The 57671-nt window shown below is 42.7% G+C and carries 54 protein-coding genes and 9 tRNA genes (1 of these 63 running past the window's edge); 56 read left to right on the top strand and 7 right to left on the bottom strand.

The genetic code is table 11. The features are described from left to right. The 5 genes from phnC to BM003_RS12270 form a co-directional block, all read left to right on the top strand. On the top strand, positions 1-240 hold the final stretch of the coding sequence (gene phnC / locus BM003_RS12290) for a phosphonate ABC transporter ATP-binding protein (RefSeq protein WP_093673498.1). 564 nt of this gene lie to the left of the window's left edge; the window shows 240 of its 804 coding nt (coding positions 565-804); its start codon lies beyond the left edge, outside the window; the stop codon is at positions 238-240. Beyond that, positions 237-1022 (top strand): PhnE/PtxC family ABC transporter permease, encoded by a 786-nt coding sequence (locus tag BM003_RS12285; protein WP_093673496.1) that lies wholly within the window; start codon positions 237-239, stop codon positions 1020-1022. Before phnC ends, BM003_RS12285 begins: the two co-directional genes overlap by 4 nt. Before the next feature lie 5 nt (positions 1023-1027). Beyond that, complete coding sequence (locus BM003_RS12280; RefSeq protein WP_218143258.1) at positions 1028-1882, top strand: PhnE/PtxC family ABC transporter permease; 855 nt, start codon at positions 1028-1030, stop codon at positions 1880-1882. Between the two features lie 1302 nt (positions 1883-3184). Beyond that, positions 3185-4387 carry an aminotransferase-like domain-containing protein gene (locus BM003_RS12275; RefSeq protein ID WP_093673492.1) on the top strand — a complete coding sequence of 401 codons (1203 nt, stop codon included), beginning with the start codon at positions 3185-3187 and terminating at the stop codon, positions 4385-4387. A gap of 100 nt (positions 4388-4487) precedes the next feature. Beyond that, on the top strand, positions 4488-4739 hold the full coding sequence (locus tag BM003_RS12270) for a PepSY domain-containing protein (RefSeq protein ID WP_245734250.1): 252 nt from the start codon (positions 4488-4490) through the stop codon (positions 4737-4739). Between the two features lie 106 nt (positions 4740-4845). Here BM003_RS12270 and BM003_RS12265 read toward each other — a convergent pair whose 3' ends face one another. Beyond that, the gene (locus BM003_RS12265; RefSeq protein ID WP_093673490.1) at positions 4846-5838 is read right to left on the bottom strand and encodes a DMT family transporter; all 993 of its coding nucleotides are present in this window, start codon (positions 5836-5838) and stop codon (positions 4846-4848) included. Between the two features lie 406 nt (positions 5839-6244). Here BM003_RS12265 and BM003_RS12260 point away from each other — a divergent pair, with 406 nt between their 5' ends. Both BM003_RS12260 and BM003_RS12255 read left to right on the top strand, forming a co-directional pair. Next, entirely contained in the window at positions 6245-6670 is a 426-nt protein-coding gene (locus BM003_RS12260) for a universal stress protein (protein ID WP_093673488.1), read from the top strand. 125 nt (positions 6671-6795) lie between these two features. Next, on the top strand, positions 6796-7614 hold the full coding sequence (locus tag BM003_RS12255) for an AAC(3) family N-acetyltransferase (protein ID WP_093673486.1): 819 nt from the start codon (positions 6796-6798) through the stop codon (positions 7612-7614). Between the two features lie 164 nt (positions 7615-7778). Here BM003_RS12255 and BM003_RS12250 read toward each other — a convergent pair whose 3' ends face one another. After that, positions 7779-8039, bottom strand: a complete 261-nt coding sequence (locus BM003_RS12250) for a hypothetical protein (RefSeq protein ID WP_093673484.1) — start codon at positions 8037-8039, stop codon at positions 7779-7781. 67 nt (positions 8040-8106) lie between these two features. Here BM003_RS12250 and BM003_RS12245 point away from each other — a divergent pair, with 67 nt between their 5' ends. The 16 genes from BM003_RS12245 to BM003_RS12170 all read left to right on the top strand — a co-directional run bounded on the left by BM003_RS12245 (position 8107) and on the right by BM003_RS12170 (position 18540). Continuing rightward, positions 8107-8907 carry a M15 family metallopeptidase gene (locus tag BM003_RS12245; RefSeq protein ID WP_093673482.1) on the top strand — a complete coding sequence of 267 codons (801 nt, stop codon included), beginning with the start codon at positions 8107-8109 and terminating at the stop codon, positions 8905-8907. A gap of 93 nt (positions 8908-9000) precedes the next feature. Then, positions 9001-9156, top strand: coding sequence for a hypothetical protein (locus BM003_RS17690; protein WP_177184778.1), 156 nt, complete (start codon positions 9001-9003; stop codon positions 9154-9156). 234 nt (positions 9157-9390) lie between these two features. After that, positions 9391-9462, top strand: a tRNA-Glu gene (locus tag BM003_RS12235). A 4-nt stretch (positions 9463-9466) separates the two neighbouring features. Then, positions 9467-9539, top strand: a tRNA-Val gene (locus tag BM003_RS12230). Positions 9540-9543: 4 nt separating this feature from the next. Beyond that, positions 9544-9619, top strand: a tRNA-Thr gene (locus BM003_RS12225). Positions 9620-9640: 21 nt separating this feature from the next. Further along, positions 9641-9725, top strand: a tRNA-Tyr gene (locus tag BM003_RS12220). Between the two features lie 18 nt (positions 9726-9743). Then, a tRNA-Lys gene (locus BM003_RS12215) sits at positions 9744-9816 on the top strand. 25 nt (positions 9817-9841) lie between these two features. Next, positions 9842-9927 (top strand) — tRNA-Leu (locus BM003_RS12210). 113 nt (positions 9928-10040) lie between these two features. Then, complete coding sequence (locus BM003_RS12205) at positions 10041-10982, top strand: tyrosine-type recombinase/integrase (protein WP_093673478.1); 942 nt, start codon at positions 10041-10043, stop codon at positions 10980-10982. Positions 10983-11142: 160 nt separating this feature from the next. Further along, a complete protein-coding gene (locus tag BM003_RS12200) occupies positions 11143-11907 on the top strand; it encodes a replication initiator protein A (RefSeq protein ID WP_093673476.1) in 765 nt (254 codons plus the stop codon). A 415-nt stretch (positions 11908-12322) separates the two neighbouring features. Further along, complete coding sequence (locus BM003_RS12195; RefSeq protein WP_093673474.1) at positions 12323-12880, top strand: hypothetical protein; 558 nt, start codon at positions 12323-12325, stop codon at positions 12878-12880. 149 nt (positions 12881-13029) lie between these two features. After that, positions 13030-14511 (top strand): DEAD/DEAH box helicase family protein, encoded by a 1482-nt coding sequence (locus BM003_RS12190; RefSeq protein WP_093673472.1) that lies wholly within the window; start codon positions 13030-13032, stop codon positions 14509-14511. Positions 14512-15077: 566 nt separating this feature from the next. Beyond that, positions 15078-16295: a phage portal protein gene (locus tag BM003_RS12185; protein ID WP_093673470.1), complete on the top strand. Its 1218-nt coding sequence runs from the start codon at positions 15078-15080 to the stop codon at positions 16293-16295. Further along, a complete protein-coding gene (locus BM003_RS12180) occupies positions 16276-17763 on the top strand; it encodes a phage major capsid protein (RefSeq protein WP_093673468.1) in 1488 nt (495 codons plus the stop codon). The genes BM003_RS12185 and BM003_RS12180 overlap by 20 nt, the downstream gene beginning before the upstream one ends. Before the next feature lie 76 nt (positions 17764-17839). Continuing rightward, the gene (locus BM003_RS12175; RefSeq protein ID WP_093673466.1) at positions 17840-18247 is read left to right on the top strand and encodes a phage major tail protein, TP901-1 family; all 408 of its coding nucleotides are present in this window, start codon (positions 17840-17842) and stop codon (positions 18245-18247) included. Positions 18248-18306: 59 nt separating this feature from the next. Continuing rightward, positions 18307-18540, top strand: coding sequence for a hypothetical protein (locus tag BM003_RS12170; protein ID WP_093673464.1), 234 nt, complete (start codon positions 18307-18309; stop codon positions 18538-18540). 349 nt (positions 18541-18889) lie between these two features. Here the strand turns inward: BM003_RS12170 and BM003_RS12165 are convergent, their stop codons facing one another. Beyond that, positions 18890-19165 (bottom strand): hypothetical protein, encoded by a 276-nt coding sequence (locus BM003_RS12165; RefSeq protein WP_093673462.1) that lies wholly within the window; start codon positions 19163-19165, stop codon positions 18890-18892. Between the two features lie 192 nt (positions 19166-19357). Here BM003_RS12165 and BM003_RS12160 point away from each other — a divergent pair, with 192 nt between their 5' ends. Further along, complete coding sequence (locus BM003_RS12160) at positions 19358-19675, top strand: hypothetical protein (RefSeq protein ID WP_093673460.1); 318 nt, start codon at positions 19358-19360, stop codon at positions 19673-19675. Then, the gene (radC, locus tag BM003_RS12155; protein WP_093673458.1) at positions 19672-20316 is read left to right on the top strand and encodes a RadC family protein; all 645 of its coding nucleotides are present in this window, start codon (positions 19672-19674) and stop codon (positions 20314-20316) included. Before BM003_RS12160 ends, radC begins: the two co-directional genes overlap by 4 nt. Positions 20317-20324: 8 nt before the next feature. Here the strand turns inward: radC and BM003_RS12150 are convergent, their stop codons facing one another. Further along, positions 20325-22397, bottom strand: a complete 2073-nt coding sequence (locus tag BM003_RS12150) for a DUF262 domain-containing protein (protein WP_093673456.1) — start codon at positions 22395-22397, stop codon at positions 20325-20327. A 177-nt stretch (positions 22398-22574) separates the two neighbouring features. On the opposite strand from BM003_RS12150, the gene BM003_RS12145 reads away from it, so the two are divergent. From BM003_RS12145 to BM003_RS12025, 25 genes are all read left to right on the top strand, one after another. Then, a complete protein-coding gene (locus tag BM003_RS12145) occupies positions 22575-23312 on the top strand; it encodes a hypothetical protein (RefSeq protein ID WP_143128462.1) in 738 nt (245 codons plus the stop codon). Positions 23313-23386: 74 nt separating this feature from the next. Beyond that, the gene (locus BM003_RS12140) at positions 23387-23968 is read left to right on the top strand and encodes a GIY-YIG nuclease family protein (RefSeq protein ID WP_093673452.1); all 582 of its coding nucleotides are present in this window, start codon (positions 23387-23389) and stop codon (positions 23966-23968) included. A gap of 209 nt (positions 23969-24177) precedes the next feature. Beyond that, positions 24178-24252, top strand: a tRNA-Gly gene (locus BM003_RS12135). Between the two features lie 6 nt (positions 24253-24258). Then, positions 24259-24331: transfer RNA gene (locus BM003_RS12130), tRNA-Ala, on the top strand. Between the two features lie 164 nt (positions 24332-24495). Then, positions 24496-26016: a hypothetical protein gene (locus BM003_RS12125; protein WP_093673450.1), complete on the top strand. Its 1521-nt coding sequence runs from the start codon at positions 24496-24498 to the stop codon at positions 26014-26016. Positions 26017-26191: 175 nt separating this feature from the next. Then, positions 26192-27667, top strand: a complete 1476-nt coding sequence (gene hutH / locus BM003_RS12120) for a histidine ammonia-lyase (RefSeq protein ID WP_093673448.1) — start codon at positions 26192-26194, stop codon at positions 27665-27667. Positions 27668-27706: 39 nt separating this feature from the next. Next, positions 27707-28687, top strand: coding sequence for an ABC transporter substrate-binding protein (locus BM003_RS12115; RefSeq protein ID WP_177184777.1), 981 nt, complete (start codon positions 27707-27709; stop codon positions 28685-28687). 136 nt (positions 28688-28823) lie between these two features. After that, the gene (locus BM003_RS12110; RefSeq protein ID WP_093673444.1) at positions 28824-29585 is read left to right on the top strand and encodes an ABC transporter permease; all 762 of its coding nucleotides are present in this window, start codon (positions 28824-28826) and stop codon (positions 29583-29585) included. A gap of 52 nt (positions 29586-29637) precedes the next feature. Continuing rightward, entirely contained in the window at positions 29638-30426 is a 789-nt protein-coding gene (locus BM003_RS12105) for an ABC transporter ATP-binding protein (protein ID WP_093673442.1), read from the top strand. 19 nt (positions 30427-30445) lie between these two features. After that, positions 30446-31651 carry a M20 family metallopeptidase gene (locus tag BM003_RS12100; protein ID WP_093673440.1) on the top strand — a complete coding sequence of 402 codons (1206 nt, stop codon included), beginning with the start codon at positions 30446-30448 and terminating at the stop codon, positions 31649-31651. Positions 31652-31780: 129 nt separating this feature from the next. Next, positions 31781-32668 carry a MurR/RpiR family transcriptional regulator gene (locus tag BM003_RS12095; protein ID WP_093673438.1) on the top strand — a complete coding sequence of 296 codons (888 nt, stop codon included), beginning with the start codon at positions 31781-31783 and terminating at the stop codon, positions 32666-32668. 56 nt (positions 32669-32724) lie between these two features. After that, positions 32725-34005: a hydantoinase/carbamoylase family amidase gene (locus BM003_RS12090; RefSeq protein WP_093673436.1), complete on the top strand. Its 1281-nt coding sequence runs from the start codon at positions 32725-32727 to the stop codon at positions 34003-34005. A gap of 1 nt (position 34006) precedes the next feature. Then, positions 34007-35350: an amidohydrolase family protein gene (locus BM003_RS12085; protein WP_093673434.1), complete on the top strand. Its 1344-nt coding sequence runs from the start codon at positions 34007-34009 to the stop codon at positions 35348-35350. Between the two features lie 41 nt (positions 35351-35391). Continuing rightward, the gene (locus tag BM003_RS12080; RefSeq protein ID WP_093673432.1) at positions 35392-36597 is read left to right on the top strand and encodes an aconitase X catalytic domain-containing protein; all 1206 of its coding nucleotides are present in this window, start codon (positions 35392-35394) and stop codon (positions 36595-36597) included. After that, complete coding sequence (locus BM003_RS12075; protein WP_093673430.1) at positions 36594-37001, top strand: aconitase X swivel domain-containing protein; 408 nt, start codon at positions 36594-36596, stop codon at positions 36999-37001. Before BM003_RS12080 ends, BM003_RS12075 begins: the two co-directional genes overlap by 4 nt. 14 nt (positions 37002-37015) lie before the next feature. Further along, positions 37016-37783 carry an SDR family NAD(P)-dependent oxidoreductase gene (locus tag BM003_RS12070; protein WP_093673428.1) on the top strand — a complete coding sequence of 256 codons (768 nt, stop codon included), beginning with the start codon at positions 37016-37018 and terminating at the stop codon, positions 37781-37783. Positions 37784-37797: 14 nt separating this feature from the next. Then, a complete protein-coding gene (locus BM003_RS12065) occupies positions 37798-38784 on the top strand; it encodes a zinc-dependent alcohol dehydrogenase (RefSeq protein WP_093673426.1) in 987 nt (328 codons plus the stop codon). Positions 38785-38804: 20 nt separating this feature from the next. Further along, entirely contained in the window at positions 38805-40082 is a 1278-nt protein-coding gene (gene hisD, locus BM003_RS12060) for a histidinol dehydrogenase (RefSeq protein ID WP_093673537.1), read from the top strand. 37 nt (positions 40083-40119) lie between these two features. Then, the gene (locus BM003_RS12055) at positions 40120-41085 is read left to right on the top strand and encodes a C-terminal binding protein (RefSeq protein ID WP_177184776.1); all 966 of its coding nucleotides are present in this window, start codon (positions 40120-40122) and stop codon (positions 41083-41085) included. A gap of 40 nt (positions 41086-41125) precedes the next feature. Further along, positions 41126-42145 (top strand): ABC transporter substrate-binding protein, encoded by a 1020-nt coding sequence (locus BM003_RS12050; protein WP_093673422.1) that lies wholly within the window; start codon positions 41126-41128, stop codon positions 42143-42145. An 82-nt stretch (positions 42146-42227) separates the two neighbouring features. Next, the gene (locus BM003_RS12045) at positions 42228-44264 is read left to right on the top strand and encodes a urocanate hydratase (RefSeq protein WP_093673420.1); all 2037 of its coding nucleotides are present in this window, start codon (positions 42228-42230) and stop codon (positions 44262-44264) included. Continuing rightward, a complete protein-coding gene (hutI, locus tag BM003_RS12040; RefSeq protein ID WP_093673418.1) occupies positions 44257-45498 on the top strand; it encodes an imidazolonepropionase in 1242 nt (413 codons plus the stop codon). The genes BM003_RS12045 and hutI overlap by 8 nt, the downstream gene beginning before the upstream one ends. A gap of 31 nt (positions 45499-45529) precedes the next feature. Next, positions 45530-46360: an ABC transporter permease gene (locus BM003_RS12035; RefSeq protein WP_177184775.1), complete on the top strand. Its 831-nt coding sequence runs from the start codon at positions 45530-45532 to the stop codon at positions 46358-46360. Positions 46361-46373: 13 nt separating this feature from the next. Then, positions 46374-47165: an ABC transporter ATP-binding protein gene (locus tag BM003_RS12030; protein ID WP_093673416.1), complete on the top strand. Its 792-nt coding sequence runs from the start codon at positions 46374-46376 to the stop codon at positions 47163-47165. Between the two features lie 35 nt (positions 47166-47200). Then, positions 47201-47286 (top strand) — tRNA-Ala (locus BM003_RS12025). Between the two features lie 644 nt (positions 47287-47930). On the opposite strand, the gene BM003_RS12020 is transcribed toward BM003_RS12025, so the two are convergent. The 3 genes from BM003_RS12020 to BM003_RS12010 all read right to left on the bottom strand — a co-directional run bounded on the left by BM003_RS12020 (position 47931) and on the right by BM003_RS12010 (position 50096). Continuing rightward, positions 47931-49127, bottom strand: coding sequence for an Acg family FMN-binding oxidoreductase (locus BM003_RS12020; protein WP_093673414.1), 1197 nt, complete (start codon positions 49125-49127; stop codon positions 47931-47933). Next, a complete protein-coding gene (locus tag BM003_RS12015) occupies positions 49128-49781 on the bottom strand; it encodes a TetR/AcrR family transcriptional regulator (protein WP_245734248.1) in 654 nt (217 codons plus the stop codon). A 162-nt stretch (positions 49782-49943) separates the two neighbouring features. Continuing rightward, entirely contained in the window at positions 49944-50096 is a 153-nt protein-coding gene (locus BM003_RS12010) for an aspartyl-phosphate phosphatase Spo0E family protein (RefSeq protein ID WP_093673412.1), read from the bottom strand. Between the two features lie 265 nt (positions 50097-50361). On the opposite strand from BM003_RS12010, the gene sigW reads away from it, so the two are divergent. The 6 genes from sigW (at position 50362) to glmS (ending at position 57554) form a co-directional block, all read left to right on the top strand. Further along, entirely contained in the window at positions 50362-50940 is a 579-nt protein-coding gene (gene sigW / locus BM003_RS12005; RefSeq protein ID WP_093673410.1) for an RNA polymerase sigma factor SigW, read from the top strand. Then, positions 50937-51320, top strand: coding sequence for a zf-HC2 domain-containing protein (locus tag BM003_RS12000; RefSeq protein ID WP_093673408.1), 384 nt, complete (start codon positions 50937-50939; stop codon positions 51318-51320). Before sigW ends, BM003_RS12000 begins: the two co-directional genes overlap by 4 nt. Positions 51321-51481: 161 nt before the next feature. Continuing rightward, the gene (gene cdaA, locus BM003_RS11995; protein WP_093673406.1) at positions 51482-52300 is read left to right on the top strand and encodes a diadenylate cyclase CdaA; all 819 of its coding nucleotides are present in this window, start codon (positions 51482-51484) and stop codon (positions 52298-52300) included. Beyond that, entirely contained in the window at positions 52293-53597 is a 1305-nt protein-coding gene (locus BM003_RS11990) for a CdaR family protein (protein ID WP_093673404.1), read from the top strand. The genes cdaA and BM003_RS11990 overlap by 8 nt, the downstream gene beginning before the upstream one ends. Before the next feature lie 121 nt (positions 53598-53718). After that, entirely contained in the window at positions 53719-55074 is a 1356-nt protein-coding gene (gene glmM, locus BM003_RS11985) for a phosphoglucosamine mutase (RefSeq protein WP_093673402.1), read from the top strand. A 674-nt stretch (positions 55075-55748) separates the two neighbouring features. Beyond that, positions 55749-57554, top strand: a complete 1806-nt coding sequence (gene glmS / locus BM003_RS11980; protein WP_093673400.1) for a glutamine--fructose-6-phosphate transaminase (isomerizing) — start codon at positions 55749-55751, stop codon at positions 57552-57554. Positions 57555-57671 lie beyond the last annotated feature (117 nt).

Below are 57671 nucleotides of genomic sequence, written 5' to 3'. Positions count from 1 at the left end.
ATGGATCATTTGAAAAATATATGCACGACTCTTGGAATTACAGTTTTGGTGAATTTGCATCAGTTGGATGTTGCCTTGAACTATTCGGATCGAATCATCGGTATCAGTGGCGGTCGCGTTGTCTATGACGGTCTGCCTGCCAATCTGACCGATGAGGATATCCGGAGAATTTACGGTTCGGATCCCGAAGCATTGAACCTCATCATTCAAAAGCCGAAAGAAGTGGCGCAAAAAATATGAGATCCAACTTTCTGATGAAAAAACGCCTCTACTCTGGTGGTATTTTGCTGGTCCTCGTGTTGCTTGCTTTTGGTGCCGCGTCAATGACAGAATTCAGCTTAGCCAAATGCTTCAGCTCGATTCCTAAAGCCATTGTGTGGTCACTCGGCAACTTTTATCCTGTAGCCGACTCATTTGCAAAGCTTCCGGATATTCTCGCAAAATTGCAGGAGACGCTGTTGATCTCCATTGCTTCTGCTTCTGTCGCGGCCATTTTTGCACTTGTTTTCGCGTTGATTGGGTCACGAGTGACCAAAATCAACAATTTTCTTGCAACATTGAGCCGGTTGATTGCGAATATTTTTCGAAATATTGACGTCAGTATATGGGCGCTTGTGCTGCTCTTTTCATTTGGTCAAAGCTCACTGACCGGCTATTTCGCTCTGTTTGTTGCTTCATTTGGTTTTCTGACTCGCGCATTCATGGAAACAATTGATGAAGTTGGCGCGGATACCGTTGAAGCGTTGCGAGCGACCGGTGCAAACTTTTTCTCAATCGTTTTTCAAGCGGTGATTCCGATGAGTGTTTCTCAGCTGATCAGTTGGGTGCTTTTCATGATTGAAACGAATATACGAGCTGCCACTTTGGTAGGGATTCTTACCGGATCAGGAATTGGTTTTGTTTTTGATCTGTACTATAAGAAAATGGACTATCATTCGGCAAGTCTGGTGGTTCTCTCAATTGTTCTATCCATTCTTTTGATTGAACAAATTTCGAATTATGTCAGGAGGGTGATGCTGTAATGGCAATGACTAAAACAGCCGGACCTGTACTGACTAACGGAGGGGTGCCTCCTTTTCAAGAAGGACGGATTAAGATACGGGTCCTGTCAAAAGCCAACATCGCGATCCGCCTGACCATGCTCATCCTTGCCGTCCTTACCATCGTTGGGTTTGCAACCTTTAACTACCAGGGCGTCCATTTATTAAAGGGATTAATGAGTACATTGGCTAATTTTAAAACCATTTTTTTTCAACCGCAGTTTGCGCATTTCACATTGCTTGAAGCCATCTATCAGTTGTTCATCACGCTGTCATTAGGCGTTCTGACCACCTTGATCGGGGCAATTATCGCGTTATTCCTTGGTATGCTGGCTGCAGAAAATCTGTCAAATAAAACAGTGTCCAATAGCATTAAAGGATTTGTCGCCGTGATTCGTGCGGTGCCAACTGTGCTCTGGGTGCTGATTTTCGCAGTATCCGCAGGACTCGGCAGTGTAGCTGCAGTGATCGGTATGTCTTTTCACTCGATCAGCTACCTGACTAAAGCCTATTCAGAGTCGTTTGAAGAGTTGAATCAGGGAACGATCGAAGCTCTGGAAGGATGCGGCGCGAGCTGGTGGCAAATTGTTTGCCAAGCGGTACTGCCTTCATCGCTTACTTCTCTGATTTCCTGGACGTTTATTCGCTTCGAAATAAACTTTGGTGTCTCAGTGGCCATGGGCGCTGCCGCCGGCGCGGGCGGTATCGGTTACGACATGTTCATGGACAGCGCGTTCTATTATAATCTTCATGAAATGGGCGTTATTACGTACCTAATCCTGATCGTCGCCATGCTCCTCGAATTCATGTCTATAAAAATTAAAAATAAAGTCCGTGCGTGACTGTCTGTAGATTCATCTGTTCAGATTATGTATAGATCCATACATTAAAGTAAACTGTGGGTAAGGCAAATGCATTTACCCCCGAGATTGGGCCTTATAGGCTCATTTTTTTTATCTCATTTCCAGCCATAGATCAGAAGGAATCTGTTCAGATTATGAACAGATAGAACGATTAGACTAATTTTGGGTAGTTATATGATCTCTATCCCAGAATTTGGGCCCTGTGAAGGGCTCTTTTTTCACAAGTTAAAAAAGCATAAAAAAATTAAAGATTCAAGGAAACGAGTGCAACTAAGTCTTTGCCGTCGCCGGAGACTTGGCAAAGCCAAGCTTTCTAATAAGTAAAAAAAGTATGTGATTTTGAGCATGCTGCCCCCAGATAATAAATCCAGACACGTAAGCGCGAGGGCGCCTGCGGGAGTGCAGGCCAGGGGAGACCCCGCAGATAATCGTCTGTTCGAGGAGGCTTCCGGACTGCCCGCGGCAAGCGAGCAGCTGAAGTGTCGCTCAAGCTCAAGGTTGATGGATCAACGCCGTTTTCAGAGTGACAGCCAAGGATCGGGCGCTTAATGCCCTGTTTTTCTTATAAGTAAAAAAAATATAGCGTTTTGCCTTGCCGGTACGACGATAAGGTCATAAGATTCGGTTGGGCGGATCAGATAAGCACCCAATCTGAGAAATAAACGGAAAGATCCCGCTTATTTTGAAAATGAACGAAAAAATCGCTTAAATAGACGGAAAAATTCCGCTTATTTTATTCGCTCTCGGAACCTTCGCTATAAAGAGGAGCTTTCGCTAATTGTAAGGGATCTTTCGTATGTAAGGATCTTTCGCTAAGTACGCATACGTCCTGTATGCAACGCGAAAGTCATCACATCCTGTGAAAGTACGTCCTATATGCAACGCGAAAGTCATCACATCCTGTGAAAGTACGTCCTGTATGCAACGCGAAAGTCACCGCATCCTGTGAAAGTACGTCCTGTATGCAACGCGAAAGTCACCGCATCATGCGGAAGTAAGGACCGGGCTGTGCCTGGTTTTTCTAATGCTTGTTTTTCCGGACTGCTCTCTGAATAGAGGCCAAAGCCCTGCAACCGGAAGATCCAAACAATGTATAACGAAAAATTATTATCATGAAAATATATTTGATTTTCGTATAGCCATAACTGATTATTTTTTATTATAATAAATGTGAGTATTATCAGAAGAGTCATAACTAAGAAAGCTGAAGCGCTAGGTTGCACATGTAGGACGAGCCATCAGCTTGGCATCAGAAGATTTTTGAATGGGGAGGATCCATCAATGGAAAAATTGGAACAGTATCAATTTTCAAAACGTTTTGACGGTGTGCCGCTGATCGGATCAGCTTTCGCCGGTGAACATCCGGGGCTGATTCCGTTAGCATTTGGCTTTCCGTACCCAAATTCTTTTTCAATTGACGGGCTGGCCGAAGCCGCTGTAAAAGCGCTGAAATCCGAGGGAACAGAAGCACTCCAATATTCAGGAGGACCAGGTCAGAAAAAGATTCTCGAATGGATCCGCGAGCGTTCGAAGCTTCGGTCTATCCAAGTGGATACGGATCAAATTATGGTGACGTCCGGTTCCAACCAAGGCATTGATTTGGTGGCTCGGACGTTGACTGATCCCGGGGATTCGGTATGGGTCGAAGCACCGGTGTACTTCGGTGCGTTACGCGCGTTCTATTTGGCGCAAAATGAGCTGACCGCATTTCCCGTTGATGAGGCGGGACTTCGTGTCGACCTCATTGAAGAGGCGTTAATTGAGGCTTCCGAGGGCAAACGTCCGATGCCGAAATTTATCTATGTGCTACCGAACTACCACAATCCGGCAGGAATTAGTCTTTCAGTTGAACGACGCAAGAAGTTGGCGGAGCTTGCCTACACGTATAATTTCTACATCATCGAAGACGACGCTTATGTGGAATTGAACTTTGACGGCGAGTTCTTGCCGTCTATCTATTCGTTCGGTCCGGAGCGGGTGATTTATATGAGTACGTTCTCGAAAATTGTCGCACCCGGTATCCGAATGGCTTGGATAATCAGCGATCCGGAAGTGCTCAACCGGATTAAAATCGTGAAGACAGAAGGACTGACCAGTGTTCTGATGCAGGAAGTAGTCAGCTGTTTCCTTGAAAAGGTGGATTTCGCAGAACATTTGAAACCGCTTGTCGCAGGCTATCGAATGCGTCGCGATGCGATGGTACAAGCGATCAACGACTTTTTTGGCGACGAGGTATCCTTTGAAAAGCCGGAAGGCGGGTTCTTTCTGTGGCTGACATTCCCAGAGAAAATTGATACTACCCGACTGCTGCATGACGCAGTTGAAGCCGGTGTCAGCTTTGTCGACGGCAAATCCTTTTACTTGGATGGAAAACCGACAAATAATTTGCGACTTGCTTTCAGTTTCTGTGATGAAGCGCAGATTCGTGAGGCGATTCAAACGTTGGCCAAGGTTTACCAAAAGCAGAAGCGTAGCGTTTGTTAATTCAAAGGACTGCACGCATCCTATAGGCGGTTGTCACGAGAAACGTCACTCATCATATCTTAAAAGAGATGGAAGCTATTGATGAGGGGGCGGGTTCTTTATGTATGGTCATGATCCTGCGGACAGAAACATGAATCAGTATCCGAATGGGTATCGGCAGAGGATTACGGCACAGCAGGCGGCGGAAATTGCTGTTGCCAGAGTTCCAGGCCAGATTATCCATGTCGATCTTGAACTCGATAATCATTTATTAAAGTATGAAGTGTATGTGCTGACTGACCAAGGTATTGTTTATGAAGTGGAGATTGCGTCAAGGGACGGGCGGATACTAAGCGTTGAAGTGGAAGACTAAAAAGGCAATTAGGAAACTTGGCTTTGCAAGCCTTGAAAAGGACGAAGCCAGCATAAAAAAGATGCCGACCCGGTAAAGGGTCGACATCTTTTTTCATTGCCCAAGTTCACCTGATGTGCGCCTGGTTTGCAGTGCCGACGGTTTGCTTAAGTGAACGCATCTTCTCAAGTTTTGCCTGACGATTATCTGAGAATAGTTCCACGCAGGAACCGGCGAGAATGAGCAGAATTCCTGACAGAACATTTAGCGTGATTGCTTCTCTCAGAATGAATAAGGCGAGAATCGGTGCCAATGCCGGCTTAATGAAGAAGACCAGCGAAGCAGTCGACGCAGATGTTGCCTCCATTGCGAGAAAGTAAAAGCTGAAGCCGAGTCCGGTGACAAATACACCGAGATAGATCAAGGCCGGTACTGTGTTCCATGAAATACCCTGCAATACCGGAATATTGCCGAATTGACCAAGACCAACGCTTTGCAGCCAATGTGCGACAAAACCAATCTTGGTAATCAACATCAATACTAACAACTCGGCACTGCCGGTCAGAAAGCTGAAACTGCTCTGAACGACACCATCAAAACCATAGGTCAAGCTTCCTTTTCTGCCGATAATTCCGTACAGAGCAAAAGTAATAGCGGCAAGAAGTGAAAGCGTGATGCCGGTAACATTCGTCAGATTTTCAGGGTTGACAATGCAAATCATGCCGATCAGGCTTATCACAAGTGACAAGAGCGACAGTTTCGTCAACTTCTCTTTCAGAAAGAAATGCGCGAACGGAATGACAAATACTGCGTTGCAGCTAAACAAAATAGCGACCGTTGACGCTTTTGAATAAACAATCGCCATTTGAAAAAATGTCATACTGACCACGACGCACATAAACCCTGAGAAGAGAAAGTAGAGCATCTTGCTTTTATCAAGCGTAAATCCGCTTCCTTTCAAGTGCCGAAGAGCAAGCGGTGAAAGAATAATCGATCCGATTAAAAATCTCAGAAAGTTCAATTGCATTGGGTTAAAGTCCGTTGCCACCAGCTTGATGGCAATTTCCATCGTACTAAAGAAGAGTGCGGAAAAAGCAATAAAAATAAGACCTTTTTTCATGATAAAACCTCGATTTCTCACCGTATTTTTAAGGTGATCTGATCGCTTTACTAAGAGCCGCGAAAGACCGGCGTGAGCCACATACAATGAAAACGTTACCAACTAATACTTGCCACATCTATTTCGTCATCTACTAATATAACGCAGATATTAGAAAATGGTAAGTAGTTATCGTAAAATTGGACACTTGGAAAGCAATGGATTTCCTTAAAGAAAATTAGAGCCGTGCTGCATTATTTTGCACTCTTCTTAGCGGAACCTGTGGTAAAATAAGGGTAGCAGGGAATGTTCAAAGGATGTCATCATGAAGGTATAAATCATGGAACATCATTGAAAAACAGAGCTCGTGGTGATACGCTCTTTCGGAACAGACCTGTGCCTAAATGTGAGAAGGCGGTGATTTGATATGTTGTTCTCAAAAATTCTGGTATCCTACGATGATTCGGACTTATCAAAGAAAGCGCTTCAAAAAGCGGTTGATTTGGCGCGGATCGACGAAAATACGGAGCTTGACGTACTGAATGTGGTGACGGTGCCAACAAATCAGTTCATTGTCGGTGATGTCTATCGCGAAGTCCGCGAATCGACACTTAAGTACGGGCATGAAGTGGTTAAACGAACTGATAAAGTTCTTGATGAACTTCCGAACGCCACGCATACATTTGTTAAAGAAGGTCAACCAGTACGGACAATTCTTGACTTTGCGAGCCAAAATGGCTACGACCTCATCATCATTGGCAGTCGAGGATTGAGCGGAGTCAAAGAATTTCTTGGCAGTGTCAGTCATGGCGTTGTTCAGCGTTCAAAGATTCCTGTATTGATCATCAAGTAACAGGGTACAATGGTTTTAAAAACGAACGAAGCATCTTATAGAGAAGGCGCTCTCTTCTAAGAACAATGAGGGGGTGCCTTTTCCTGTCGCACAAATAATCAAATTTTAAAGGATGGTTGTCGGTCATGTCTGAGGCGGAAGTGATTAAACGAAGCAAGAACGCGGTAACGCATTCCCTACTGACAAGGGATTTGCGAAAAATCGGTTTAGAAGAGGGCATGACTGTTATTGTGCATGCTTCATTAAGCCAGATCGGTTGGGTTTGCGGCGGGCCATCTACGCTTATCATGGCACTTCAGGATGTGCTGACTCAGGCAGGAACGTTAGTGATGCCGGCGCATAGTGCGGACGTGTCAGATCCGGCAGACTGGGAAAATCCACCGGTGCCGCAAACATGGCTGCGTGATATCTATCATGAAATGCCGGCATTTGATCCACGCCGGACACCGACATGCGGGATGGGGCGAACGGCTGAGATTTTTCGCTCGTTTCCGGATGTACGGCGCAGTAATCATCCGATTTACTCTTTTTGTGCATGGGGAAATGGACGGGACGCGCTGCTGGCCCATCATTCGCTCGACAACGGATTGGGAAAAAAATCGCCTCTTGGAAAAATTTACGAACAGCACGGCTATGTTCTGCTTCTTGGCATCGGTTATGGAAACAACACGTCGATGCATCTAGGCGAATACCTGTCCGGCAAGCTCGAGATCGTCAAAAGATCAAGTCCGGTCCGAGTAAAGGGAAGAAGACAGTGGGTTACCTATCAAGATGGGGATTACCATGAGGAGAACTTTGAAACGATTGGTAAAGCGTTCGAAGCAAGCCGTCCTGGGGCGGCTGAACTGCGTGCCAGACATGTCGGTCAGGCACCTGCCATCCTGCTCTCGCAACGCGCGATTGTCGACTTCACGGCAGATTATTTAAAGAAAAACTATAGATAAAGCGGATATCCGTTTTACTTTTTACACTAACTTAAAAAAAGCGTTATGCTGGCTCAATAGAGACGCCTTATTCTTAAGGTATCAAAAGAGTAACCACTGAGGGGATGAAAATCATGGATGTTAATCAATCAAATGATTTTTCACAAAACGAAGTGTCTGTTAAGTTAAATCGAAAATTGCTGCTGACTAATATTATCTTGACTATATCTATAATCATCAACGTGAAGCTTTTCATTGGCTGATGGTCGATATGCTTTGATTGCTTTTATATAGGTCGCCAACTGAGGCGCACGGCGTTTACTGCCGATGCAGTTCGCTAAATCCATTTTCAAAGATCCGAGTTTTGGATCTCTTTTTTTTGCCACGATAATGAAATCACAACGTGTTTCGAATAAACTATATATGTACATGCTAAAAATCGACATGTTTCTACCTCGAAGGATCATTTCAAAAGGTCTATCAATTCAAAAATAAAAATAAATGGAGTAATAAATGAACTATAAAAAGGTATATGCCGCAGGAACAATGGCGGCTTTATTAAGTTTATCTGCTTGCGCGCAATGGCCATGGACGGATCAATCAAAACATATGCCGACGCAGCAACCAAAGAAGTCCACATCCCAGAGTAACAAGCCAAAAGCAAACGGTAATTCTTCTTCGTCCGAGAAAACCGTATCTGCGATGAATCAAAGAGGTATCCATGTGGTTGCCGATCCGTCAAATACGCTTGTCTTAGTTAATAAGTACTTTAAATTGCCGGATGATTACGTTCCAAAGGATCTAGTTGATCTGAATGTCCCGTATATTTTCTCAGGGCAGTCGGAAAAGAAGAAGATGCAATCGGTTGCTGCAAAACCGCTTAGAGAAATGTTCACTGCCGCAAAGCGTGATGGCATTCAACTTGCCGGCGTGTCCGCATACCGCTCGCATAAAACGCAGGTTGCGCTGTTTAATTATTATGTCCAGAGAGATGGTGAGAAAAAGGCGCTGGACTACAGTGCGCGACCGGGTACAAGTGAGCATGAGACCGGCCTTGCGATCGACGTCTCCGGAAGAAATGGGAACTATGCGGCGACACAGGAATTTGGAAAGACACCCGAAGCTAAGTGGCTTGCACGGCACGCGCAGGATTTCGGCTTCATTGTCCGCTATCCGGAGGGCAAAGAGTCGATAACCGGATACGAATATGAGGCATGGCATCTTCGCTATGTAGGTCTACCCGCATCGCAAAAGATGGCGGCAGCGAATCAAACGCTTGAGGAATACGTGAAGGCTGTTCCGGTCAGTGAATGAATTGGCAACGATTCACGCTCATTGAATCCTGCGCTAGGGATAATCTATAGATGTCCGGATCAAATGGACAAAACCTTCACGGTGGTGGACAAAATGAAACAAAGAAACGGACTAATGCCGCTGATTGCATCAATCGGTATCGGAGCAGCATGTTATCAGATGATGAAGCATAATCGGGCCGGACATGCAATTAAAGGCCGGATGGACAAAATGATGCATCAGAAACAAGTGTTTCCTGAGAACAGCTGACTTAGGAAAAAAGGAATCCAAGTAAGATTTGGGTTCCTTTTTTTAGTCAAGTACAGAAATGGTGTATTCGATAATTGACTCGATACAGGCATGCGGAAAAAAAGGTGATGCGCGGCCGTTTGAGCCATGTTATTTTTACAGGCGAATATTCTGAATAAAAAGGTTTCTTGTTTTCGCTTTACAAGGCTTGTCATTCTGTATATAATAAAAAACGTCGATTGCGACGGATAGCATGGCCCGTTCGTCAAGCGGTTAAGACACCACCCTTTCACGGTGGGTTCATGGGTTCGAATCCCGTACGGGTCACTTTGGAGGATTAGCTCAGCTGGGAGAGCGTCTGCCTTACAAGCAGAGGGTCATAGGTTCGAGCCCTATATCCTCCACTCCGCCGGTCTAGCTCAATTGGTAGAGCAACTGACTTGTAATCAGTAGGTTGGGGGTTCAAGTCCTCTGACCGGCACCATAAAGTTTACCTTTTATTTTTGGAGGGATAGCGAAGAGGCTAAACGCGACGGACTGTAAATCCGTTCCCTTAGGGTTCGAAGGTTCGAAACCTTCTCCCTCCACCACTTATATATTTTATATGTGGGCCATTAGCTCAGTTGGTAGAGCATCTGACTCTTAATCAGAGGGTCGAAGGTTCGAACCCTTCATGGCCCATTATTTTTTTCTTTATTTTGGCTTTGCGGGTGTGGCGGAATTGGCAGACGCGCTAGATTCAGGTTCTAGTGCCCTTTACGGGGCGTGGAGGTTCAAGTCCTCTCATCCGCATTATTGCTTTGGAATAGGCAGTCTACGTCATGTAGGCTGTCCTTTTTTTATGCTCTCAGCACTAGACAAAAAGCGTCAAAATCTAATGCACTAGTCTAGTGGAGGGGAATAACATGCGCAGGAAAATGTTGACAGTGGATCAGCAAAAACTGATCAATCATTCATCGACGATTGATGATGAAAGTGCGATCAAAGAATTTGTGAAAAGCAGACGGTTGAAAAATGTTCGCGAGACGACGATTACGTATTACGAAAATGTGATTCATGTAATGAAGAGGGATATGGAGCAGTTACACATCAATAAGCAACTCATAGAACTGTCTGAGAAAGATGTGGAGGATATTATCTTGTTGTGGAAGTCGAAGATCAAGATTACGTCCATAAACAGCAAGCTGAGGGGCGTGAGACCGTTCTTTTCATATCTTAAAGAGAAAGGGATGATCAAAAAGAATCCAACCGCAAATATCAAACTGCTGAGGGAGCGAAAACAGATCCGAGCAACTCTTGAGGATTTTGAGGTTAAGAAGATCGCTGACTACTTCAAGAAGCAGCAATCATTTTCTGGTTATCGAAATCTGATCATGTTCTATTTGCTGTTAGATACTGGAGTACGAATCAGCGAATGTATCGGTATTCAGTTGGGCGATATTGATGGCAGAAGGCTTATCGTTCGAGAAACAAAGAATCTTCAGCAGAGATTGGTCTTTTTGTCGAAGAACATGGTCGAAAAGTTGCAGTCGTACATCAAAGTCAGGGGCAGTCTTTCGCATGATTATATGTTCATCAACTGTGATAATAAGATCCTGTGTAAATCATCTTTTCAGGCTCAGCTGAGGGAAGCTGCTCAAGCGGTTGGCATTAAGAAGCAGGTCAGTCCTCATGTGTGCAGAAGAACGTATGCGAAAAATGCTGTCATGAGAGGGATGGACCCATTTTCGTTGGCTATGTTACTTGGTCATCAGTCGATTGAGATAACGAAGCGCTACGTTCAAATTTGGGGCTCTGATTTGGAGGTACAAGCTGAAAAGAAGCATGATTACTCGGGGATCTTTTAATTATAATTGTACGAAAATTCTGAAACTATATATAATTAAATAAGAGATAGCTATGAGTTTGGCGGCTCGGCTATCTCTAAGTTAAAAGGACAGAAGTTAGACCTCTGTTTTCTAAATGTTAGCATGTCTTCTTTTGTCTTGTCAAAGGAGAGAAGCATGAATGATCAAGTATTACACAGAAGATCAAACGGACAATTTGATCTATGTTCAAACACCTAAAGTTCTGATCTATGGCTCAAAGTATAAGGATATGATGCCTCAGGCTAAGATGCTTTACATGGTGCTTATGGACAAGATTAAGCTCAGCATGGCAAATGGATGGAAGGACAAGAAGGGACGACATTTTGTCATTATGTCAATTGAGTATGCCTCAGATATGTTAGGATTTTCAGCTTCAACTATCCGTCGATGCAAAGGAGAGCTGAGAAAATATGAATTGATTGAAGAAAAGAGGATGGGACTCAATCAACCTAATAGAATTTACGTTGGGAGACTTTCATACACAGATGAAGACCTTTACAAGCTTGATTCGTCCCGGAGTGTTCAATCTGAACATTCAAGAATGCTCAACGAGAGCACTCATGAGTGCCATATACGAGCACCATATAATAATAAGAATATTAATAATGAGCTAAATAATAATGAGTTAAAAGATCTTGTTAACAAAAGAGACGAAATCGTTAACAATCTCTGGAAGCAATTCTCACTTAAAGGAATGAACAAAGAACTGTTCTTTCGTGTTCTTTATCAGATCGAACTTCAGGAAAAAGAAGGAATTCAAATCGAAGACTTCGAAAGATACTTCGCTCGAGCATTACATACGGCTATGACCAAATCAGAGTACAAACGAGGGTTGAAAGAACCTCCAAGAATCAACATACCTGGATTGCCTGATTATGACTGGCTCAATGAGGATTCGGAATAGCTCTCAGGGGCCTCAGAATTCACTCTAAGGAACAAATGATCAACAGATTTATATTCGATTTATATTCACATTAATGCAGCTATGTTGGTCATATAGGACAAAACAGAGCTTCGATCTTATAGGGATCCACAATGACCCGTATGATCTCTTTTTGTCTGCTCTTATATTCATATTTAAAAAACTGTTTAATTCAATACGGATAACCCAGCAGCCCAGAAAATATTACCATGATCTATTTTATAGATTTGCTTTACACTCGGACAAAATTTTCAATAATAGTGGGGTATAAAAACAGCAAACGAAGGAGGAGCGCGGAAAAAAATAAAGTTTTTTTGGGATTTTGCTTTACAGAGTGTCCAACACCAGATAGACAGAGAGGGTAAGAAAAACACAAAACAAATCGGAGGAATTATTAATGGAAATTTTAATGAAAGAATGCGAATTGGGTTTTGAATCTGAAGGAAATGTTTGGGTTGCTAATATCAAATCAATAAAAGAGCTTATTTCTCTGCATTGTATTTTTGACGAGAGAAAACGTACTAGCGAGGTTTTCTTTAGATTGAAAGATGATAATGGAAAATGGAGGAAACTAATTGAATTCATAATTGAATACTTTCCGAGTAAAATTGAAAACAATTTTCCAAAAATCGAGTTTTTCAAATTTGAAGAGGAATCCACAAAGATTGAAGAACCGAGAAAAAATGAGGGGATTTTCCTTTGTCAAGGAGAAGTTAGAGACGAAGAGAAGAAAGACATTCCAACTTCTTTCTGGGATGAAATTGTAGAAGCCTACGGTGTTGAGTTTTTTGATGATGATGATGATTATTATGATGATTGTTATGGTTACGACGATGAACAAATAAAAGAACTTTGTCATTTGGAACGAGTAGAATCGGCGAGATCATATATTAAAGAAATGCAAAAGTTAAATAGAGAAGGCTGGTTAATCAATGGTGAGAGACCTCAATATTAAATGTAAAATGTTCTTCTATTTATGAAAATTCCATTTTATAAACGTATGAAGTCGGATCCTCCAAATTATTTCCATAAAATTCCTCAAACTGATTTACGTTATTCGTGCTCCAGATACAATAACAAAAATCAGATAGAGGAGAACTGATAATGAGGAAAAAAGAATATGTAAGTGATGTGATTACAGCTAATGTGATCGATAAATTGAAAATTGGTAAGAATTATCTTATTGCATCGGAAATGGATAGTGGTAAAAATTATTGGGTGCGAAATGTGCTTCTACCTTACGCACTTGACAAAAGAAAGAGGACACTCGTTCTATCCCATCGAAGTTCAACGCTCAGTCAGCAAAAAAATTACCTTGAAGAATATAAATGGGAATGCATTCGTCAATTTAAAGGTGGAATGTTTGATTTAAAAACCTATCAAGCGTTTCAGAATATGCTCAAGCGAAACGATCCATCCGTTGATGATTATGATTATATAGTTTGTGACGAGGCTCATTATTTTGTCAGCGATAGCGCATTCAATACAAAAACTGAATTAGCTTTTAATTACTTGAATCGAAATCATAAGGCTGTAAAGTTCTTTTTGACGGCCACGCACGAAGGACTTTATTACTTACCTTGGAAAAACGAAATAGAGGTACTGAAGGAAGCAAATTTTGCAAATAACTCTGTAAAAGATCTATATCGGTATGAAAAAGATGAGACAGCGTCTGCAGCAATTACTAATGAAGTCGAAAAAGGAAATAAGGTAATTGTTTATCACAATTCAATGAATACACTTTCAGATTTTTCTATTGGAAACAGTAAAATCCTATATTCAGGAAATCGAAATTTCTCAGATGAATATAACCAGATTACGGATAACTGTCAATTTGATTGTGATGTACTGAATACTACAAAGCTGATGACAGAAGCAACAGAAATTAAGGACGATTCGGTGGAGTCGATAGTTATTCATGGCATAAGTGATATTGATACGTTTGTTCAAGCAACTGGACGTGTCAGAAATAAAAAGGTAAATGTCTACTATAAGCGCGTCTCAAAAAAATCAATTCTGGCTAAACTCAGATATATCCAGAAACAGTTATTCTATTATGATGAATTCGAACGATTGGGAGAAGTAGATTTTATTGATGAATATGGTATAGATGTTATTAGCAAATCTATGAGAGCATTTTATCTTGATACCGTGATTGACCCTGAGAGCTCGCAGAAATATACACGGCTGAGAGTTCATAAAACTGGATTGGCCTATTTATGTTATCAAGAAGAAATCTATGAGTTCATGGATGAACATGGATTTGAAAAATTTTTTGACAGATACTTTCCTGACATTTCATACTTTGATTTAGAGCAGCTACGGAAGGAAGAACTCATTAAGTTAGATATCATTGATAACTTCATTGATAAGAAAATTTTCAAGGATCGCCAGAAAGAGTTAATTGGTGTGATTTGCAATAAGTATGGACTTCGAGCAAAGAATGGCTCAATAAGAGTTGGTTTAAAGACTATCAATTCATTCTTTGAAGAGAATAACATTCCACTCGTTATTAAAAGTGAGCGAGAAGGCAGTAGGCAATCAGAAAACTATAAGAAGACATATTGGATTCTATCCGAAACTTGATTTTAAATTGGGACAAAAAAAGTTAATATTACTTATTAATATACAAAGGTAACCTTTTTTGTCCCAGTTAGATTGAAACAGATAATAAAGCAATGAATTTACTGCAAATGTAACTTTTTTCCAAAATACTGTTACAAAAAGTCGAGTTGTATATATTATATTATAGAGAGCTAAAGTTGTTTTAAAATTCAAATTTTTTCCAAAAACCCATATAAATTTTGCGAGTTGTATATATATATTAATAGAGAGGTCTTTTGAGCGCTAACTCCAAAGTGCGTATTTCAAAGCCTTTCTTATGTTCAGTCATTTTATTTGCCTCGAAATTATCTAGTTTGCTTATGTCCGTCGGAGGACAATTGAAGAGTTCGTCTATACGAGTTCTTCATTCTTTTAAACACAACCCACTTTATATATTTCCAAGTCAATGAACCAATGAGATAGATTGACTTTCTCAGCGCGAGGTCAATTTGTCTCAGTACATAACTGGACGTGCCTTCGGGTGCGTCTTTTTATTTTGCTCGCATTTGCCGTGCGCAGCAAAACAACAGACAGAAAGGAAGAAATTAATGGCCAATATTTTTAGATGGGGGAGCCCTAAAAACAACGAACGAGATTATTTTAGTGCTGCAATTATCTCAACTCATTCTACAGGCAAAATCTCAGAACAATCAGCTTTAAAGATTCCTGCTGTCAAAGCAGCAGTTGAATTAATTTCAGGCTCAATTTCGCAGCTGCCAGTCTATTTGTACGAAGAAAATAAAGACAAGTCCGTTGATCGGATTGATGACGCTCGAATTGCAATTCTCAATGAGGATTCAAGTGAATATGAGGTTGCTCAAATACTCAAGAAGAAACTTGTAGTCGATTACTTACTCTATGGCAAGGCATACATTCTTACTAAGAACGACAAGCTTTATCATCTTCAGGCGCGAAGTATTCAAGAAGAGTTGTTCACTGAAGATGGGGTGACAATAGCAAAGAAAAAGTTTGTTTATCACGGAGTTAAAGATGTCGAATTAAATGAGCGTGAAATGATAGTTATCGATAGCGGAACAAACGGTGTACTTGTTGATGGAGAAGAAATCCTCGGTACAGCTCTTTCGCTGATTAGTTATCAAAGTTCCATTATGAAGAACGGCGCCCTACCAACAGGAGTTTTGAAAGCTTCATCTCGTCTTACAGAACCAGCAATAAATAGGTTAAGAGACAGTTTTGAAGGATTGTATAATGGTGCAAGAAAAGCTGGTAAGACAATGATTCTCGAGGAAGGCTTAGACTTCAAAGCGCTGTCGATGAAGCCTGATGAACTTCAGATGGATGTTGCTAATAAGTTCATCATCAGTGAAATAGCACGTCTCTTCAACATACCTGAGTCTCTTTTAAATTCCGCAGCGAACAAATATAACAGCCTCGAGCAGAACAATTTATCATTCCTGCAATACTGTTTAGCCCCAGTTATTACGAACTTCGAGTCTTCCTTTAACAAGAATTTGCTAACCACATATGAAAAACAATCCGGTTACTACTTCAGATTTGACACTTCAGAGCTTCTAAGAACAACTGAGAAAGAAAAAATTGATGCTACTTCAAGTGCATTTACAAAGGGATTAATCAGTTTCAATGAGGCACGATATACGCTTGATAAACCACCGGTAGATGATGATTTTTACTTGCTCAATCTTGGAAACGTTATCAGGAATGCTGAGAATGGTGAACTGACGATTCCGAATATGGGAGTCGTTGATCAAAAGAAGGAGGAAAAAGATGGAGAGGCAGAAAATTGAAATTCGAGCTCATGAAGCAGCGTTGACAGAATCGGGAGAACTTAAGGTTTCAGGCTATGTCAATAAAACAAATGAGCTCAGTGAAGTACTCGGATCAGTTAAACAATTCCGCGAGAAAATCGCTAAAGGTGCTTTTGATCGAGCAATCAGACAAGCGAAGCGAGATATTGATTTTTTAGCAGGACATGAAGCTAAATCAATCCTTGCTTCAACTAGAAATAATTCTCTATCCCTCGTTGAAGATGACGAGGGCCTTTTCATGTCTGCCAATATTACGCCGACAACGTTCGGTCGCGATTATTTCGAACTGATTCGATCTGGCATTTTAAGAAATATGTCATTCGGCTTTAGGAGTCTGAAAGATAGTTGGCAGCAGGTTAATGGTGAAATGGTGAGGACAGTCGAAGAACTTGAACTTATCGAAGTGTCGGTTGTTCGTGATCCTGCTTATTCACATTCGTCAATCGCAGCACGGGGTTTAGAAGTGGTCACTGATCTAGAGGTTCCTTCAATGGAACAAATACAAGCTAATAAAACTGAAATTTCAAACAAAAGGGAGAGCAATAAAATGATGAAAATGAACGGAACGTACAATGACTTTGAACAAATTTTGCGTGGAGAAGTGCGTGCCCTCCAAACAACTGCTGACGGTGGTGCAGTGATTCCTGAGCAGGTCCATGACGAGATTATTAAAAAGATGGAAGAGACGAGCCCGGTATTTGCATTAGCTCGCAAACTTAATTCAGTTGCAGGGACACTTCGTGTGACACGTGAAGATGACAGCGTGCAAGGTGGATTCGTGGGAGAAGGAGAAAACATTCTTGAGCAAGCGATTGCTTTTAAGCATGTTGATCTGAAGCAGAAGCGAGTTGGCGCTGCGGTTACTTTGTCGAATCAGTTAATTAATGATAGCGCTGTCTCTATTGCTGAGTATACGAAAGATTTGCTCGCTCGGAGGGTGGCGAAATCCGTAGAAAAGTCGATGTTGGTCGGAAATGGTGGCGTGGAATTTGCTGGACTCGTTAATGATGTAGAGATCGCAAATGTAGAAACAACTGAAGCGCTCAATATGGACAAGCTGCAGGATTTGTATTTAGCGATTCATCCTTCTTTTCTGACGAACTCGGTGTTTATCATGCAAAGAGATCTCTTCAACGAAGTCGCAAAATTGAAGGATAACAACGCTCATTACTTCCTTCAGATGGGTGTCGTTAACGGAAAGATTCAGCACACACTCTTCGGAATGCCTGTTCACATTACGGACGCTCTGACTGATGAAAATCCGGTGGCATTCGGCAACATTACTGAAGCTTATTCTGTGATGATTAAGCAGGAGGCAGGTATTCAGGAAATTGTCGATTCTCAGCAAGCGTTGCGTGGTAGTAAGTTGTTTGTTTTCGACGCTTACATGGATGGTGTCGTTGTCAATCCTCAGGCTGTTGCAAAGCTAACAGTTAATGCTGACTAAAAATGTGAAAATATTCACAAACAAGAGCCGTTCATTCGGTTCTTTATTACTTTAAAAGAATTGAGGTTCATATATAATGCCTAAAATTACGGGTATGAAAGTCAAACTGTATGTCATGCAAGCTGCTACTGGTAAAGTTCTTGCCGGACAGAAAAATGCTACATTGAATCGATCTGCTGATTCAATTGATGCAACAAGCAAAGATACAGAGGGCTTCTGGAAGGAAAGCATGCAAGGCTTCAAGGAATGGAGTATTGATGCAGACGGAGCTTTTGTCGCTGATGATGCAGCTTACGGTGTTCTTGAAGATGCTTATTTAAACTCTGAGAATGTTGATGTGTATCTTGAATTTCCGAGTGGAGCGAAGTATGAAGGAAACTGTGCAATTACAGATTTTTCTCTTGATGCTCCCTTCGATGATCTCGTCACCTATAAGCTCAGTCTCCAAGGTAATGGCGCATTAGCTGTTACAGCAGGTGAATAAGAAGCAGGAATCATCCTGCTTTTACATAGCGTCAGAAAAAATTAAGGAGGTGAATTATTATGTACCAGGAAAAACTGAAGAACTTAGAAGCTGTTCGCTCAGATATCGGTGAAGATCTATTTAGACGTATCTGTGCTTCAGTGATCACAGAACATTACGCAACAGCAATGCGTACCAGACATAGTGAAGTCAATAAGACAATGCTTCATCAATTAGTGAATCTTCATCTGCGAGAGATTGGTGTAGAAGAAGTAAGCTATGGGTTCATCCGCAGAGTAGATAGGGTTTGTTGATTATGATGGTTGAGAAGCAATAGAGATGCATCTATCTTATGAGGGTTCGATGGGTGCATCACATACATAGCACGAACGCAGAAAGACATAAGCATTAAGCATCTATTGGAAGACAACAACAGTGAGTCAATGGGTAGAGCTTTGTTTGATCAAAGAGTTAGGAATGTGAATGGGTAGATCGTGAGTCATTTGACCAGAGATCAGCGCTTTGGAGAGGGATACGCCCTACCTTTTTTGAAAAAAAGACACACTGCTCTTTTATAACGGTGGGTGTGTCGCTCTCAACAACTCACCCAAAACGCGCTTTCTCGTAAAAATAATTTTACATTTATTACAAATATTTACATATTCAATCTTTATGTTCAAGTTTGCGCATGATCGGCTCGAATTCCTTTTCCCAACGAGCATGATCTTCAATCGATTTCTTGAGCTGTTTGCCACTTTCACTGGTTATTTCATTTATTTCATCTAACTTATTTTTAATAGAATCGAAACCAACATCAAATATCTGAACAATAGAGTCAAACTCATTTCTCATAGAGTCAAACTCATTTCTCATAGAGTCATTGAATTGTTTTAACTCGTTGAGGATAAGCTTCAAACCTTCGATCACATCTTCGGTCATATCAATCGCTCCCAGCCATCTGTTTAAACTTTATATTCATAGTATATCTGAATAATTATAGTTCGTGTACTCATTTTTAGAGATAAAAAATAAATAGACAGAAAATTGTAACTAATAGTGTACGAGGACAAACAAACTATTTATAATTATAAATGTGAGAGATGTAAATATATTCCAGTAGGAGGAAATGAAATGGATCAAGAGTTTTTCTTTAACTGCTTTGACAAAGAGGTGAGATTTCTAGAAGAGTGTCAAATTGATGGAATTCGGCCAATGCCATACATCCTAAGTGATCTCTACAGTGACAGCGATCCAGAAGTGACGATCATCAGCAATGATCTTTACGAATTTACCTTCTTCAAAGCAACAGACTTGGCAGAGATTCACACAAAGACATCCAACAAAAATATCTCATCTTCTGTCATTAGAGATCTCATTATTATCGATCGATCTAGACGTAGTATTGAATACCATCTTACTAAAATACTTCAATTGGAGGCATCAAAATGAACGATCACTACGAGTTGGCGAAGGAAGAACTTTCATTCTATGGAAATGAAAACACATCACTGCAAAATATCTTGGCCGTGCTGATTGGACCAAAAGCAAGCCCTTCAATTACTGGGGAACTTTCAGGACTCGGTGTGGATCGTTTAGCAACATTGAGCATTGAAGAGTTGAAGAAATTTCAGGGCATTGGTGAAACAGCAGCGAAACGAATTAATTCAGCATTTGGGCTCGCTTTTAAGATCAGAAAGTTCAGCAAGAAAGAGAACTACACGATCAGAAGTCCACAAGATGCGGCTGATTACTTTAGTGATTTGGAGCAAGCAGAACAAGAATACTTAGATGCGATCTACCTGAACACAAAGAATGCAGTTATTAGTAGAAAGAACATCTTCAAAGGCTCCCTTAATGCTTCGATTGTTCATCCTAGAGAAGTCTTTAAAGAAGCTGTTAGATTGAGTGCGGCATCAGTAATTGTTGCCCATAATCATCCAAGTGGTGATCCGACTCCGAGCAAAGAAGATATTGACGTGACTAAGAGATTGGCATCAACTGGGAAAGTGCTTGGTATTGAACTGTTGGATCATATTGTTATTGGTGCTAAGAGTGATTATGTTTCGTTGAAGGAAAAAAAATCTATATAAATTTGTTATCAATTTTGACTTAATATAGGTGATTCCTTGAGATAAATGGTTAAATCATCTTCAGAAAGGCCAACACCCTTTATCAAATCATATAAATAATTCTTCTTGCTTTCATTACTTAAATTGGTATTGATATAATATTCTGTATTTGAAAGAGTATGGGTTCCTCTAATACTTTCTGGATCTTTTGAGATATAGTTCTTTGAAATTAATTCTGGACTGGTTACAGTGTTATAAAAAGAATCAGGGCTAAGATGATATATTTCAGTTATAACTTGAACATATAGATTGGTCATGTCTTTAGTATTATGTTTTTCACCCATGAATACAAAAGACTTAGGCTTAATATTCTTCCAATCGTCATCAAAATCTAAAATCATGTTATAACTTTCATCTATCAATTCAACATTTGGAATTGGCCATATTAAATTTGCTTCATCATATAGTCTATTGGCCCTGCTAAGAATTTCGTGTTCGTTCCATGTATCTAACTTAACGAGATCTGTGTTTAATTTACAAATACTGTCTTTAAACCCATTTTGCATATCTCGTTTTTCGGTAAAGAATTTCTTGCCCATTTCTCCATTGTATCTTGTCAAGGTTAGATTTCCGATTGTATGCAAATATTTTGTGTGTATTTGCTCCCAATTTTGTCCTAGAGCATTTATCCATTTTTGAGACAAATTGTTAGATTGGGGCATAATATGTTCAATTGAAAAACTTTCGATGTTTAAAATTTCTCTATTACCATAATTAACTAATCTTTCAAGGATAAATTTACAATTTTTTAAACTATACATATCTTTATAGAGAAATGAATCTTTGAATTCTTCATTCCTAGGAAAACGCTGAGGCCCTTTTTTTGACAAAAGTATCTTCTCGGCTGATTCTAAATAAGAATCTTTGTCGATATCTTTTAGAAGACTCACAATAATTTTACTTATAGAGTTTGGTGGAAGAGTACAAATTACGCGCCTAATTATACATGATTCGAGAAGACATAATATTCTTATAAAATATTTTTCAGATAACTTTTCATTAGTGTAGTCGTAGTAAAGCTCTAAAACAAATGGGTAAATAACGGTTACATTCAATTTAGAGAAGCTAATGAAATATTCGTTGATATCACTGTTCTTCTCGGTACATTTTATAATTCTTTCATATAAAATCGAATATTTGTACATATCTTTAACAAGAGACTCGATAGATAATTCGTTTCTTTCAAATTTTTTGCTAAAGTATTTCTTGAATTCATTATATTCGGCGGATTTGCTTGGAAACTTACTTATTTTAACAGTTAAATAGTCTCTAATAAAATTTGACAAGTTATTTTGTAATGAGTCTTCCATTTTAAACCAAAAGGAATTGTATATTTCTGTTTGAAAGTCGTCTTTTAAATCCATTAATAAAAAATTGCGTATTAAATCTGATTGTTGAAGCTTCACACCCGTAGAGTTGAGACTTTCAAAGATGAGTTGTGGGTTATCTTGTGACCTGATAATTGAGATGGATACAATCCATAGCTTAGCGATGCCATTAAATAAATTATCTATATCAAGTTCTTTATTTTTAATTTCATTACAAAAAAATTGATAGTTATTATAGATGTTATGGTCTAGGTCTTTTAGTGGGTAGTTTTTGATAAGTCTATCGTAAAAATCTTTATCATGTTTGGTTAAAGATAATTTAGGAATGAAGTCCTCACTGCGGTTATTTTGCCTCTTATCAATGACAAGGTAATTTTTTATTAGCTGAGCTGCAGTAGTATCGTACTCATCGGGATGCGCTTTAATATAATTAGCCATGGCCATTAATAGGAGTGAAATGGTAGTTAATCTTTGTTGACCATCAATAATCGTTAGTTTTTTAATTCTTGTTACTGAGTAGTTTTCATCTGTTATGTAGACTATAGAACCCATAAAATGAGTTTTATTTGAACTATCACTTGCCTTGATTATGTCTTGTAAGAGTTGAATACAATTTATTTTAGTCCATGAATAGGTTCTTTGGTATACTGGAACTACAAATTGGCTATTACTCAATTCAAGAAATTGAATAATGCTACTGTCATCAGACTTCAACTACACCACTCCCAAACAAGTTAAACTAACTATAAAATTATTATAACAATAATCTAGTACGTTTGGTAGTACAATTAGCCTAGGATATAATAGGGTTGCGTGCTCTTAGACGAAATGATTTTTAAAAAATTAGAAATATAATATGGATAATTTAAAGTCAGAATGGACGTGATCATTTTGAACGACTTTGATTTTATTTTAGTGGCAGCAGCCGTGAGTAAAACAACTAACTATAACTATATTCATGACTATTTACCGTTGATTACAGCTTTAGTGACATTTATTTTGACTAGTGTATTCTCGATAGTAAAAGATCATCAAAGATCTAAAAAAGATTCTAGAGTTATTTTTAATATCGAAAGAAAAAGGATACCTTATCATATCGAGGATCAATCATATGGATGGGGTAGACAGTTGCTTGATACGAGGTATGATAGTGACCATGAACAATATGTTGAAGACTATGGAAATCGATATATTGTTGAACACATAGTAATAAAAAATATTACGAGTAAGACTGCCTGTAATGTATTTATCAAAGTCGAAAGCTCTTATCAGAATGAACTGATTAAAAGGAACTTTCTATTACCGGTCATTTCTAGCGATGAAACGATTTACATACCTACAAGTCTACCAGGAGCCACGTTTATGACTGATGAATATTTGTCAGTTGACTATAGGACAGAAGGAAATGAGAGAATGAGGTATATAGAAAAGAAGATAAGGTTACACAAAGTTCAAACATTATTGGAGTCATTTTTCTCTAGGGTAAGTCAGACCCAGAATAAGAAAAAAGTAAAAAAAACGAGTGAAAAATATAAAAGCACATTATATATTTATTGGTTACATTTTATAAGAATTCCACTCTTTAGATATAAAGATACAGATTTCTTTAAGTGGGTTCACATCAAATAATATAAAATATTGATTTTATAACTCCTTTTTACAAATCACCAATCCCAGATAGAAATAGGGGTGAGGTGATTTTTATGTACTACATCTATCATTGGTACAATATCGAAACTGAAGAAGTGTTTTATGTCGGATTGGGTACGGGCAATCGGCGCTATCAGGTCAAGAACAGAAACAAACTATTCAAAGCGTATTATAGGAAGAACAAATGTGATGTACGTGTTTACAAAGCTGATCTTTCTTATGATGAAGGAAGACAACTGGAAATTGATCAAATTAAAGAACTGAAGCCTTGTTGTAACATGACCAAAGGCGGAGAGAAAACAGATGGTGCCAAAATATCAAAGGCGCTCACCGGAAGAACTCTGACTCAGGAGCATAGGGACAATGTATCAAAAGGCATTCAACAGTGGTACAAAGAAAGAGCTGCTGAAGGGAAACGGACAATCAATGGAAGAAAAGTGGCAGTTCTTGATAAAGATATGAAGGTTGTCCGAACTTTTGACGCAAAATATAAGGTCGGTATTTGGTTGCATGATGAACTCGGTTATGGTCATGATTGGAGATCAGCACAAAGGAATGCGGACAAGCACTTCAAGACAAAGATGCTGTTTGATGATAAATTCTACTTTGTTGAAATTCATGTTGACAAGCATTAACTGATCATTTATACTGTGTCTTGTGACGTTAAAACGGATGCTTTTGGAAGTGCCTGATATAGAGGGCATTTCAAGGCTTTAATTTTTGGGTGAGATTCAGGTTCTAGTGCCCTTTACGGGGCGTGGAGGTTCAAGTCCTCTCATCCGCATTTCACTATTATGTATTCTATGAATTAAAATGGGCAACACTTTTTGTACAGCCCTTATTTGCGGAAGTAGTTCAGTGATAGAACATCACCTTGCCATGGTGGGGGTCGCGGGTTTGAATCCCGTCTTCCGCTCCATAATATGGGGCCTTAGCTCAGCTGGGAGAGCGCCTGCTTTGCACGCAGGAGGTCAGCGGTTCGATCCCGCTAGGCTCCATTGGAGTATACATATGAAAAATGGGATTTTTGCTGAAGAGCAAAAATCCCATTTTTCATTCTGGTTAAAGGATTAAAGTCTGCTTATTTCATTAGTATCCGTTTACTCCGCATCGATTATTGTTTATTATCGAAAATAAGTCATAATGCGAGAAGGGCGGCGAAATGGTGAAACGGCTTGCAGTTATTGGCAGTAGTGGAGGAAACTTATTTTATCTGGGCGGGAATCAGCCGCTCAATTTATTGGAGGAAATCGATCAGCAATGCAAACAAAACGACTGCCAATTAATGGCTGTACAGTACATCGGCGCTGAGGAATCGCTGGATCGAAATAGACCTGGGACACGGGCGGCACTCTATACACTGAAAAATGGAAAAATAATTGTGGGATCTCATGCGTATCTAGAGAATATCAACAAGGAAGCAAAAAAGTCAGATGAAGTGATCGCGGAAACTATTAGGAACGGTCAAATCGATGGACTTATTATGATTAGCGCAGATCCTTTAGGCGTAAATAGTTGTGCTGTAAAAGCTGCCATAGAAGAAACGATTCCAATCGTCGGCACAGGAGGAACGTCAATGGCATGGGTCGAATCAATCGGCGGTCATGTGGTTGGTTCGTCGGGAACTACAGGGACAACCAATCGAACACGCGCACTTACCTTGGTTTCATATCTTTGCTCTTATTGGAAGATCACCAGTCGACCCGTCCATATTCAATGGAACAAGCTCAATCTGACCGGTATTTTGACGGCGGGTTTGCCTGCATTTATCGCCCTGGCAATGGTTTATACAGTTGCCGAACGTTTTCCTGCTCAAGAAACAGCTCAGTTGCTTCAACTGGCAATCGCGTGCATTCCTGTTTTGCTTGCTGTACTCTCCGCAAAGCAAATCAGTGATTTAAACGAAGTGACACTGATTGCTGCTTTGCTGGCCGGTTTTTTTGCGAACAATTCCGGTGTTTTGGGCGGAATTGCATCTGGACTGGCTGCAGGTGTTCTTTCCCAATATTTACTCGATGTCTGTACTCGCTGGAAAGTACCAATTACGACAAGTAATTTAATTGCCGGTGCTCTGTCAGGACTAATTCCCGGTGTACTTATTAATCTTGTGCTTGCTCCATTTTTATTGTTTATACAAAATGGACTCGTTCGATTCATTGAAGTGATGGTCAGTTGGAATGGATTGCTGATTGGTGCGCTTTCTGGTTTGCTTATTTGGGGGTCTCTATTGAAAAAAGGATACCACGCGCTAATTTTGCCGATCATACTAATCGAAATCGCTCAGACGGGTACGAGTTTTTTTGGTGCTATTGACATGATTTGTCTGGTGGCGACTGCAGCGGGTGTGAATGCTGCGATTTCTGTATTAAACCGTTCGGAGAGAGCGGCAGCAAAAAAAGGATTGGTTATGAATGTTTGTTATGGTACTTTTGTGGAATCAGTCTATCCGTATTTCACAAACAAGGCGATATTTATCAGCACATTGGTATCTGCTTGTGTGAGCGGAATGCTGGCTGGTTGGCTAAACCTGCGAGGTGTTGCTTATGTACCGTTTGTGGTCGCACCCCTTCTATCTCATTCTTTTGTTGTATTCCTATTGGTAATGGTAACGGCTATGACTCTCTCTTTTATTCTTGTCCTAATCGGGCTGCAAGTGGATAAAAGTACACATATCAATGACTGAAAAGAATGTTTTGTCTAAAAATTCCGTTGACAATTACTGCTGTTCATGAATATAATTATTCACATAATCTAGATTATGAATTAATTGATTAATAATGCGTAATTAGTCCAAGGCAAGGGAGGAATATTTTTTATTATTTGTAATTTCAGAAAAATAAGTCAAGGAGAAAAAATAGGTGACTATTTATTTGAATGGTGCATCATTAGACTTTGTCCAGATTGATAAAATAATCAATCATCATGAGCTCGTTGCGATTGATCAAAAAGCAATCCAGCAAATTATGTCAAGTAGGCAGACGGTTGAACGGCATATTCTAGCCGGTGATGTGATTTACGGCATTAATACGGGGTTCGGTAAATTCAGTGATCAATTGATCTCAAATCGTAATATTGAGACGCTGCAGGTTCATTTACTTCGTAGTCATGCATGTGCCGTTGGGGAGGCTTTTTCGGATCGAGTGGTTCGCTTGATGCTTTTGTTGAGAGCCAATGCACTGGCCAAAGGGTATTCGGGTGTTCGCCCGGACATTATTCAAGCCTTAATTGATTGTTTGAATAAAGGAGTCATTCCTGTTGTCCCAAGCCAGGGTTCTTTAGGTGCAAGCGGCGATCTGGCACCGCTTGCTCATCTTGCGCTTGTACTTATCGGCGAAGGAGAGGCTGTTTACAAGGGAAAGAAACTGTCCGGAGCTGATGCGTTAAGCGCCGCAGGGTTATCTCCAATTCAACTAAAGGCTAAAGAAGGATTGGCACTCATTAACGGAACACAGGCGATGACGGCTACGGGTTGTGCCGCGTTCATGGATATGACTCGATTAATGGTGGCAGCAAATCGAACGGCAGCATTAACCTTTGAGGCTCTGCGTGGTGTTGAAGAAGCATTTTGGGATGAGTCTCATCAGGTTCGCGTTTTCCCCGAACAGATTCAGGCAGCGCAGACGATGATGGGCTATTTAAAAGGAAGCAAATTAACAACGCATCAAGGAGATCTTCGTGTACAAGATGCCTATTCACTCCGATGTATTCCGCAAGTGCATGGTGCGATTCAACGCGTAATGAATCGTGTTCAGGAGGATCTGCTGATTGAGATAAACGCTGCGACAGATAATCCGTTAATCTTTGCGCAGAGTGGTCACGTTATCTCGGGGGGGAACTTCCATGGTGAACCAATTGCCTTTGCTATGGACTTTCTTGGAATTGCGGCAGCAGAACTTGCGACTATTTCTGAACGACGTATTGAGCGCATGGTAAACCCTCAATTGAATAACGGTTTACCCGCATTTCTCAGCGCGGAGCCGGGACTGCAGTCCGGGTTTATGATTACACAGTATGTTGCCGCTTCTCTTGTTTCGGAGAACAAAGTGCTAGCGCATCCGTCCAGTGTAGATTCGATTCCGTCGTCAGCGAATCAGGAGGACCATGTAAGCATGGGAACAACTGCCGCTCGAAAGGCAGTGCAGATAATTGGTAATACACGAAGAGTTGTGGCTATCGAGGCGCTCTGTGCCGCCCAGGCCGCAGATTTCCATGGATCGGAATTCTTAGCAAAGGAAACACATGCTTTTTATCAAGAGATTCGTTCCTTGGTTCCTTTCGTCGTGCAAGATAAGTCTCTTTCAGCAAGTATTGAAAAGTTAGCAGAGGCAATCTAAGTTTTGCCTAAAAAAATGGACAGCCTTAGGAGGAAAAAAATGAAAAAGTTAATTGGATTGCTTGCTGCACTATGTATGGTTTTTCTGATGTTAGCCGGTTGTTCGAATTCAAGTCAAAGTGGAGGAGATTCCGGCAAAAAGTCTGTAGATGTCAAAATGGGTACTGAGGCTTGGATTGGTTACGGTCCGTGGTGGATCGCTGATAAGGCTGGTATTTTCAAGAAGAACGGTATAAATATTGATATCATTATGTTCAAACAGGATTCGGACATTAATGCTGCCTTTGCGTCGGACAAAATCCAATTTGCAAACATTGCTTCACATACAGCAATGAAGATGAAAGCGAATAACGACCTGAATTTAAAGAGTGTTGTTTTTCTAGATGAATCAAAAACAGCAGACGCAATGATCACAAAGAGTAAATACAAAAACTTGGAATCTCTTAAAGGCAAGAAAATTGCATACGAAGAAGGAACAACCTCTGATCTTTTGTTCCGCCAAGCGGTGAAAAGTGCCGGATTGTCCATGAGTGATTTTAAAGTAGTCTACATGGCTGCTTCGGATGCTGGTCTTGCGTTGATCTCTAACAAAGTAGATGCTGCGGTTACTTATGAGCCGTATATTTCCACAATTATTAACAAAGATAAATCGGTACACCATATCTATTCCGGTGAAGACTCACCTGGCTTAATCAGTGACATGACGGTTGCAAAGTCAAATTATCTAAGCAAGAATCCTAAAGTTAAAGCTGCAATGCAAAAAATTTGGGACGAAGCACTAGATTACTGGAAAGAACATCCTGAGGAAGGTAATAAAATTGTAGCTGAAGCTTCAGGTACATCAGCTGATGAACTGCCGACTATTCTTGACGGGATTAAGTTCTTTACTCTTGATGAACAAAAAGAAGATGTCGATTCTGGAAATCTGAGTAAAAGCTTATCAACTATTAAAGAAATTCTTAAAGGGCAGAAACAGCTAAAGAAAGAAATCGATGTTGAAAAATTGATTGATATTAAGTAAATGCATACCAGACAGGTAGTTAAGGGAAGCAATGCTGTGAAAACGGGTTATGTCAGGTATTAAGAATGAGGATTTTTACGAAGAAAAGCGACACAGGGCATGTTGTGGACATGCCCTGTGTCTTTGGAGGGACATCATGCGATTTAAAATAATATCGGGTTCAGGAATTATCCTCGTCCTTGCTGTCTGGGCGTTTATTACTTATACGGGCATGGTAGGCAGTCTCTTTTTGCCAACGCCGACAGCGGTCATTCTTGAAGCAAGAAAACAGATTGAGGACGGTATTTTCTTTCAAGATATATGGATCAGCTTCTACAGAATTTTAATCGGATTCTTGCTTGCAACACTTTTTGCACTTCCGATTGGCGTTATGATGGGGACATCGAAAACATGGAAAGCATTCTGGGAACCGATTGTCGGTTTTGTTCGCTATATGCCCGTTGTAGCGTTCATTCCATTGTCTATCCTCTGGTTTGGCACAAGCGATATGCAGAAATTTTTCATTATCTTTTTCGGCGTGTTTTTTCAGCAGGTCATTATGATTGCTGACAACTGCAAAACCGTGAAAAAGTCAGTGGTTGAAGTCGGATTGACACTCGGACTCAATCGACTTGAAGTGATTAAAGATATTGTGGTAAAAGCAGCGATGCCAAGTATTTGGGATACGTTGAGGACAGTGTGGGGATGGGCTTGGACATATCTTGTTGTTGCCGAATTAGTTGCGGCAACGAGCGGCCTGGGTTTCAGAATTATGCAGGCACAACGCTATTTATCAACCGAAACCATTATTCTAGGCATTTTAACCATCGGCTTATTGGGACTGATCACAGATACTATATTCGGTTTGTTAGCAAAAATGATGTTCCCATGGCATGAAAAAGAAAAAATAAATAATTAATAATTGGAACATGACCGTTCATCGGTTTATGACAGAACCTTGGAGGAAAATCATGAACGAACATCTATTGACTGCAACGAACATTAATCGAATTTTTGTAAGCAAACAGCGTTCATTCACCGCACTTGATAATATTAATCTAACGATTGGCAATCATGAATTTGTTTCTTTGCTGGGCCCTTCAGGATGTGGAAAGTCTACTTTTTTGCGCTTGGTAGCCGGACTTGACAGTGCGTCTTCCGGATCGTTGCAAATGAATGGAAGCATCCTCGACAAACCTGGGCGCGACCGGGGTGTTGTTTTCCAACAATATAGTTTGCTTCCATGGCTCCTAGCTTGGCAAAACGTGGCTTTTGCACTTAAAAAGGAAAAGAACATGCGCAGTGCTGAGAAGAAAGAGCTTGCTTATCATTTTTTGGATCTTGTGGGACTGAAGGGTTTTGAAGAAATCTACCCGTCACAGATGTCCGGAGGTATGCAGCAGCGTGTTGCGATTGCTAGGGCCTTGGTAATTAAACCGCCGCTTTTGCTGATGGATGAACCATTCGGTGCACTTGATGCACAGACGCGGCGTGATATGCAGGATCTTTTAGTAACTATTTTTAAAGAAACCCGTTCGAGTGTTCTATTTGTGACGCACGATGTTGATGAAGCGATTTATTTATCTGACCGTGTTTATATCATGGCCACCAATCCGGGGAGAATTGCAAAACAGATCGATATCCACCTGTCCGACGATAAAGACTGGAGTATTCAGTTATCTGAACCGTTTATTAATTATAAAAAAGAAATTCTGATGGAGTTGAAGCAGCAGAAAAAAAACGTACATCAATCTAAATAATGAGAGGGGTTTCAGGGCAATGCTGACAAAGGAACAGCAACAAGTACTCTCCTGTCTCGATGAAAAAGGATTGATTCGTTTTTTGCAGCGTCTTGTTCAGACAAATAGTGAAAATCCGCCTGGAAATGAACAATCGGTTGCCCAAATAATTACTGATGAGCTGTATCACTCTGGAATTGATACGGTGAAACAAACAGTTGAAGATAATCGATTTAATGTTATTGCCGTGCGGGAAGGAATGGATAAAGAGAAACTTTTATTTAACGGCCATATGGATACCGTATTATGCGGTGATGTTGAGCGATGGAATGATCCGCCTCTCAGTGGAACCATTATTGGGGATAAGATGTTCGGTAGAGGTTCTGCTGATATGAAAGGTGGGCTTGCCGCGCAAATTTTTGCATTTAAGGCATTAGTTTGCAGTGGCATCCTATTTAAACGTGGAATGATGTTGACGGCGGTTGTTGATGAAGAAGTCGGGTTTAAAGGCACTCAGGCATTAATTGATGACCATTGGATTGATGACTGCGTCTACGGTGTGGTTGCTGAGCCTTCCTCTCTGCATATTGCCGATTGTTTAAAAGGTGGAATTGAATTTACACTTCGTGTGTACGGGCGGAGTGCTCATACAGGAGTTGCGTCAACAGGTGACAATGCTGTCATTTCAATGACCAGAATGATTGGTGCTATTGAAAAATACAGCAATCGTCTCAAACGTCGACAGCATCCTTTGTTAGGCAGTCCAACTTGCAATATTGGACGAATAGAAGGCGGGTACGGTGTCACGCTGGTTCCAGAATTTTGTGACATGGCTTTTGATCGTCAGCTGCTTCCCGGTGAACAAATTGCCGAAGTTGACTATGAAATTAAGGACTTGCTGCATCAAACGGCGTCTGAATTTGGGATTCATATGGACTTAGTTCGGACGCAGAGCTTTCCAGCTTGGCAGCTCAGTCACGATGCTGATGTAACTCATTTGCTGCATGGGGCCTATAAACAGTTATATGGCCGCCCGGCAGCATACACAGGATTTAACGGTTACTCAGAAGTGGAATTATTGGCAAGGCACGGACTGCCGTCACTTATATTCGGACCAGGTGACCTTGCCGTTGCCCATGCACCTAATGAATATATTTCTCTTAAACAGGTGATTGAAGCAGCCAAGGTGTATGCACTGCTGGGCTGTCAATTTGTTGGCAAATCGTCAAATAAACAAAATTTTTAATTTGTGTAAATTTCTAAAAACTCGTTGACAGTACTGCTTTTCAAGAATATAATTATTCACAACAAATGTTTTGTGAATGGATTCATTCATAAAAAATAAGATTAAACAGATTTGGTACAGGTGATAACTATGGATTTTCAAACGAACAGCAAAGATTTTCATCAGTTGATGGACAATATTGCCAGAGTGGCTCATGAATCGCCAACTTACGAAAAACTAGCATATACCATCGAAAAAGGGTATAAACATATTATTTTTATGACAGCATCAGAGGTTGCTGAACATGCAGACGTAAGTCAGGGAAGCGTTTCGCGTTTTTGCATTGCATTGGGTTATAAAGGCTATAATGATTTTTTGCATCATCTTCAACAGTTTGTCCGAAAGGAAATTACGGCACCACAGCGGCTTCAATTTACATCACATTCAAATAAGCATATCTCAAACATTCTTAAGTTGGAGCATGAAAATATTGATGCGCTGGAATCGCTACTTGAGCGTCCGGAGTATAAGAAGATGATTGACCAAATGATTCACGCTGATCAAATCATTCTTTTATCTGCACGGATGTCGGCAACTTTATTGTCTTATACCTACTATATATTGAACAAAATACGAGCCAATGTTGCTCAGGTCACACCAGGCACTCCAGCATGGGAGACACTGGAACTGATGGATCCGGCACGTGTGCACATTTTCTCGTTTGTATTTCCAAGATATCCAAACCAGCTTCTTGAAAAGTTAAAGCAGTTGCACCATAAAGGATTTTCTATTTCATCGATCACCGACAGTATTACATCACCTGTTTATGCGGTCGCTGACCCTGTACTAAGTGTTCCGATTACGACATCATCTATTTTCGATATTTACAGTACGCCAATTCTCTTTTTAAACTTGCTGCTTCGGGAAGTGGCGACGGCCACGGATGGATTAGATAAACGAATGGCAGCATTGGAAGCTTTAGAGAAAAGGGATCAAATTTATTATGAAACGTATCATTATGATGCAACACTAGATTAATTGTGTAACGTTTCATCGTAATAGATCTGCTTCGAAGTGAAAGGGAGGGTGTGTGAATGACTTATAAGACACCACAAAATCTTTATCCTGTTACGGTTAACGAAGAAAGGATTGCTAAGAACATTCAAAATCTGGCGCAATTTGGAATGAATAAGGGAGGGGGGATTGACCGCTCGCTCGGCAGCAAAGCGGATATTCAAGCACGGGAATGGCTCAAGAAATTATGGGAAACAGAGCTGCAAGCCACAGTAGCCGTTGATCCGGCAGCTAACCTATGGGCGGAATGTGCTGGAAAAGAAACATTGAAACCCATTGTTCTGGGTTCGCATCATGATGCAGTCGCCAATGGTGGGAAATATGATGGAGCGGTCGGCGTGTTACTGGCAACAGAGGTGGTTCAATCCTTAAAGGAAGCAGGCTATAAGTTGCGCCACCCGATAAAAATTGTCTCATTTTCAGCTGAGGAACCTAATCCGTATAATATTTCAACGTTGGGTAGTCGGCTGATTACCGGCGTTCTCGATAGTAAACAAGTTGGGGAGGCAACGCATGCCTATACACACGAAAAATTATCAGAAACTTTAAAAAGATTAGGAGGTGATGTGGCTAACATAGCGAATCATTTACTAACAGACCACGATGTGGGAGCCTTTCTTGAATGTCATATCGAGCAAGGCAGGCGATTGTTAGATAATGGTTTGTCACTTGCTGTCGTTTCAACCATTACAGGCATTTATCGTGAAGAAATTACGATTTATGGTGAAGCCAATCACGCAGGAACAACGGTGATGGAGAACCGTCATGATGCACTGCTGGCAGGGGCGGAGTTAAGCTTAGCCGTCGAACAGGCAGTCATCAAGCAAAGACGATCCGATGTTGTGGGTACCGTGGGACATTTTGAAATTTATCCCAATTCGGCGAATATTATTCCGGGTCTGGCTCATTTGACTCTCGAAATGAGAGTATCGAATGATCAAGTGCTCAAGGAGCTACTGGTGCAACTAGCAGATAAGTTCGCTGAAATCGAAAACAAAAGACAGATTATTATTAAAAGACGGATTATTCTTGATCAAAAGGCTGTTCCTATGGATCCAATGATTCGGGAAACCTTGCAACAATCCATTAAAGCAACCGGCGATTCGTATTTAGATTTGCCGAGCATGGCCGGGCATGACTCGGTGCATATGGTTCCTATTGCAAAGACGGGTATGCTGTTTGTTCCCAGCCTTGAAGGAAAGAGCCACTGTCCGGAGGAAGAGACGAGGATTGAAGATATCGTTAAGGCAGGCAATGTACTCATTCGAACAGTGATTGCACTGGATAAGGAGCTCGATTGATATGAAGCTGTACAAACCGTTTTTACTATTTGAAGAAGGGCTGTTTAAGCCGGATCGAGCGCTTGTAACCGATGGAGGGAAAATTGTATCCGTAGGAGCATACGAAGCGCTGGTCGCGCGGTATCCCGCTGCAGAAATTATTAGCTGGCCGGATGAAATTATTGTCCCCGGCACCGTCAATGCGCACAATCATTCCTTTCAAAGTCTGTTGCGCGGACTGGCAGCAGATCGACCGTTTCTGGAATGGCGCGATGAGGCACTTTATAAGTACTCGCCATATCTAAAAGCAAAAGATGTATATACCGGGGCCGTTTTTGCTTTTAGTGAGATGATGAAGTGTGGCGCGACGACCGTCAGCGATTATTTTTATGTTCACAATGAGGGGATCGAAAGTGACGAAGCGGTCATTCAGGCAGCTAAAGATGTGGGCATTCGCTTTGTACTGGCGCGTACCATGTACGACTGGACGGGTGCGCCGACAGGTTATGTTGAATCGATTGATGAGGCTGTCAAAAATGTGAAGTATTTAGCTGAAAAATATGAGAATGATCCAATGGTGTCAATCGTACCTGCCCCGCACAGCTTGCATGCGGCATCTGTGGAGATGGTAAAAGCCGGTCATCGTCTTGCCCAGGAATTAGACTGTAAGTTCCATATACACATTGCGGAAGAACCTTTCGAGGTGGACCAGGTGCTGCGTGAGCACCACATGCGGCCCGTTGAGCTGCTTGACAAGATCGGCGTCATGGAAGATGGCCGGATGACGGCTATTCATTGTGTTTGGCTAAATGATCATGAGAAACAACTAATGGCCAAAAATCATGCGTCACTAGTCTATTGTCCGTCGAGCAATATGTTTTTGGCAGACGGTATTACAGACATTCCCGCATTGATGGACGGAGGCGTGACGATCGGACTTGGGTCTGATGGCGCCTGTAGCAATAATCGCATCAGCGTCTTTGAAGAGATGCGGATGTGTGCCATGCTGCAAAAGGTGAATAAGCTGGATTCACTTGCGGTGAATTATCATCAAGCGTTTGCCATGGGAACGAAGGGCGGTGCTGAAATTTTGCAGTTGCCGATCGGCGAGCTTAAACCGGGATTCAGTGCCGATTTTGTGGCACTGAATCAGAACGATCTTTCCATGCAGCCGATTTCGGAAACGCATGAACAGGTGCTTCCGAATATCGTCTATTCCATGCAGCCGACAGCCATTGATTATGTTGTGGTTAATGGAATGTGCACAGTTGATCAAGGTAATCTGAAAACGCTGAATGAGAAACAGATCGTCCTTAATGTTCAGAATCTTATGAACAACATTAATAATGAAGCGTCAAAATCGTGAACAAAAGAACAACGTGAACACATTTTTGAGGAGGCGATTCCATGCAGTTGACAGTTGAAGAACAAGAAATGCTTGATGGGAAATACGGTAAGGGTACACAGATTGCGATGAAAATCCAAGTTGCGCTCGGAGAAGTTTTTGATGCGCCGAAAATGGTCCCGGTCAGCCGGACGCATGTCGCATTGAGTAATCAGGAAGCGGATCTGTGGTTTGTTGAGAAGCTTGTGAATGCGGGAGCTAAATGCCGGGTATCGCCAACGGTCAACCCGGGCTTTAATCTTGAATATTTTCAATGTATCACGACCATTTCGAAGGAAGACGAGCAAACGATTCGCCGAACGAGACAGGCTTATAAGGATATAGGCGCGACGCTGACTTTTGACTGTACGCCTTATCTTGAAAAAAATGTGCCACGATTTGGCGAAATCACTGCTTTCTCTGAATCAAGTGCAACCCCATTTATCAATTCGGTTTACGGCGCAAGAACGAATCGTGAATCGGCACAAAGTGCGCTATGTGCGGCGATTACCGGAAGAACACCGCTCTATGGATTCTTACTTGACGAGAATCGTAAAGGACAGGTACTTGTCGATGTTCAAGCCGACGTGAAAAATGATTTTGATTATCAGCTGCTTGGCTATGCCGTTCCGAAGAAACTTCAGTTTAAAACGCCGGTTTTCGTAAACCTGCCTACAACCCCCTCTCCGGCAGCTTTGATGAATCTTGGTGCTCAGCTCAATACGGCAGGCAATGTACCGATGTATCATATTGTCGGTGTCACTCCTGAAGCGCGGACTATTGAAGATGCATTTCAAGGGGATGAGCCTGAACGCATCATCACGATCACGCAGGAAGATTTGGATCAAGTACACGCAGAGATTACTGATCCGGTTGGAAAAATTGACTTTGCCTTATTTGGTTGTCCGCATTTCAATCTGAATCAGGTGGCACAGGTTGCAGAATTGGTTAAAGGGAAAAAGCTTGAAGTAAAGCTTTGGATCATGACTTCGTCTTTGACAAAAGAATTGGCCACGCGCATGGGCTACCTTGAAACATTGCAAGCCGCTGGCGGAGATATTGTTGACGATACCTGTATGGACCAACCATGCTGGGAATTTCTTTATGGGAAGAAGGGCGTCACTGACTCCCCGAAATGCGCTTATTATACAAAAAGACGGAATATGCAGTTTGTCATTCGAAAGGTAGAAGATTGCATTGAAGCTGCGATGAGAGGTGAAGTGTCATGAGTGAGACTTATGCATGTCATAAAGTATCTGAGGGTGTCATTGAGGGTGACGTTCTGATCTCAACAGATGATTTCTGTTTTTATCTCGTTGATCCGAAAACGGGTGTCGTCATTGAGAAGAATCATTGCCTAGAGGGTCAGTCAATTGCAGACAAGATTCTTGTTTTTCCAAGTGGCAAAGGCAGTTCTGTTGTCCAGGCGGACGGAATGTATCAGCTGAAAATGACCGGAAAGGGACCGAAAGCTTTAATTATTAAATATCCGGATACGGTGCTCGTAGCCAGTTCGATTATCATGGAAATGCCTGTTGTCGACCGTGTGCCGAAAAGTTTTTATGAGCAGGTCAAAAATGGCGACAAGCTCCGCGTTGATGCCGATCAGGGCACACTGACCATTCTATCCTGAACGGAGATGAGCATATGTCTGAATCGCCGCTTTTTCGAATAAAAGGGAAAATTGCGCTGGTTACCGGTGCCGGCAGAGGGCTTGGCAGGGGATATGCGATTGCATTGGGACGAGCCGGCTGCAAATGTATCTGCGTTGGTCGAACGCTTGACGATCTTATTGAAACCAAACGAATGATTGAACAGGAACAAGGCAAGGCAGAAACAGTTGTCCTTGATATTACACAATTTAACCAGCTAAAAGCAGCCATTGATCAAATTGAGGAGCGCTTCGGTCCTATAGATATTCTGGTGAATAATGCCGGGACCGAGATTGCCGAACCTTTTCTGGAGGTCACTGAAGCTCATTACGATGCGATCATGGATGTGAACTTAAAGGCCGTTTTCTTTTTGACTCAAGCAGTGGCAAGAAAGATGAAAGTAAGAAAACGAGGAAAGATTATTAATATCGGTTCTCTTGGCAGTGTTATCGGCCTTGCCGGATCATCCGTCTATTGTTCCTCTAAAGGAGCCATTACTCAGTTGACTAAGACAACTGCTTTGGAATTCGCATCCGAAGGCATTCAGGTGAACGCCATTTTTCCAGGCTATTTTCTAACGGAAATGACAAAGTCCTTCTTTGATGATCCTGAACACAGGGCGTGGATTGAAGATAAAATTCCGCTTGAACGAATCGGCACTGCTGATGATCTGGCAGGGACCCTATTATTTCTTTCCGCTCCCGCCTCTGACTACATTACCGGTCAGTCGATCAGTGTCGACGGCGGCTGGACGGCAGGATAAGAGGCGGATGACCAATGAAGGTATTAAGAAACTATGGAATAGGCGATGTGCGGGTTGAACAGGCTGAACTTCCGATAACGCAAAATGGAGAAGTGTTAATTAAGGTTCACTATGCTGGAATTTGTGGATCGGATCTGCACATTTATCGTAAGGGAATGTTTGTTCAATGCCTCAAGGAAACTATGGGTCATGAATGCGTAGGCGAAGTCGTATCAATGGATGCGGGCGCTTCACTAAAAGCAGGTGACTATGTAGTTTGTGATCCGCGTGTACCTTGTCTCAATTGCTCGGCATGCAAAGAAAATGCATGGAATCGTTGTGCACATATAGGGTTTATTGGCGAAGTCAGACCGGGATGTTTTGCCGAATACATGGCTGTTCCTGTTGAAAAGCTGATCCCGGTCAAAGAGATTAGGCATCTTGAATGGTTGACACTCACTGAACCGTTAGCGGTTGCTCTTCACCTTTGCCGGAGAGCAGCAGTTCTTTTCAATGATAAGGTCTTGATTTTCGGGGCCGGTCCTATAGGTTTAATGGCCTTTTTGTTATTAAAATATGTTTTTCATATCAACCAGATAACCGTCATGGATTTATCTGATCAACGTTTGTCGCTCGCGCAGGCATTAGGAGCCAATACAATCCGCACGCTGAAGTCATCAGACCAGTCGTCCTTTGATCTTGTGCTTGAGACTACCGGTGCACCCGTATGCATGGGACAGGCAGTTGGTGTTGCGAAGTCAGGGGGCAGGATTTCCGTGGTTGCTTTGTATGAGAGTAAGGTCGCTATTGATGCAAATCAAATTACCGAGAAAGAGTTGTCGGTGCACGGTTCAAGCACATACACCACTGATGAACTACGTGAGGCAGCACAATTGATTGAGTCAGGACATTTGCCGCTGGACAAGTTGATTACACGAATTGCGCCGATTGAAGAGGCACCAATCCTTTTTGAGCAATTAGCTAAAGAGGCGCAAGATTGCAAGGTACTATTTCAATTATAAAAGGAGAGGATTCGTCTTTTATGAAATGGATTAAGAAAGCGACTGAGAAAACTTATGAACGCGACCAGAAATTAACTGAATTGGTTTCTGGAATCATCGACAATGTTCGCACGTACGGAGATCAAGAATTGATTAAACTGGCTGAACAGTTTGATCATGTTTCGCTTGAATCGGTAAAAGTAAGCAAAGAAACCGTAAAAGAAGCCTATAAAAAGGTCGACAGCAAAACCATTGATGCTTTGAATTTTGCGGCAAAAAACATTAGATTTTATGCTGAAAATCAGTATAAATGTTTGAAAACAATGGAGATCAGCAGTCCGGTTCCCGGTGTTACCCTCGGTCATCGTCTCATACCTGTTGAACGATGCGGCGCCTATATTCCGGGCGGACGGTATCCGTTGCCTAGCTCAGCATTAATGTCCGTCATAACAGCCAAAATTGCCGGTGTGAAAAGTGTTGCTGCCTGCTGTCCGCCGGCAAAGGACTACGGTACCATTCATCCGGCTGTTCTCGTGGCTATGGATATTGCCGGTGCAGATGAAATTTATGCGGTCGGCGGTGCCCAAGCCATTGCAGCACTTGCCTATGGGACAGATACCGTGCCGAAGGTTAACCTGATCGTTGGCCCCGGAAATCGTTTCGTGACCGAAGCGAAACGGCAAGTACTGGGTGACGTAGGGATAGACAGTCTCGCTGGTCCGAGTGAAGTGCTGATTCTGGCAGACGAAGCATCAAATCCTGACTTTGTTGCCATTGACTTGCTCGCTCAAGCAGAACACGATCCGAATACGAAGACCATTCTCGTCTGTACGGATCGAGAAATGATTGAGGCGGTGCAGCAATCACTTGAAAAATATTCGGGCGAGCTGGTTACTAACAAAATTGCCAACCAGTCATGGAAGGATAATGGTCAGATTATCTTGGCAGATCATTTGGAGGAAGCCATTGCCATTGCTAATCGCATTGCTCCGGAACACTTGGAAGTGCAGACCAAGAATCCTAAGGAAGTAGGTGACCAGCTAATTAATTTCGGTTCGCTCTTTATTGGTTCGCATGCCCCGGTTGCATTCGGCGATTATGTGTCGGGTACGAATCATATTTTGCCAACGATGGGGACTGCAAAGTATTCTAATGGCGTTTGGGTCGGTACATTTATCAAGACATCGTTTTATCAAGAAATTACAGAAGAAGGCTGCTTGAATTTATCCGAAGCATGTATGCAACTGGCACAAGTTGAAGGTTTGCATGCGCATGGAAAGTCCGTAGCTGTCCGCGTAAACGCACTTAATAATAATTAACAGAATAGAAAAACAACTTAACATGGGAGGTGATGTCTTGAAACCGCTGATTTGGATTATTGACGAGGAGTGGTCCGATTACAATATAGAACAAGAACGTCTGAAACAGGCCTTTCCCAACTGCGTCATTAAGTATTCAGGAAATGATTATCAAAAAGACCTTGACGATTTCGGACGATACGCCGATGCCATCCTTTGCCAAGTTTATGTCACCATCGGAGAAGAGACCGTTGAGAAACTGGAGAATTGTCAGATTATTGCCGTTTATGGCGGCGGGTACGATCGAGTAGCTGTTGATGCTGCCAAATCCAAAGACATAACGGTTACCTATGTTCCGGGTTATTGTGTTGAGGATGTTTCTGATTACGTTATTTCGGCCATCTACTTCTTTAACAAGAACTTACCTTATTACTTGCAGGTAGCAAATAAAGGCTCATGGGGAGCGCAGGCGGTATCTGTCCTTACCCCGCGCATTGCCTCATCCACTCTGCTCATTATTGGTTTTGGCCGAATCGGACAAAAAGTGGCTGAGAAAGCAAATGCTGCCCATATGCGCGTGCTCGTGCACGATCCGCGGCTGAGCAATTCTGATGCTATCGAATGCGGAGTTATAAAAGTAACGCTGCAAGAAGGATTGCCAGAAGCTGACTATGTGACGCTTCATACGACGTACACATCTGAGACCGACGGTTTGCTGGCAATGCCCGAATTTAAGCTGATGAAGCAGACCGCACATGTTATTAATACATCGCGTGGGCGCGTTATGAATGAAGATGATTTAATCGAAGCGGTAAAAAGTAAATTCATTTCCGGAGCAATGCTGGATGTGATTGCCAATGAGCCGCCGATAGGCAGTGAAGCTGTTTTTTCCTGCCCGAATATTTATGTCACACCGCACGTTTCCTATCTATCAGTTGAATCGCTGCACACGCTTAAGGAACGCGCCGTTGCTAATGTCATTACTGTGTTAAATGGCGGGCAATCAAAAGACGCGGTTATCTAAATTTATTTTATATAATCACTTAATAATAGGAGGGAATTTCATGAAAAAAATCGTTGTGCTCATTCTTGTTGGTCTATTATCAGCATCCCTGTTGCTCGCTGGTTGTTCTTCATCATCAAAAAGCGGAAACAGCGACAGCAAAAGCAGCAAAAATCAGTTTAAGGGAACCGTAAAGTTAGGTATTTCATCTTGGATTGGTTTTGCACCTATGTATCTTGCAGAAGAAAAAGGGTTTTTTGAGAAAAATGGTGTGAAAGTGAAACTGCAGACTATTCAAAGTGCAAGCGATCGACGCACAGCGATGGCGGCAAACCGAATTCAGGGTTTCTTCACGACTGTTGATACACATGTCATGACGGCAGCTGCCAATATTCCTGTTTATCAAGTGCTGGCCCTAGACACATCCAGCGGCGGCGATGGTCTTGTTGCTAAGAAGGACATAAAGTCGTTCGCAGATCTAAAAGGCAAGAAAGTTGCCATTGATACAAGTGGCGGCGCAAGCTATTTCTGGTTTATGTATATGCTCGATCAAAACAATATGACGATGGATGATGTGCAGATTGTCAACATGAGTGCCGGAGATGCCGGAGCAGCTTTTGTCGGCGGCAAGGTCGATGCAGCGGTTACCTGGCAGCCTTGGCTGACCAAAGCAGAAAAAACGTCTTTTGGTCATGTGCTCCTCTCTAGTGACAAAACCCCAGGATTAATTGTTGATTCACTCGGCCTGCGTAAAGACTTTGTTGATGAAAATCCGAAGCTTGTACAAGGTATTGTTAATGCTTGGTATGATGCGCTTGATTATGCAAAAGAAAATCCTGATGAAGCTGACAAAATTATGGCCAAAAGTATGGGACAGACCGTTAAAGACTTTAAAGCTACTGAACCGGATGTGACTTTCTATGATAAAGCGGGCAATAGTAAATACTTTGGCACAAAGAGTGATCCGGGTCTGATCTATGATGTTACAGACAAAGCAGCAACCTTTTGGAAGAAAGTTAAGCTGATCAGCAAACAGCCGAAGGCGACAGATCTAATTAATGGTGATTTCGTCGGTAAGTAAGACATTTGATTGATCATGATCTCTGTCCATTCTCAGTGGTGGACAGAACTTTTTTTGAGCTACTAATAAGGAGGTTCTTTTCATGCCTGTTCGTCCTGATTCACATTATTCTTTATCCATTTTGAGTGAAGGCCAACCGTTGCCTGACTATCCTGAATTTGTTGAAGGCATTCGGCGTGCACCAGACAGGGGTTATACGCTGAGTCCGCAACAGACTCGTGTCGCATTAAAGAATGCCTTGCGATACATTCCTGAGAACTATCATGAACAAATGATTCCTGAATTTCTTAACGAATTAAAGACCCGCGGCCGCATTTATGGCTATCGATTCAGACCTGTGGGTCGCATCTATGGAAAACCAATTGATGCTTATAAGGGAAAATGTACTGAGGGTAAAGCGTTCCAGGTGATGATCGACAATAATCTCGATTTCGATGTTGCACTGTATCCATACGAACTGGTGACCTATGGCGAAACCGGAAGTGTTTGTCAAAATTGGATGCAGTATCGTCTGATTAAAAAATATCTCGAAAATTTGGAAGCGGATCAGACCTTAGTGCTTGAATCAGGGCATCCGCTTGGCGTTTTTAAAACGAAGCCGGAAGCCCCGCGTGTGATCTTGACCAATGCGTTGATGGTTGGTGAATTTGACAATTTGAAAGACTGGGAGATTGCCGAACAGATGGGGGTCGCCAATTACGGCCAGATGACGGCAGGCGGATGGATGTATATTGGTCCACAAGGAATTGTCCATGGCACGTACAATACGCTGCTTAATGCCGGACGTGAGAAATTAGGTATTCCAAATGAGGCAGATCTTTCTGGTTATCTGTTTATCAGTTCAGGCCTTGGCGGGATGAGCGGTGCCCAGCCGAAAGCGGTAGAAATTGCTAATGGAGTCGGCATTATTGCCGAGGTCGATCAGTCGCGGATCGACACGCGTCTCCGTCAAGGATGGGTCAATACGGCTTCGGATGATCTCGATAAGATTTTTGCTATTGCTCAAAAACATTTGGACGATAAAACAACTGTGTCAATTGCTTATCACGGAAACATTGTCGATCTGCTCGACTATGTGGTTGACCATGACATCAAGGTTGATTTGCTATCTGACCAAACCTCCTGTCATGCGGTTTACGAGGGCGGTTATTGTCCCAAAGGGCTTACCTTCGATGAACGAACGAAACTGCTTAGTGAGGATCGCGCGCAATTCAATCAGCTGGTTGACCAATCGCTGAAGGACCATTACGCATGCATTAAAGCTCTGGTTGACAAAGGTACTTATTTTTTTGATTATGGAAACTCCTTTTTAAAAGCTGTCTACGATGCAGGAGTGACAGAAATATCGAAGAACGGCCATGATGATAAAGATGGCTTTACGCTTCCGTCTTATGTAGAAGATATTATGGGGCCGCAACTGTTTGATTATGGTTATGGACCATTCCGTTGGGTTTGCCTAAGCGGAAAAGATGAAGACCTTCGGAAAACCGATGAGGCTGCCATGGCTTGCATCGATCCGGATAGACGCTATCAGGATCGCGATAATTACAATTGGATTCGTGATGCAGAGAAAAATCAGCTTGTCGTGGGTACAAAGGCGAGAATTCTGTATCAAGATGCAGAAGGACGAGTCGCCATTGCACTTAAGTTTAATGAGATGGTCAGAAAGCACGAAGTCGGGCCGGTGATGATCGGCCGTGATCATCATGATGTGAGCGGTACGGATTCTCCATTTAGAGAAACAGCAAACATCAAGGATGGAAGCAACGTAATGGCTGACATGGCCGTTCAATGTTTTGCAGGAAATGCGGCGCGCGGCATGAGCCTTGTTGCCCTTCACAATGGCGGTGGAGTGGGTATCGGCAAATCAATCAATGGCGGTTTCGGGTTAGTGCTCGATGGCAGCGCGCGTGTGGATGAAATCATTAAGCAGGCGATCCTTTGGGATGTTATGGGTGGTGTTGCGCGGAGAAACTGGGCGCGAAACGAGCATTCAATGGAAACAGCCGTTGCATTTAATCAGAAATACCAGGGTGAAAATTATTTAACAATTCCTTATTTGGTTAATGAAGAACTGCTCACAAACCTGAGCGGATCTGAAGGCGGAAACAATGACTAAACGAATCATTCTCCATGCATCGGAAATTGCAACTCCGATGGGGACAAAAGCGCGAGCAGGAAAAGAAATGTCTCAGATTAAAGTCATTGAAGACGGTGCAATCGTCATTGAAGACGGAATGATTGTTGCTGTCGATACAAGTGCTTCGATCTTGTCTCGATTTGATCTTAATCAATACACAGTAACTGATGCTTCAGGCAAGAGTGTTGTTCCGGGATTCATCGATTCTCATACCCATTTCATTTTTGGCGGTTTCAGACCTGATGAATTTTTGATGCGTTTGTCCGGTAAAACTTACATGGAGATCATGAAAGCCGGAGGAGGCATAGAAAATACGGTTCAGGCAACACGCGCAGATTCTTTTGAATCACTTTTTAATAGCGGCATCCAGCGTCTGAACGGTATGGCTCGTTTAGGCATCACCACAGTTGAGGGCAAAAGCGGATACGGTCTGGATCTGGAAACCGAGCTGCGCATGCTTCGCGTGATGAAAAAATTAAACGCGGATCATCCAGTTGACGTTGTACCCACATATCTAGGGGCGCATGCGCTTCCTCGTGAATTTAAAGCGGACAGTCAGGCGTATCTTCAATTTATGATCGATCAAGTCATACCGGAAGTAGCTAAGGAGCGTTTAGCAGATTTCTGTGATGTCTTCTGTGAGGAAGGTGTTTTCTCCATCGATGAATCACGCCGATTGTTGAATGAAGCAAAAAAATATGGATTTTTGCTGAAGATTCATGCGGATGAAATCGAATCGATGGGCGGAGCTGAACTGGCCGCTGAAGTGGGCACGGTTTCTGCTGATCATTTGCTAGAGGCTTCCGAACAAGGGGTACGAGCGCTTGCTGAACGGGGCATTGTCACGACCTTGCTTCCGGCAACCGCATTCTGTTTAAACAAGCCATTTGCTGATGCACGCAAGATGATTGATGCGGGCTGTGCAGTTGCTTTGGCAAGCGACTTTAATCCCGGCAGTTGCTTTACCTATTCTGTGCCGCTCATTTTTGCACTTGCAGGGATTCATATGCAGATGACCAGTGAGGAAGTGCTGACCGCATTTACACTTAATGGAGCGGCGGCACTGAATCGTTCCGAGACCATTGGCAGCATTGAACCTGGGAAAAAAGCTGACCTAGTCCTGCTCAATTATCCAAGCTACAAATATCTTATATACAATACAGCCATGAATTGTGTCAATACAGTGATTAAGAACGGACACAATGCATTTTGATATCGAACAATTCCCGAAAGGAGGCCATTTGATGGAACCTGATCGTCAAATCAGTAACAATGCGAAAAAATCAAGCACATCGTTGAAAAGACTATTTACGCCGATGGTAAACATCAAACACAGCTTGTATTTGACCTTAGGAGTGGTCGGCTTTGTCTTTGTACTTGCAGCATGGAGCATAATGACGTACGGGGGTATGGTTGACCCTATATTTCTTCCCACGCCAACGGATACCTTTAGAGCTGCAGTCGATCTGTTTACACAACTAAATTTTACTCATGATATATCGGTGACGATTGTTCGAGTTATTATTGGTTTTCTATTGGCAGCTGTGATCGCAGTTCCGCTAGGAATCATGCTTGGCACCTATAAGCCAATAGAAGGCTTTTTGGAGCCGCTCATGTCTTTTGTTCGGTATTTGCCGGCCTCTGCTTTTATCCCCCTTTTCATTCTGTGGATTGGGGTGAGCGAGTCGCAAAAAATAGCTGTCATTTTTATGGGCAGTTTTCCACAGTTAATCCTAATGGTTGCTGCTGCTACGAAAAGTGTCCAAACGGATCTTATTGATGTGTCCTATACACTGGGTACGTCCCGAGCAGCAGTCTTATGGCGCGTGATTCTGCCGGCTAGTATGCCGAGTATTATGGATTCTTTGCGGATGGTGCTTGGCTGGGCATGGACCTACATTATTGTTGCTGAGTTGGTGGGCGCGTCGTCCGGAATCGGATATATGATTATTCAATCGCAGCGAATGCTGAAAACCTCAAACATTTTTGTCGGTATCCTCATTATAGGATTAATTGGTCTGATTTTTGACTATGTATTCAAATGGCTGTCTAAACGGTTGTTTCCATGGCACTAAAGGAGGGGCACAGATGACTGAACAGGCGAAAAAACTGATCATTTCAAATTTGTCAAAGACGTTTAAACAAAAGGAACGGAAAATTCAGGCGTTGAGCGACATAAACCTTGAGGTCAAGGATAAGGAATTTGTGTCTATTCTCGGTGCTTCAGGTTGTGGAAAGTCAACGCTGCTGCGTATCATTGGCGGGTTGGAAACGCCGTCCACCGGAATAGTATCAATTAATGGAAGTGAGATTTCTGAACCGGGCGCTGATCGTGGGATGGTTTTTCAATCGTACACACTTTTTCCATGGCTCACCGTGCAGAAAAATATAGAATTTGGCATGCGAGAAAAGGGTATACAGGTGAAGGAACGAGAAAAGATAGCAAAGGAATATATCGAAATTGTTGGATTACAAGGATTTGAAAATGTGTATCCGAAAGCGTTGTCTGGAGGTATGAAGCAGCGCGTGGCGATTGCGCGGGCCCTCGCCAATGATCCTGAAGTCATATTGCTTGACGAGCCGTTTGGGGCGCTGGATATGCAGACACGGAGTTTGATGCAGGAATTGCTTCTAGACGTGTGGCAAAAGTCACAAAAAACGGTCATATTGGTAACCCATGATATTGATGAAGCAATTTTTATGGCGGATCGAGTAGTTGTGATGGAATCGCGACCGGGAAAGATTAAAGAAATCATCAATGTTGCGTTTCCAAGACCAAGAGATTACCATATTAAAACAACGGAGCAATTTCTTAGCTATAAGGCTCAGGCTGTTGAACTGATTCGCAGTGAAACACTAAAAGGTATGAATGCTGTGTAACAAAATAATAAGTTTTAATTTGAATTTGTGATAAATTAGTTGAATAAATTATGTCCTTCGATGTAGTATAAGCGCCTGCTTTGCACGCAGGAGGTCAGCGGTTCGATCCCGCTAGGCTCCATTGGAGTATATATATGAGAAAGCGATCGTTTTGCTGAAGAAGCAGAATGATCGCTTTTTTTATTTTAAGTAAAGAAAGTCGATAAGGTCATAAGATTCGGTTGGGCGATCAGGTAAGCGCCCAATCTGAGAAATAGACGGAGAAATTCCGCTTATTTTGAAAATGAACGAAAAAATAGCTTGAATAGACGGAAAAATTCCGCTTATCGAATCGAAAAACGTGAAAATGGAGGGCTTTTCTGTGCATAAGCGGAAAAATTACCCTTATTTACCTGTGAAACAAGCGCTAGGATGCAAATAACCGGAAAATCTCCGCTTATTTTATTCCAGCCCCACGTTACTTAATCAAGAATCAAAATGATTCATGAAATAGAAATGTCTGTTCAAGACAAGCTTGATGATTCAAAGTCACATTTGAAGCAAGGGAACTTTCGCTAATGACGCATATGTCCTGCAAGCAACGCGAGAGTCACCGCATCCTGCGGAAGTAAGAACTGGGCTGTGCTCGTTTTTTCTAACGGCTAATGATAAATCAAACTTGTGAATTCCGCGTACTTTGAGAATTCAAAGCGCGTTCACTCGATCAATTCGTTTACCGACTTTCTAAATAATGGTGAATCAATCTGATTTTTAGTTGTTGGGCGCTTATTTACTGATGAGATCCATCACATCCCGCCGCATGCTCTGAGGAACTTTCTCGGTTGGCTTTCCTATACGGACAAGCATTTGGATCGTTTGACCTTCCGGCGCATACGTGTTGTGAATGCCGTGGTACAACTTGCTCATCTCCGGATATTCTTCCAGAGCTTGGCTGACCGGCTGCACGGCCAAGCCGAGATTGTGCGCGGTTAGTGTTAATCGGCTGTATAGCATGCCGCTCTTCACTTGACTCGCGCGGCTGTTATCGCGAGAGGAAATCATTGCGTAAGCCGGTGTATGGTTAATGGATGTTTTGGTTGATTGAATCATAAGATCGGATGCTGCCTTCTCACTGTTCAAAAAAGGGAAAAGTGTGACAAGGCCTTGCATGAAATAGAGCGAGAATCCGGAAGTTCCTTGCCCTTCAAAAGAAAATCCATAGCGGTAGTTGTTCTTCTGATATTCGTTTGGGCGGAAGATGTCCGATGCCTCTTTCGTGACGCGAGGAACTCCGGCCTCAATGACCGCCCCGTCAATCGCGAAACTTCCGAGCTTTCGCACATTTGCCTTGTCCTGATAAATTTTTGTTGTGATTTGCTCGCCTTCGTTGAGTGATTCTAAAGAATCTACTTGCTGCTTGGTCAATGCGTCTGATTTATAATCCGCTCTGTTTGTATCCGGTAGATATACAGCGTTGAAGAGCGGACTGCGCTGTGGATCCGCCTGTTTTAAAACGACCCTGGCTACAGGCTTATCGGACATACTTTGTGCAAGCTGCTGCTCGTTGTAGTCACCTTTGGGAAACAGGGTAATTGTTACAGGATAGCCGATTTTCTGACCGGCAACCGCTACATAGTCCAGAAAAGTGCCTTGAGTGACCATTAACTGGCGTGCGAGGGGATCGGCCTGCGGAGACATTCTTTGCGGATCAGCATACAAATAAAAGGTCATGGGATCATTTTTGTCGAGTTTAATGATCCATGGCTGCATGTTATGGCCGTTTGCTGCCAATAGTCCGAAAGCCGCAAGCTGAACGCGCGGATCTTTGTGAAGCTTTGCATAGCTTTTATCCCAAGGTTGAAGGTACTTTTGCGGCTGTAAAAAACCGCTTGCTAAGAACAGTGTGATGAACGCGAGTAAAAGAAGAGCTGCAGCACATGAAAAAATAATCGTCATGACTTTTTTCACACCTCGTTTTTTCATTTAAATGGGACCTCCATTATCGTTGCGGATCGAACGAAGCATTAATTCGAACGCGTTGTGGATCAAAAAATCGGATGAAATTGAATGATACTTTTGCAAGTAGTTCTTTTTAATAAGTGAGTTGTTGAGGACGCCGCTCATACAGGACCACAAGACAACTGCTGTTTGCGTGGTGTCCAGCTCCTCGCGGAAAATTCCTTCGTCCTTTCCCTCACTGATCAGGGCTGCCAATTTGCCAAAGACTACCTCACCAAGCGCGTAACATTCTTCTCTTGATGAATCTTGAACGCTATTCCGGAAATCCGTCATAGCGTTCTCATACGAGAAAATAGTCCGAAAGTAGTCAGGGAAATCCTTGCGGAACCGGTAAAAGGCGTCCGCCATTTCCCTAAGCTTCGCATCTGCGCGAACGTGTTCTTCACTCGCCTCATCAAGCAGAGCAATTAACTGTTTGTAGCCCCGGATCATGATTTCGAAATGAAGCTGTTCTTTGCTGGTGAAATAGATGTAAAGCGTGCGCTTACTGAGCCGCGCTTCTTGGCACAAATCGTCCATTGTTGTACGGGCAAAGCCCTTGGAAAAAAACAGACGCTCTGCGGCATCAACAATTGCGGTTCGTTTCTTCTCCTTTTGCATCACTCTTTTTGATTGCACATGAATCGCTCCTGAATCATAAAAGTAAACTGTTGGTTTACTTTTATTTTCAAAGAAAAACTTGCCCCTGTCAAGAGGAACAAGTTGTTTTGTTAGTTAATCGATACAAAAATTATGGTATAATTTTAATGCTTGACTCAGTTAACAGACTGCACGCAAGCGTTATCGGATGAGCCGTTCATATTGATTCAATAATTGATCGAGGTGATGGCTCATATGCTGGATATTCGGAGAAATAAGAGGTTCATGGATGGCCGCATTCGTCATCATACTACGCAAGATTTCAATTTTTCCGAGGAGTTCTTGTCTGTCCATATATCCACCTCCATGCTTAGTACTTGCTCATTATAGAATACCCCTATAGACGGATTTCAAACGATCAATCATTTAGGCGAACAGACCGCCGGATTCTTCATTTCTTGAACGAATAACAGCTCATGAACAAGGTAATGACTGAAACTGTTTTATAATTAAGCGACATCATGAAAATCAGTATTATTTGAGGAAACGCCTTAAACTATCAATGAAACTTGGGGCGCTTGACTTGCGTATTAAATAATGCTTCAAACGAGAGGTTAAAATGGATCAACAAGAGAAGCGATTGATCAAAAAGGTCAAAAAAGGCGATCAACAGGCATTTGCCGAGTTGGTGGAACGCTATAAAAACAGCGTGTTTGCGATCTGTTTGCGCATGGTCGGCAACGCGCAGGAAGCAGAAGACCTGTCACAGGAAGCGTTCATTCGCGCGTATAACCACATTGATCAATATGATCATGAACGTAAATTTTCGACATGGCTGTTCCGGATTGCAACCAATCTGTCGATTGACTTTTTGCGCCGGAGGAAGAGCAATATCTCGCTTGACGCCGTTGTTCCGGGTACGGAAGGGCTTTCCCTGAACGCGATGCTTCCTGACCAAACAGAACAACCGGAAGAGCTGGCTGTGCGTAAGGAAACCGAGGAAATGGTACAAAATGAGATAAAAAAATTACCGGAAAAATACCGTTCTGCGGTGGTACTTAAATACATTGAGGATCTGAGCTTAAAAGAAATCAGTGAAATTATGGATATTCCGGTCGGTACGGTAAAGACGCGTATTCATCGTGGCCGGGAGATGCTGAGAAAAATGATGATGGCCGGGGGAGGCGATCGAGCATGAGCTGCACGAATAAGAAGTATCTGTCATTAATGAATAAGGTCTTGGATGAAGAGGCGACGGAACGAGAAAAGCATGAACTCTATGAACATCTGGATTCTTGTAATGAATGCCGTGTTCATTTTAATGAATTGACGTATTCGACCGAGTTGTTGCGGCGGCTTGCCCACCCTCAATTGTCGGCCGCTTTTACGAAAAGTGTTCTTGATCAACTGCCTGCTGAAAAACGTCATGTGATTCTGCGGTGGGGCAGCCGCCATCCGGTACTGACCGCTGTAGCGATTTGCGCAGTACCAATGTCACTTGTCGTGATCGGCGCCAGACATCAAACAAGAGATAAGAACGACTATGTGCTCGTTAACGTGTCGGGAGATCAGACCTGAGAAGGGCTGTTCATTTTTTAACAGCGCAACACATAAGATAGAAAAAGACGAGCCTTGGGTGCTCAATAATTTTTAAAGAATGGGTTTACCTAGGGGATATACAGAAACACTAAGATTGTCGGTGCATTGATAAGAATGGCTGATTTGGAGGATGAAAAATCATGTCTTTGTGGACTCATGTGAATATTTTAAACTACTTGACAGACATCATTGACATTTTGATTGTCACTTATGTGATTTACAAAGTGATCATGATTATTCGAGGCACAAAGGCAGTTCAGCTAGCGAAGGGTATTCTGGTGATCATCGCGGTCTGGTTTCTGAGCAGTCTGTTCCAGCTTCGAACGTTGGAATGGATTCTGAACAATGCCATAACCTACGGCTTATTTGCGATCATCGTGATTTTCCAACCGGAGTTACGCCGCGTGCTCGAGCAGCTTGGGCGTGGACGCCTGTTCTCCAGAGGAACGGTCGTTGAAGAAGAACATAAACAGATGGCTGAAGCGATTGTCAAAGCTTCTTCTTACATGGCGAAACGAAGGATCGGTGCTCTGATGTCGATTGAGCGCAAGACCGGTCTCAATGACTACATTGAAACCGGCATCCAGCTGAACGGGAACCTAACTTCCCAACTGCTCATCAATATTTTCATTCCGAACACACCTTTACATGATGGTGCGGTTATTATTCGCGGAAATGAAGTGGCTGCGGCGGCGTGCTATCTTCCCTTGTCGGAGAGCCCGTTTATTTCTAAGGAACTTGGGACAAGGCACCGGGCGGCAATGGGTGTAAGTGAAGTAACGGATTCGCTGACCGTTGTTGTGTCCGAGGAAACAGGGGGCATCACCGTGACGAAAAATGGTGAAATGTTCCGTGATATTAGTGAAGAACGTCTGAAAGAAATGCTCCAGCACGAACTCGATGAATCGGATAATCAGACGACGATTCGCTGGAATTGGAGAGGAAAGCACAATGGATAAACTTTTGAATAACAATTGGTTTGTCAAAATTGTATCCTTTGTTATGGCGCTGATGCTGTATGCGATTGTTTCAGCTGGTGACGGCACGCCGTCGGGTTCTTCCTCCAATATCGCTGTGAATCCGACACAGCAATCGGCGATTATAACGTCAAAGTTAGCGATAAAATATGATCAAAATAAGTATGTAGTGAGCGGGGCGCCACAGACGATCAGTGTCCGCCTGAGCGGGTCCAATGAATCCATTCTTAAGGCAAAACTTCCCAGTACGAAAAGCGTTTACTTGGATCTATCGGGTATGAAGCCGGGTACCTATGACGCTCGCGTGCAGACACGCGGCTTTCCGTCAGGTCTCACCGTCAAGCCGAGTCCGAAGACGGTACGTGTCACCATACAAAAAAGAACGAGCAAAGAGCTTCCTATTGCCATTGATATACTCAATAAAAATTCGCTAGCAGAAGGATACACAGTTGGTGATCCTGTCATAGACACGCAGAATATTACGGTTACCGGCGGCGAGGATACTGTCGACTCGATTGCTTTCGTAAAAGGCGTCATTAGTGTCAAAGGCGCGGATGCGGCAGTGGAAAAAATGATCACCCTGCATGCATATAATAGTAATGGTGATCAAGTAAATGTGACCATTAATCCATCGTCAGTTCATGTCCGTGTGCCCATTGAAAAAGTGTCTAAACAATTGAGCATCAATGCGGTGACAACGGGGACACCGGCCAAGGGGTACAGCGTCGACTCTATTGATCAGTCCGCGAAAACGGTCACGGTGACCGCTCAAGACAAAGACGCACTTGACCAGATCACCTCTCTTGAACCGCTTTCCGTACCTGTTGACGGATTGAAAAAGGATAAAACAGTTACAGTGAACGTTGCACTGCCTTCCGGAGCAACAAGGAGCGATCCGGAGAAAATTGATGTGACGGTGCATATCATAAAAGAAACGGATGCGGAAAGTGATGAGAGCAGTGCGGATTCAAGTTCTGATTCAAATCCTGATTCTAGCTTGAGTACGGACAAACAAACAAAGAAGTTAACGAATATCCCAATTAAGGTGATTGGACTTAAGGATGGCTTGAATGCATCCTTTGATAAAGAAGACCATGTAAGTGTCTCTGTAACCGGCTCGTCGCAGGATATTGACAAATTGACAGCTGATGATGTTCACGCTGAGGTAGATCTGGATGGTTTGGATATGGGAGCGCATGAAGTGACTGTCGCAGTTAGTGCCGCAGATGGTCTCGTTGCAAAGGCGACCCCGGGTACGGTGAAGGTGAACATCAGCTAATGGTGTTGTGAGGATTTCTGCTACTTTCAGAGTGGTTAGAACATCCTTTGACAGAATGCGGCCGTGAGTTTACAATAAAGCGGCGGAATTTGGACGAGGAAAGATAGGAGCGATCGATATTATGACAAAGTACTTTGGAACGGATGGAGTCAGAGGTATTGCGAATCTCGGCTTGACACCCGAATTGGCTTTTAAATTAGGGCGTGCCGGCGGTTATGCATTAACGAAGACGACTGAGCATCCTAAGGTTCTGGTGGGCAGGGATACGCGCATTTCCGGTTATATGCTTGAAGGCGCGTTAATCTCCGGCCTACTGTCTATTGGCGTTGAAGTCATGCGGCTAGGTATTATTTCAACTCCTGGTGTCGCTTATCTGACAAAGGCGATGGACGCCAGTGCAGGCATCATGATTTCTGCGTCACATAATCCGGTCGCTGATAATGGGATCAAGTTCTTTGGCAGTGACGGTTTTAAGCTGAGCGATGAGGTTGAGGAAACGATTGAAGCGTTGCTGGCGAAGGAAACAGACGATCTGCCGAGACCAATCGGTGGCGATTTGGGCACGTCAAGTGACTATTTCGAAGGAAGTCAGAAATATCTTCAATTTTTGAAGCAGACCATTCAGGAAGACGATTTTTCCACAATTAAGATCGCACTTGACTGTGCTAACGGATCAACGAGCGCGCTCGCTCCGCATCTTTTCGCTGATCTTGAAGCAGATATCGTAACTATTGGTACATCACCAAACGGGAAAAATATTAACGAAGGTGTCGGATCGACGCATCCTGAATCCTTATCCACACTCGTTGTTGAAAAAGCTGCGGACTGCGGGCTTGCTTTCGATGGCGACGGTGACCGTTTGATTGCTGTTGATGAACTAGGAAACATTATCGATGGCGACAAAATCATGTACATTTGTGCCACTTACTTGAAATCAAAAGGAATGCTAACTAAAGACACACTGGTTACGACCATAATGAGTAATCTTGGCTTATATAAAGCACTTCAAGCTGAACAGATTGAAACAAAGCAGACGAAGGTCGGCGACCGTTACGTTATGGAAGAAATGCGCGCGGGCGGTTATGCACTTGGCGGCGAACAATCCGGACACATCATCTTTCTTGAACACTCGACTACGGGAGACGGGATGCTGACGGCATTGCAGCTGGTCGGCATCATGAAGGCGACTGGAAAGAAGCTGTCTGAACTTGCGGCAGGGTTAAAAACCTACCCGCAGAAATTGGTGAATATTCATGTCGCTGATAAATTCCATGTTACAGAAAATCCGGAAGTAGCTCAGTCTATTAAAGAAGTTGAAGCGGATATGGCCGGTGACGGTCGGGTACTTGTCCGCCCTTCAGGTACTGAATCGCTGATCCGGATTATGGCCGAAGCACCTACAGCAGAAGCGTGCGATGCGTTTGTCGACAAAATTGCACAAAAGGTCGTTGATGCAGTGGGCGGGGAAATTCAATAAAATATGGTCAAAATATCTGGAACGGTAATGAGTTCCTTCTGCTGAACTATAGGACCTTCGAGAAAGAAGGATCTTTCGCTAAGAACATGCACGTCCTATGCATAACGCGAAAGTCACCACATCCTGTGGAAGTTCCGGTCGCTCTTTGTTCGAATTTATAAAAGTCGTCAACTGAGGAAACTCGACTTTTTAATGCAGTTGAATTAGTGCCGATGTAGTTCGCCAATGTCTGAACAGACCGTTGTTGAAAATTTATCGATGAAAATTATGCTTGTCGGTTACGGGACATGGCATTGTTGAATAGATATATTGAGTAACAAAAATCCCACTCATAGATGATTGACGCACCGATCAGATTAAAGTAGTATGTGGGTAACTCGAGAAGGAAAGTGAGGGGTGGATAACTGAATATTAAGCGCCTGGACTATTCCGTTGGACGGAGAAATTGGGAATAGTTGACGAGGAAGAGGTTTATCGAAGAATTCGGCGGATACCTCTCGGAATCTTGCAACCGTTAGCACGTGCTCAAACCAGAAAGGCAACTTTCTGTACAGAAGCCGTGCAGCAAGATATATAAGCATTAAAATAAAAAACAAGTGGGGCAAGACTGCCCTATATGATGACGGTGACAACATCTTAAAGTGCACCTTGCCTCACAAGGAGGACATCATCCTATGTGTGGTATTGTAGGCTATATCGGCAACGAAGATGCACGTGACATTTTGCTTAAGGGACTCAGCAATCTTGAATACAGAGGTTACGATTCGGCAGGCATCGCACTCTTAAATGCAGACGGTGTCCACGTTTTCAAGGAAAAAGGACGGATCGCCGTTCTTCGCGAATCTGTGGATCCTGCCGTTCACGCAACGCTCGGTATCGGCCATACACGTTGGGCAACACACGGCCAGCCGAACAAGCGCAACGCGCATCCGCATCAGAGCGCTTCTAGCCGTTTCACCCTTGTTCATAACGGTGTGATTGAAAACTATGTTCAGCTGAAGGCCGAATATCTGTCCGGTGTTACCATGAAAAGCGAGACGGATACCGAGGTCGTTGTACAGATGATCGAAGTTTTCGCAAACGAAGGTCTGAGCACTGAAGCGGCTTTTCGGAAAACGCTGAAATTGCTTGAGGGTTCCTACGCGATTGCGCTGGTTGACGCGGAAGACAGTGACACGCTCTATGTGGCAAAGAATAAAAGCCCGCTTTTAATCGGCCTTGGCGACGGTTTCAATGTCGTAGCAAGTGACGCGACAGCCATGATTCAGAAGACGAAACGGTATGTTGAGCTGATGGATGAAGAAGTTGTTGAGTTGACTCGGGACAGCTATACGATCATGGATCTCGACGGCAACGAAAAAACGCGCGCGCCTTATACGGTTTCCTTCGATGCGCATGATACGGAAAAAGGTGCTTATGCTCATTATATGCTGAAGGAAATTGATGAACAGCCGGCCGTGATGCGTCGCCTGCTGCAAGAATACAGCGGCAAGGACGGAGTTGTTACCCTCGATCCGACAATTACGAAAGCTGTCAATGCCGCCGACCGGATTTACATCATCGCCTGCGGCACGAGCTACCACGCCGGACTTGTCGGCAAGCATCTGCTTGAGACGATTGCCGGGATCCCGACCGAAGTGCATATTTCGAGTGAATTCTCCTATAATATGCCGCTTCTATCGAAAAAGCCGCTGTTCGTCTTTATCTCCCAAAGCGGGGAGACAGCGGACAGCCGTGCTGTCCTTGTCAAGGTGAAAAAGCTCGGTCATCCGACTCTGACCATGACGAACGTCGAAGGATCGACCTTGTACCGCGAAGCAGATTACAAGATGCTACTGTTCGCCGGCCCGGAAATCGCCGTAGCATCAACGAAAGCGTATACGGCCATGATCGCCGTCTTCGCCTTTATCGCGGTTGCTTCTGCTCAGAAGAAGGGAACGAAGCTCGATCTAGATCTTGTTCATGAGATGAGTATCGCGGCACAAGGTATGGAGCAGATGATCGACGAAAAAGCGCTTTTGAAGGAAGTCGCGCGCGACTATCTCTCGATCACACGCAACGCTTTCTACATCGGCCGCGGACTCGACTATTACGTCTGCATGGAAGCATCGCTGAAGCTGAAGGAAGTCTCCTACATTCAGGCAGAAGGCTTCGCTGGCGGCGAGCTCAAGCACGGCACAATCGCATTAATTGAAGACGGAACACCGGTCTTCGCCTTCGCAACCCAGAAAAATGTCAACAACAACATTCGCAGCAATGTTCAAGAGGTAGCCGCTCGCGGCGCCCACACGTGCATCATCAGCATGGACGGAGTCACGAACCACGCGGACGACCGCATTGTGCTCCCGAACGTGCATCCTGCCCTGACACCACTTGTTTGCGCCGTTCCCCTGCAGCTGATCGCCTACTATGCGGCCCTGCAGAACGAATGCGACGTTGATAAACCACGTAACTTGGCAAAGTCAGTTACGGTGGAATAAAAAAGGAACAGGTAAGTACATACTCGTGTACTTGCCTGTTCCTTTTTTATTAAAATTCTTTCCTGAGGATGTCTTTGTTGCGCAGTAAAGACGGAGTGCGCAGCAAATTCGTTACGA

Source organism: Sporolactobacillus nakayamae (assembly GCF_900113325.1).
GTDB lineage: Bacteria > Bacillota > Bacilli > Bacillales > Sporolactobacillaceae > Sporolactobacillus > Sporolactobacillus nakayamae.
The sequence above is the reverse complement of the archived record's forward strand: the minus strand, read 5'-3'. Positions and strand labels throughout refer to the sequence as shown.

Bases quoted from the DNA above. Each gene is read 5' to 3' on its own strand.
- BM003_RS12140 (WP_093673452.1), top strand. From the start codon at position 23,387: ATGTACTACATCTATCATTGGTACAATATCGAAACTGAAGAAGTGTTT.
- BM003_RS12260 (WP_093673488.1), top strand. From the start codon at position 6,245: ATGTTGTTCTCAAAAATTCTGGTATCCTACGATGATTCGGACTTATCA.
- BM003_RS12000 (WP_093673408.1), top strand. From the start codon at position 50,937: ATGAGCTGCACGAATAAGAAGTATCTGTCATTAATGAATAAGGTCTTG.
- BM003_RS12090 (WP_093673436.1), top strand. From the start codon at position 32,725: ATGACTTATAAGACACCACAAAATCTTTATCCTGTTACGGTTAACGAA.
- BM003_RS12180 (WP_093673468.1), top strand. From the start codon at position 16,276: ATGGAGAGGCAGAAAATTGAAATTCGAGCTCATGAAGCAGCGTTGACA.
- BM003_RS12080 (WP_093673432.1), top strand. From the start codon at position 35,392: ATGCAGTTGACAGTTGAAGAACAAGAAATGCTTGATGGGAAATACGGT.
- BM003_RS12020 (WP_093673414.1), bottom strand. From the start codon at position 49,127: ATGAAAAAACGAGGTGTGAAAAAAGTCATGACGATTATTTTTTCATGT.
- BM003_RS12280 (WP_218143258.1), top strand. From the start codon at position 1,028: ATGACTAAAACAGCCGGACCTGTACTGACTAACGGAGGGGTGCCTCCT.
- BM003_RS12045 (WP_093673420.1), top strand. From the start codon at position 42,228: ATGCCTGTTCGTCCTGATTCACATTATTCTTTATCCATTTTGAGTGAA.
- BM003_RS12275 (WP_093673492.1), top strand. From the start codon at position 3,185: ATGGAAAAATTGGAACAGTATCAATTTTCAAAACGTTTTGACGGTGTG.
- sigW (WP_093673410.1), top strand. From the start codon at position 50,362: ATGGATCAACAAGAGAAGCGATTGATCAAAAAGGTCAAAAAAGGCGAT.
- BM003_RS12285 (WP_093673496.1), top strand. From the start codon at position 237: ATGAGATCCAACTTTCTGATGAAAAAACGCCTCTACTCTGGTGGTATT.
- BM003_RS12035 (WP_177184775.1), top strand. From the start codon at position 45,530: ATGGAACCTGATCGTCAAATCAGTAACAATGCGAAAAAATCAAGCACA.
- BM003_RS12170 (WP_093673464.1), top strand. From the start codon at position 18,307: ATGTACCAGGAAAAACTGAAGAACTTAGAAGCTGTTCGCTCAGATATC.
- BM003_RS12195 (WP_093673474.1), top strand. From the start codon at position 12,323: ATGGAAATTTTAATGAAAGAATGCGAATTGGGTTTTGAATCTGAAGGA.
- BM003_RS12100 (WP_093673440.1), top strand. From the start codon at position 30,446: ATGCTGACAAAGGAACAGCAACAAGTACTCTCCTGTCTCGATGAAAAA.
- BM003_RS12160 (WP_093673460.1), top strand. From the start codon at position 19,358: ATGGATCAAGAGTTTTTCTTTAACTGCTTTGACAAAGAGGTGAGATTT.
- BM003_RS12115 (WP_177184777.1), top strand. From the start codon at position 27,707: ATGAAAAAGTTAATTGGATTGCTTGCTGCACTATGTATGGTTTTTCTG.
- BM003_RS12255 (WP_093673486.1), top strand. From the start codon at position 6,796: ATGTCTGAGGCGGAAGTGATTAAACGAAGCAAGAACGCGGTAACGCAT.
- BM003_RS12190 (WP_093673472.1), top strand. From the start codon at position 13,030: ATGAGGAAAAAAGAATATGTAAGTGATGTGATTACAGCTAATGTGATC.
- hutI (WP_093673418.1), top strand. From the start codon at position 44,257: ATGACTAAACGAATCATTCTCCATGCATCGGAAATTGCAACTCCGATG.
- BM003_RS12245 (WP_093673482.1), top strand. From the start codon at position 8,107: ATGAACTATAAAAAGGTATATGCCGCAGGAACAATGGCGGCTTTATTA.
- BM003_RS17690 (WP_177184778.1), top strand. From the start codon at position 9,001: ATGAAACAAAGAAACGGACTAATGCCGCTGATTGCATCAATCGGTATC.
- BM003_RS12010 (WP_093673412.1), bottom strand. From the start codon at position 50,096: ATGGACAGACAAGAACTCCTCGGAAAAATTGAAATCTTGCGTAGTATG.
- BM003_RS12070 (WP_093673428.1), top strand. From the start codon at position 37,016: ATGTCTGAATCGCCGCTTTTTCGAATAAAAGGGAAAATTGCGCTGGTT.
- BM003_RS12185 (WP_093673470.1), top strand. From the start codon at position 15,078: ATGGCCAATATTTTTAGATGGGGGAGCCCTAAAAACAACGAACGAGAT.
- BM003_RS12050 (WP_093673422.1), top strand. From the start codon at position 41,126: ATGAAAAAAATCGTTGTGCTCATTCTTGTTGGTCTATTATCAGCATCC.
- BM003_RS12205 (WP_093673478.1), top strand. From the start codon at position 10,041: ATGCGCAGGAAAATGTTGACAGTGGATCAGCAAAAACTGATCAATCAT.
- BM003_RS12030 (WP_093673416.1), top strand. From the start codon at position 46,374: ATGACTGAACAGGCGAAAAAACTGATCATTTCAAATTTGTCAAAGACG.
- radC (WP_093673458.1), top strand. From the start codon at position 19,672: ATGAACGATCACTACGAGTTGGCGAAGGAAGAACTTTCATTCTATGGA.
- BM003_RS11990 (WP_093673404.1), top strand. From the start codon at position 52,293: ATGGATAAACTTTTGAATAACAATTGGTTTGTCAAAATTGTATCCTTT.
- BM003_RS12110 (WP_093673444.1), top strand. From the start codon at position 28,824: ATGCGATTTAAAATAATATCGGGTTCAGGAATTATCCTCGTCCTTGCT.
- BM003_RS12200 (WP_093673476.1), top strand. From the start codon at position 11,143: ATGATCAAGTATTACACAGAAGATCAAACGGACAATTTGATCTATGTT.
- glmM (WP_093673402.1), top strand. From the start codon at position 53,719: ATGACAAAGTACTTTGGAACGGATGGAGTCAGAGGTATTGCGAATCTC.
- BM003_RS12105 (WP_093673442.1), top strand. From the start codon at position 29,638: ATGAACGAACATCTATTGACTGCAACGAACATTAATCGAATTTTTGTA.
- glmS (WP_093673400.1), top strand. From the start codon at position 55,749: ATGTGTGGTATTGTAGGCTATATCGGCAACGAAGATGCACGTGACATT.
- BM003_RS12250 (WP_093673484.1), bottom strand. From the start codon at position 8,039: ATGTCGATTTTTAGCATGTACATATATAGTTTATTCGAAACACGTTGT.
- BM003_RS12165 (WP_093673462.1), bottom strand. From the start codon at position 19,165: ATGACCGAAGATGTGATCGAAGGTTTGAAGCTTATCCTCAACGAGTTA.
- hisD (WP_093673537.1), top strand. From the start codon at position 38,805: ATGAAATGGATTAAGAAAGCGACTGAGAAAACTTATGAACGCGACCAG.
- BM003_RS12265 (WP_093673490.1), bottom strand. From the start codon at position 5,838: ATGAAAAAAGGTCTTATTTTTATTGCTTTTTCCGCACTCTTCTTTAGT.
- BM003_RS12065 (WP_093673426.1), top strand. From the start codon at position 37,798: ATGAAGGTATTAAGAAACTATGGAATAGGCGATGTGCGGGTTGAACAG.
- BM003_RS12270 (WP_245734250.1), top strand. From the start codon at position 4,488: ATGTATGGTCATGATCCTGCGGACAGAAACATGAATCAGTATCCGAAT.
- BM003_RS12095 (WP_093673438.1), top strand. From the start codon at position 31,781: ATGGATTTTCAAACGAACAGCAAAGATTTTCATCAGTTGATGGACAAT.
- BM003_RS12125 (WP_093673450.1), top strand. From the start codon at position 24,496: ATGGTGAAACGGCTTGCAGTTATTGGCAGTAGTGGAGGAAACTTATTT.
- BM003_RS12175 (WP_093673466.1), top strand. From the start codon at position 17,840: ATGCCTAAAATTACGGGTATGAAAGTCAAACTGTATGTCATGCAAGCT.
- cdaA (WP_093673406.1), top strand. From the start codon at position 51,482: ATGTCTTTGTGGACTCATGTGAATATTTTAAACTACTTGACAGACATC.
- BM003_RS12075 (WP_093673430.1), top strand. From the start codon at position 36,594: ATGAGTGAGACTTATGCATGTCATAAAGTATCTGAGGGTGTCATTGAG.
- BM003_RS12085 (WP_093673434.1), top strand. From the start codon at position 34,007: ATGAAGCTGTACAAACCGTTTTTACTATTTGAAGAAGGGCTGTTTAAG.